Genomic DNA, 57,502 nt, shown 5'->3' with positions numbered 1-57,502 from the left:
ACTTCAAAAGCTCTATAGGGGTCATATAAAATTCTTAGATTGCAAAGTTCTTGTTTTATTTTGACATTTCCTCCCCAAGCTTTGTGCTTCATCCTACAAAAACCTGAGAAACAAAAATTAAGCATAAATATTAGTTAGCCTGAAAGAAAAAAAATCTACATTTCTTACTCCTTTAAATTGATAAATTGACTTCTAAATGCTTTTATTTTTGCATTGAAAGATTCTGCAGAAGCACTAGTACTCCTGTTATCAAAATAATTCAATATCGTTTTATAATGGTTCATTATTGTCCAGGGAGATTGTATTGAAAGACTTAAAACCGGATTGATTTACTTTTTCATGCCATTTGGCCAGTTTGGAAAAGCCAATGATTTTATCTTTTGTATTCTGAATACACCTCATAATTCTTGGGTGAGATTATCCTTTTTTGAAAAAAAAACCGTATGGCGGGGTTTGCTGTTTTTATGCTTTGTCGATTCTCTTTGCCGGTGCGAAGTCAGGAGACTTTCGCACAGCGTTTTAGAGGAACTCTTCGAAGAAGGGGAATTACATTCTTAATAAACATTCTTTAAGTCTAATTATAAGTTGTTTGATTTTAAACATTCTTGATGGGACTTGTGCCAATGGTAAATGAGTACAGCAAAATTATGGCTTTCTCTGCCAAAACATTATTTAATGGAGATAATTTAGGTTTGCAAACATATTCAGTAGTTAGGGTATTTGACCATATTACAAAAGTGCTTTTCGATTTCTTAAACAGAAGAGCTTTTGAGAACTGGACTACCAGAACTGAAGCTGACTTAAGAAGTCAAATTATTAAATTTTTAGACGGAATTAAAGGACCGGCTAATCTTATTGAAAAGTTTACCGTAATGAAGATTGAGCAAGACAAAACGCAAAAGGACAGAATTTTGCTGGACATCCATATTACACCTTACTTTCCTGCTAAAAGTTTTGTGATTCAATTAGATGGTCACAAGGGTGATGGCCCGGAAGAAGCTGTTTGGCATAGCGATTACAAGCAAGTTTAGTTAGGTATTATAATATTTATACCCGAAAAAATCGTTATTTTTTCGGGTATTTTTTTTATTACATGTGGCTTAAAAATAATGATACAAGTCTGTACATATTTAAATTCTCAATCCCTAATTTGTGTTTATCTTAATAGCGCAAATGCTATTTAAATAACTGAGAAGCAAACTGGTATAAGCATCTGCGCCATGTCAGCCATTCATGAGCCGTTTCAGGCGATTCGTAATACACGTATTTAATTCCCTGTTGGTCTAACATGTTTTTAAACGCACCAATTGATTTAGGAAACGGAGCCGGTTCTTTAGTTCCTAAACCTAACCAAAAAAGTTTGATTTTTTTATTAAGCGTATTGCCGTCTTTATATTTTCCTTCTAAAAAAGTAGCAGCGTCAATAGGATCTGTACTCGGATAATTGGCTGTACCGCTAAAGCCGCCATAGTAAGAAAATGTATCGAGATGATTCATCATAATCCGCATAGTTTGGTTGGCACCCATCGAAAGACCAGCGATTGCTCTGCTTTCGCGATTGGCGATGGTGCGGAACTTTGTGTCTATCATCGGAATAACTTCGGTCATAAGGACTTCTTCAAAAACAGATTCCGGGCGTTCTTTTTTATCCTTTGATTCTTTACTTTGCGGTTTATTAGCATAGCCATTATCCATTACAATAATCATAGGAGTCGCCTGTTTTGACGCAATTAAATTGTCTAAAATAAAACCTGCTTTTCCTTGCTGTGACCAGCCTGTTTCGTCCTCAAAACTTCCGTGTTGTAAATACAGTACGGGATAACGCGTTTTTGTATTTTCTGTATAACCTGCAGGCGTATAAATAAAACAGCGTCTAAAAGAGTTAGTCAGTTTTGAGAAATAGATGTTTTCGCTTATCAAACCGTGTGGCACATTTTTCAGATCAAAAAAATCCTGATCTGCAGACGGAATCTCAATCCCGCTGCCCCATCTTCCGGCACCATAGAAATACAAACTTCCCGGATCCGGAACTGATGCTCCGTCAATATTTAACTGATAATAATGAAATCCTTCATCCTGCGGATTTGATTCCCCTGTCCATATTCCGTTGGCGTCTTTTCGCATATCGTATTTCACTCCGCCAAGATCAAGCTGCACTTTATTTGCATTGGGTGCCGCAATACTGGCTCGTACGCGTCGCTGTGAATTAACTTGTGGAAATTGCCTTTCCGGCTGATTGACAGACGAAGGCTTAAAATCTTCCACTATTGTTGCTTTCTGACTCCAACCTGACTCAAAACACAGGCAGGAAATTAGTATGGTAATATTTAGAAATTGTTTCATGTTGCTTTTTTTTAGTTCGACCTATGTGTTTCTTACTGTTGGTTAATTTTACCGCAAAGCACGCAATGTATTTTTTTTTTGTTTGCAGTTGGTATTATTAAGTTCGCAAAGCTTTGTCAATAAAACTGCGTAGCTGAATACCACAGAGATACACAAAGGTTTCGCAGAGATTCATAAAGTTTTTATTTAATCTCGCAAAGGCGCAAAGTTTGTTTCACGCAGATTTAAAAAGATTTAAGCAGATATGCGCAGATAATTAATAATAATAATCTGCATAATCTGCGTGAAAAAACTTTGCGCACCTTGCGTAGATCTTTGTGCACCTTGCGGTTAAATCAGGCTTGCTCTGTGTTTTCAAACAAGCGAAGCGCCTTTAACCGCATGTCAACCTATATTTCTTTATGTGTTTAAATTTATTATTTCTCCGTAGCCAAATCATTTACCGCATTTGCCAGAAAAACATACCACGCACCACCATCGATGATACATTCGTTTTCTCCCCAAAAAAATGGCCAGTCATCTTTATTCTCCAGATAATCCGGTTTAAGAAAAATAAGTCCAGGAACTACGCCGCCGGCAATTGTCGTAAAATCGGCGCGATTGCCTCCATAAGCCACTTTTTTAGATCTGTTTCCAACCGCATTTACGAAAGATAAATTAGAATAAGGATGACAGCCCAGAATATAATTCAACCCCTGATAAACACTTTCTTTGTCCATGATGTCAGGATAAATCTTATGGATATAATAATTGGTACTTGCCCAATTGATCACCTGCGAACTTCCTCCCCAGCCTCTTTTTGCGATTGGCACACCATAAGGATTTTCGGCATTTTCCTTGTCCATTTTTTCTTTGTACTTCAACACATAACCACGTAATTTTTGTTTGTAAGTATCGTCCATGGAAGAAACAGCCAACAGCGCTGGATTCATATTAAAATCTAAATTTTCATCGAGTAATTTCCATATTTTATCTTCAAAACCTTTTTTATATTTTACGTCTTTTGTACTTAAGTAGAGCTGCAAAGTCGCGATCATGTCACTTCCTTTTCCCCATCTTGACATAGGACTATTATCCGGTTTTGCGTTCTTTTCTATTTCAGTGGCTTCATTGGCTAACTTAATCGCAAGAGACAAGCATTTAGCCGAAAGCACATCATTATAGCCTTTTAATGCTCTGCTTGCAGCTGCTAAAGAGCCTGCTGTTCTAAAGTCCAGAAATGAAGTACGGTTGGTAAAAGCCCACCTGTCATCTTTCGTACCGCTGGAAACTCCATTAGATTCATATGGTTTAAGCGAAGAATTATACGGAAGATTATCGGTTTCAGTAGATGCATCTCCCAAATGGTGGTATTGATGTAAATTGGGAACTACTATTCCTCTAACAGGATGCCCGATATTTTCTACTTGTGCGACAAGATTCAAAACGCCATGCTCGATTTGCTGTAATAAATCGGGCTGACCATCCGGACGGTGAATGTCTACAAATTGCGTTTTTTGGTCAATATACGTTTCGTCTCTGTTGACTTTGAATGCCTCCCACGATTCTACAAAACTGTTGATGACACTTACATGCGAAAAAGTCTGTATATCAAAATCACCGGCATCAAACCAACCGCCAACAGACATTCCGGGAATACGTTCCAGCGGTTTGTATTTCGTATCTGTTGTCGGACCTTGTTTGTAACCGTCGAAGTGTTCATGATTGATTGGTGCCTGAAGACAATCGTCTAAAAAAGGTCTTCCGTGCCAGACTCTATACGCCTCATTCACTTCCATATGATCCATCTGAACCGGAAACCAAACGTCCATAGTAGGATGCCAGATGTTGGCATAAACATTATCTTCAATCTGAAACGTATTGGTCTTTTGGTCGCCATATTGAATATAATAAAGTCCTTTTTCTTTAATAGCACTAAAATCAATCTGGGCATAATTATATCGGAGATAACTTCCCCAATCTTTGACATTTACTTTTAATTTTTCTGTGAATTTTCCATCAGCATCCAATTTAAAAATTGATGCAGTAGGCAACGCTTTGTCGTTTTTGTCCAGTTCGACAACCGCTACTTTCTTTTGCTCCGGCATATAACCAACCTGAGAAAAGCCAATTACAGGTTCTCTTTTCCAGTTCGTGATAGCGTTGGGTTCTACATACCAGCTCATTACTTTGCCTTTTTTATTTATGGGAAGAATACTTCTGGCAATAAACCAGCCGTTTTGCCCTAAATTTCTTCCGTCAAATAGCATTACATCCTGATCTTCAGACTGAATTTTTACGGTACGCTCGGGATTTTCGGGCGCAAAAATGAAATTCTTACCCGATTCTAGGGGAAGCGTGGCGATAAATTCATTTCTTCCACGATCGTCAAATGTGGTATGTCCGGCAAACTGAGGGATTTTTTCCGCTAAAGGGCGAATTTCTGTATTGCTTGCCGGATATCTCGGAAAAGTTCCCGCTTTTCCATCGACTACATAATTGCTTTCAAAATAAGAAGTAGGTATAAATTCCATATTAAATCCTGCCCTTCCTTCTAATGGTTTCGGAACGGGTTTGTCTAAAACCACATCGATCGTAAAACCTTTTCCTTTTGCTGTTACTATGATTTTAGAGTCAAAATTAAATTCCTCATAGCGCAATACAACTTCAATGGTATTTTTGGCCTTATCGACTTTTCGGCTGATCATTTTCGGAATCAAATCCCATTGTTCCGGTGTGTTCTGCAGCCTGATGGCTCCACCGGTAACCGTTCTCACACCATGATGAATAAATTCTATTCCGGCTGTTTTTTCGTCAAAAAACATTCCGTTGTATTCATTATTAAAAACCCAGACATTCAGTCCCGGAGTTTCGAAATATTCTTTTTCGTTTAATACTAAATTTTGAGAGAATGATTTGCCTGCCAGACTCAACAAACAAAAAATCGTCATTACATTTTTCAATAAATTTCTATTGAAAACAACCTTAGAAATGCTATTATTTTTACGCATATTTTTAGATTTAATTTATAGCCAAACAATAGTACCCGGACGGATGAATGGTTTAATTTGTCATGTTTTTGGGGAATACAATTCATCGCCAGATACTATTGAGATGATTGGATTTATTATTGAAAAAGGATTACTATTTGAATAAAAGCGGAGCCAGTTCTTTAAAGCTTCTGCGCCAGGTTTGAAATTCATGTCCCGTATTTTCTGAAATATAAGGAACAGCATTAAAGCCAGCCGTTTTAAGCGTTGCTACCGCATCTTTAATACCGTCAGGACGCTCTTTACTGCCACAACTTAAGAATATCAATTTTATTTTAGATTTGTCTTTAATGTCTTCCGGCTTATACGTTCCGCCGCTCAAAAGTGCATAGTGAGAAAAAACTTCAGGCTTGTTGAGTGTTATCGATTTTGTTTCCATTCCTCCCATCGATAAACCGGCCATGGCACGATTTGCATGATTGGCAAGCGTGCGGAAATTTGCATCTACATACGGAATTAACTCATCGACCAAAACGGTCTGAAAAGGTTCTATTTTAAAACTGGCCAGACCACCATATTTAATTTCATTTGTCATGCCGTAGGTCATCACGATCAGGAATGGTTTTATTTTGCCTTCTGCTATCAAATTATCCATAATCAAATTAACGCGTCCCTGATTGCTCCAAGCCGTTTCGTCTTCTCCCCAACCGTGTTGTAAATACAAAACCGGATATTTCTTTGCTTTTTCTTTATCATAACCTGCCGGCGTGTACACATAAGCTCTGCGTGAGGTATTGGTGCTTTTTGAAGGGAAAAGAATTTGCTGTACATTTCCGTGCGGCACATTTTTCAGGGCATAAAAATCCTGATCGTGAGCCGGAATTTCAATTCCGCTTTCCCAACGGGTAGAACCATAAAAATTGAGTGCACCCGGATCGTTAAAAACGCCTCCGTCGACTGTTACGTGATAATAATGAAATCCTTCGTCCATGGCGCCGGCTGTGGTTCCTCTCCAAAAACCGTCTTCGCTTTTAGTAAGCGCCGTTCCTCCTTTTGCACCGCCCAATCCCAAACTTACTACTACAGATTTGGCTTCGGGAGCTGAAATCTGAAATCGTGCATAACCCTGAGAATTGACTTGCGGATATTCCTGTCCGGGCTGATTGAATGTTGAAGGTTTAAAATCTTCGGCAATAGCCTGACTGGTTTGTGAAAAACCTGTAAAACCTGATAAAATAAAGGCCAATAAAATAGCCCATGTATACTGTTTCATATTTTTATTTTTTAAGTTTAAAAATTTATTGAACTGTCGGATTTATGATTTGATAATTCCCGCTAAGATGCATTAAACTAAAGAGATACATTAAGCCATCATAATACGGATCAAAGTATCCATCTTCATAAGGTTCAAGCTTTGCCTTCCAAAGTGCGTGAACGAAATCCATACTTTTCTTGTCCGGATTAACCAGTGAGGCTGTGGCCGAAGTGGCGACTAAGCCTATGGAATGTCTGAGTTTTTTAACGGGTCCGGCCTGAAGAATAAATTCCGGTTTAGAACCATCGAGATTAAACTGATCGTCAAAAGTTTCCAAACCTTTCGATCTCAGAAAATTTTGGAATTTTGCGGCATATTCTTCCTGCCATTTTTTATCTTTTCCGTACCAGGTATAATCCATTGCAATGTTCATAGGCACACGCCAGGAATCGTAACGAAATCCTCCCGGCATCCACGGTGTTGGGTGCGGTTCTCCGGTAAATTCGGTGTAATCTGAATTTAAACCTGTTACCGGATGAGTGGCTTTGTGCAGAAAATTACGGGAAACTTCCGCACATGCTGCATAAAACTCTTCGTGGCCGTCTTTTGCGTACAAAGCCCATATTTCATAAAAAGCAGGAACATGATACGAAGGATCTGTCCAGTTGTAACCGCCTCCTTCAGGCACGAAAGAGATTTGTTTGTGCTCGGTATTGATGATGTTATGAATATTTCCGGTCCCGTCTTTTTTCCACATCGCATCGAGTATTCTTCGGGCTTCATTATAGTAGTGAATTCCGGTATTATTTCCCCATTTGTTAGAGGCAAAAAGCAAACTGGTTATATAATACAATTCTCCGTCTGAAGCAGAACCGGCCGAGTTTTGTTTTTTGGTTTCCGGATTAACGCTCCACGCAAAATAACCCTCTCTTGGTCCGTCCTGATGTTGCATGTATTTGACCGACCAACGCCAAATGCGGTCAAAAACTTCTTTTTTATTAAGCTGAACCGCGACCATCATGCCGTATGACATTCCTTCGGTACGGGCATCTTTATTTTTGACATCTGAAACATATCCTAAAGAATCGCCTTCTTCAAAATACACTTTATTAGGCCCTTCAAAAACATCATAATAAGCTTTGGCTAATTTTTGGTCTATTTCAGACTGACTATAACCGGCTTCTTTAAAAAGGTTGCGGTATTGTGGTCTTTTTGCTTCTGATTTTTCTGTTTTCTTCTTGCTTTGACTCATTCCTAAAATTGGAACAAGAATCAAGACAATAAAAGCCAAAGTCCGAATTATGAGAAAAGTTTTCCCTGTATATTTTTTATGTATCATGATAATTGATTTTTATTGAATAAGAAAAATTGAAATTGATTTCTTTACTTGATTTTGCTCACGCCTTCTGTAGTCTGAATTATTTTTTGAATGGTGCCATCTTCATTATAATACATATAATCTACACAAACCGAACGTCTGTAACTGCCGCTTGTGGGTAAACTTCCGTTGTGATAAAAAAAGTACGATTTGCCTTTATAATCAATAATTCCGGGATGTGTCGTAAAACTGTTGTTTACATTTTCCTGAATAATGCCCTGATACGTCCATGGTCCGGTTGGACTTTTGGCCGTGCAGTATTCAATCATTTCCGGTTTTGTTCCCGCACTGGCATAGACTAAATAATAAATGCCTTTTCGTTTATACACCCACGGTCCTTCGATATAATTTTTAGGTTTAAAAGTGGTGATTGGGCTATCCAATTCAATCATGTTTTTTTTCAGTTTTACCCATTTACAGCTTCCATTTCCCCAATACATGTAGGCCTGACCATCATCATCTACAAAAACTGTTGGGTCAATATCGTCCCAGGCATAGGTCATGTCGGTAGTCATTTCGTTGATGATTAATGCTTTACCAATCGCATCCTTAAAAGGTCCGGTCGGACTGTCAGAAACTGCTACTCCTATTGCAGCGCCGCCTCCGCTCACCTCATCTTTTTTGTGAAACGTAGAGACAAACCAGTAAAACTTTCCGTTTCGCTCGATACATTGTGCCGCATACGCATCTCCCGTTGCCCATGAAAAAGTACTGGGCGAAAGCGGTGCTCCATGATCTTTCCATGTAGCCATATCTGTGGTCGAATACACGCGCCAGTCGGCCATTTTATAGTTCGTATCCTGCTCAGTGGCAACATCATGTCCTGTATACAAATACAAAGTGCCTTTATGAACAATAGGTGCCGGATCTGCAGTAAAAATATTTTTGATTATAGGATTCTGTGCCGTAATTTGAAGTGCTGGCAGAAAACTGACCAGCGCAAATAAAAGTTTAGTGTGGTTTTTCATGGTTCTTTTTTGGTTTGTATAGTTAATAGGTAACAGTGTGGTTTTTATTTTTTAAAAAATTCAATTCATTACTTCCTCTTTTTGATTATTACTTTCTTCCCAACATACTTTATGGTTTCAGAAATGGTATCGTTTTCTTTTCCGGAAATCCAGACAATGTTCATAGTATATTCTGCTGTTTGGTTTTTATAGCTTCCTAATTGTTTTTCCAGCGTCAGGGTTTGTTTTTTTTCGCTCCAACGCATAGGAATCTCAATATGTTTTCCTTTTTCATAATTGTAGTTATCGCCTTCGTCATTATAAAATGTAAAGGCTGCATCTTTACCGGTATAAATCCGAATTTCAAGTTCGTCCTGTTTTGAGTTTGTATGCTGAATCACCTTCCCCATGGGTACAATTGAACCTTCTTTTACAAAAACGGGAATTTTATCTAATGGCGCCGGAACCGAAATAGTCTGTCCTCCCTCAAATCGTTTTCCGGTCCAGAAATCAAACCAGGCATTTTGTTTTGGCAGATAAACATCCCAAGTGGTAACATTGGGCGAAGTAACGGGCGCTACTAAAAATGCTTTTCCAAACATATATTCGTAGGCTGAACTTACAGCAGTGGTGTCGTCCTTAAAATCCATAACCAAAGGCCGCATGAGTGTTGCGTTATTTTTAGTGATTTGCCAGGCTTCTGAATAGATATAAGGAAGCAATCGATACCTCAGGTTGAGCATAGATCGCATATTATTTTCTACTTTTTCTCCATATTTCCAAGGCTCGGTTTCTGTTTGATAACCGTGCATTCGAAATATCGGATTGAAAACGCCCCACTGAAACCAGCGCGTGAGTATTTCATGGTATTTTTCGTCTGTATATTGCGTCGGGCCCGGGCGAAAGAAACCGCCTATATCAGTTGTCCAATACGGCATTCCGGTCAGGTTATAATTTAATCCCGCCACAATTTGACGTTTATAAGCATCCCAGTCCCAGCCTATATCGCCCGACCAATTGATCGTACCATAACGTTGCTGCCCTAAAAAAGCCGATCGGGTCAAAATGGCAACTCGTTTTTCGGGATTGGTATTTCTTTGGCCTTCGTAAACCGCTTTGCTTACAAATAAAGGATAGGTTAAACGGTAAAAAACACCCAAACCAAAATACGTCTGTTTGCCTTTTAACGCATCATTTTCCGGTTCGGTCGCGTCCATCCACCAGGAATCTACTCCCAATACAAATAAATTTTTATTTAGAGCATTCCAGTGTGTTTGCTGCGTTTCGGGGTTATAAATGTCAATCCAGGGACAGTTGGGAATAAATAAATTTTTGGATACATATTCTTTACCAATTTCAGATTCCTTATTTAAATTTTCCCAAACAGAAATGGAGAAATGAGCGTTTAAATCGTGAATTTCTTTTATGAATTTTTCGGGTTCCGGATAATGGGTTTCATCAAATTTTGGTACTCCCCAGCCGTATTTACCCCAATATTGCCAATCCTGCACGATTACATCTACCGGTAAATTGCGTTTTCTAAATTCCTTAACCGTTGAAACCAAATGTTCTCCGGAAGTATAACGCTCCCGACATTGCCAAAATCCAAATGCCCATTTTGGAAGCATCGGCACATTACCCGTCAGATTGCGGTAATTCGCTATGATTTCGTCTGTATTATCTCCGGCAAAAACGACATAATCCAACGATTTTGCGTTGGGAGATTTAAAAACCGTTTCGTTATTAGAAGGTTTGAGACTGAGCGATGGCGTATTGGTCGATTTGCAAATTACTTTTACAACATGTTCGCCTGCTTTTAAGTGCACTAATTTACCCACGGCGGGCGGCAGCCACAAATTAGACTGATTGATGACATCGATATTATCAATTAGAACCAAATGACGGCTGTCCATATCTCCCAGATCCAGAAATAGGGAATATTCTCCGTCTTTGTCAACAGAAAAATTTCCGGAATAGATGGATTGCTGCTGTGAAACTTTCTGTGTACCCGAAGTTGTGGTCACTTCAATTTCCTGTTTTTCGCTTTCACTTTTACTATTCTTAACCAAAGGAATTTCCTGATGGGTCGGATTAAAATAAGTCAGCCCGTACTGATTCCACATTAATCCATATCCTTTGTTCGAAACCAAAAACGGAATGGCGATTTGTGTATTGACCTGAATTAATTTTCGGGTCGTATTTTTTAGGTTATATAAACCATCCTGAAACTGTCCTAATCCAAATAAATATTCATCCTGCGGAGATTCAAAACCTTGCTCAGCGATAAAACAAGGATCTCCAAGAATAATATCGGGTTTTAATAACCTTGTATTTGCTTTTTCGCTCAGGAATATTTTACCCGATTTATCGCTATAAGTTAGTACGCCTGTTTTTTTATCGTAGTTCACTACAATACTTTTTGTACTGATTTCTAAACTGTTGTCCGTTTCTTTTAATGCAAAACCGGGCGCAGCAGGTTTATTGATCAGGACAAATTCTTGTTCTTCTTTCTTATTTTTTATTTGATATTGTACACGAACTGATTTCTCGGTAAGCGGAATAATATGCAATACGCCTTCTGTAACCTCTATCGATAAACGATCCTTGGTTAAGGAATGTTTGGTGTACTGTTGCGCTTTCGCGGAAGTAAACCAAAAGCCTAAAAATAAAATGTAGATACTCTTTTTCATAACAGGCTATTTATCCATTGGAGTTAATGAAATTGCAAATCCACCACGGCGAAGCAATTTTACTTCAAGCGTCGAATTTTTATCAACCAACATAATTTTTGATGCAAAAGCTTTGTCATGACTTCCATCAGCAATAACAATTGCTCGATAATTAACGCCTGATTTTAAAAATGATAAGTTGATATTTTTTGTTATCTCCTTGCTTTCAGCAGCCGTAATGCCGCCCACGTACCAAACTTCTCCTTTTCTGCGCGCTATCGTGACTTCCTCTCCGGGATAACCGTCAATTAATTTGGTATCGTCCCATGTTGTGGGTACTTCTTTCAGGAAAGTTTTAGCGTCCTCGGGTAATGCATAATATCCTTCCGGCCTATCAGCTAAATGTTGCAAAGGAGATTCAAAAAGTACCGAAAGTGCGAGTTCATGTCCGTAAGAAGTATGATGCGGAAATTGCGAATTCGTAAAAGTTACCGGCGTATAATCCATGGCACCGACTGCATTTCTGGTAAAAGGCAAAATCGTGTTATGCTCTGGAGCTGTGGTCGAAAATTCTGGTCCGTTATTGTACCATTCTGCTCCACGAACAGCTTCATAAGTCATTAAATTCGGGTACGTTCTTGACCATCCACGCGGTACCAGGCAGCCATGAAAATAAACCATCATTTCAAACTGAGCCGCATCTTCGAGAATATCCAGATAATATTGAATCATATCTTGTTTTTCACTTTCGAAAAAATCAACTTTAACCCCCACAACACCCAGCTTTTTTAGTTTCGTAAATTCTTGAATCCTGTTTTCATGTGTGAGCATTCTGTCTTTTGGTGTAGAAGGCACCCACGTATGATCGCCTCCCGAATTGTACCACATCAAAGGTTTTATTCCTTTTGAATGGATGTATTTTAAGGCATCTTCCAGATTTCCGCCATTGGTCATACTGTCCCATTCCCAGTCTAAAAGCGTGTAAGGCCAGTTCATTTTTTCGGCTAAATCTGCAAACGCACATACGATTTTAAAATCTTTGGTTCCGTGATTGCTCGACCAGTAATTCCACGATACTTTTCCGGGTTTTATCCAGTCTGTCGTTTTAAAACGAGTTGACGCTGAGACATCTTCAATTAAGGTACTTTCAACAATATCAGACAGGTTACCAATAGTAATAACTCTCCAGGGAGATTTCCACGGAAGTGTAATTCTGGGTTTGGCTTCGCCTTTTCCTCTGCCGTCTTTTGGATCCGGAAAAGTGAGTTTATACGTATTGCTGTCGGCTGTATTGCTCAATTTTGTACCGCAATACGTGCGATCCAGATCGGCTTCGTGAACTAAAAACCAAGACGATTTATCTGCAGTATTAAAGAGTGCGGGATAACACCATTCTTGCTGTAGTACGGTTTCATTACTCGATGTGGCATACAAACCTTCATTTGCCGGATTCCATTTTTCGAGCCACCGTTTATTTTCTTTCGGAATTTCATAAGCGGTCAATTCATCATTGATAGTATACGAACCCTTCTTCTCCGGAAATTCATATCGAAAGGTAATGCCGTCATTGTACGCTCTTAAGATGAGATTGAGTTTGGCCTTAGTCGGATTTTCAAAAGAAACCGTAATTTCATTGGCTTCATTTTCCCGCACGGACTTTTTGCCGAAAGGAAGTTCATAATGTTGCTGAATTAATTTTGTTTTTGATGTTTTTAAAAAGAGAAGTTTTTTTGAAAAATCCTGATCACTTCTGGAGAGGCCTAATGTTATTTTTGGGATAATCCCGTCTGTATTTTTATCTGCCAAAAGGTTTATTTTGAGATACCATTCACCGTCATGGCCCATTTGCAAATTGAGTGCTAATTTTTTATTTGGGGACTGTAATTGTATGGGCTGCGACCAGGAATGGAAGAAGACGAGTAAAGCAAAAGACACTAAGATATTTTTCAACTTCATGATTTAAATAATTCATTTAATCTTCTCCTTTGTCAAAAGACAAAATAGGAGTAGTCGTTATTATTTGCAGATAACCAAAAAACAATGTTTAAGGAAAAGCCGAAAGCGCCCAACTTTCGGCTTTATAAAAAACTAACTAACATTTAGTTATAAATCCAAAATGAATAAAATTTATAACCAACCACTAACTTTAGATTTCAACATTACTTTTTAGAATGCTGACCGAGCAATATATTGTAGAATCTTATATTTCAAATGCTGAATTTCGATTCTGTAATTTATAAGTGTATTTATTACAAATATAAAAAAAGAATCGATAACACAACCGATTGTTTGAACAATAATTTAGGAATTAAACAATTATTAAAGAATAAAAAAACATTATGAATTAAAAAACCACCAAAATATTAAACAATATTTAAATAGCGGTTTCTTTTTCGCGTGGATATTATTAATTTTAAGCCGTAAATTCAAATACTTTACAGAAGTCGTAAAAATGTGAAAACACAAAAAAAAATCATATTTAAACACTTTTTAGTCAGTGTCTTAAACATGATTTTAAATCGTTAGCCTAAAGATCAAATCGAACTTTATCGACTATTTTTTATTTTATTTACTGCAATAGCCACATCTCGTTGCGGCATTTTACAGGCTTTGTTCACGCACACATAAACATACGTTTCGTCATTTGTATAGCGATCTTGTAAAAGAGGAAGCTTACTTTCTTTTGTGGCTCCGGCAATCAAAATATTAGGCAGATAATAACTTTGGAGTTGGCTTGTTTTAGCAAAAGCTTCTTTGCCGGAAATGGCAACTTCATAGTAATCAGAAGTATAATTGAGCATTAGATCCAGCCAGTTGTAATATTCTGTTGGCGACTGCAAAGCATCTACTTTGACATTATTGAGCATTTTTTGAGCTATTTCAGAATAATTTTCATTCGAATAATAATGCCCGAGCAAAAATAAATTATGAGCCAGAATTGAATTGGAAGACGGAATTACATTGTCTGCGATTTCCATTTTTCTGGCAATTAAATTGGCTGAAGCATTAGATGTAAAATAAAATAAATAAGATTTTTTATCCCAAAAATGAGCTAGTGCATAATCGGTTACTTGCTTGGATTTTGTGAGCCATTTTTCATCCAAAGTAATTTGATATAACGAAATAAAAGCATCGCCAACGGTTGCGTAATCTTCTGAAAATCCTGAAATACTACTCTTGCCTTCTTTATAACTGTGATTCAGGCTCCCGTCTTTCTGAAGCTGATTGTTGACAATAAAATTGGCGTTTTTTAAAGCAATTTCTTTATAATGCGGATTTTTAAAGGCTCGGTACGCATTCACATAGCCCTTTATCATTAAGGCATTCCATGAAGTCAGGGTTTTATCATCGAGGTGAGGCTTTGGTCTTTTGCTTCTCGCAGTGGCCAGTATTTGTTTCCAATTTTTAATTTTAACTTCTAATGCAGGCAAGGTCAGTTTGTTTTGAAGGGCAAACTCTTTGTCTGACTGATTGGTAAACAGAATATAATTTCCATTTGCCCACAGCCCCTCCTCATTAACATTAAAATAGCGTTGAAAAAGAGCAAAATCTGATTTTAAGAGTGTTTGTAATTCTTCTTTTTTCCAGGCATAATAAGCGCCTTCTTCGAGTTTATTGCTTTTGTTTTTACTGTCCGCATCCAGCGAAGAATAAAAAGCGCCGTTAGCAGCCATGAGTTCGCTTTCTACAAAATTAAGGGTTTCGACTACCCTTTTTTTATACAATTCATTTCTTGACGCCAGATACGCATCAGCATATAAACTCACTAATTGTGCATTGTCGTACAGCATTTTTTCAAAGTGCGGAATATGCCATTTTGAATCTGTTGTATAGCGCGAAAAACCACCGCCAACAGCATCATAAATACCGCCATTTGCCATTTTAGTAAGTGTGGTGTGCACCTGTTTTTGTATCGCTTCGTCTTTATTTTGAGTGCTGTAACGAAGCAGAAATTGCAAAGAAGCAGGCATTGGAAATTTGGTTTCGCCCAGTAAACCTCCTTCTTTATAATCGAATTGTTTTTGCCATAATTTTACGGCTGTTGCTACATCACTACTCTGAAAATCAGCCTTTGCCGAATTGACCGCAATGAGTTGTGATTTCTGGATTCCGCTTACGAGTTTATCGGCATATTCGCTGGCTTTTTGGGGATTATTTTTATACAAATCCGAAAGTTCCGTAAGGGCTTTTGTCCATTCTTCTTTGGTAAAATAAGTCCCGCCAAAAATGGGGCGCCCATCAGGAAGTGCAATACAATTTAAGGGCCATCCGCCCTGCCCTGTCATCAATTGTACGGCGTTCATATAAATTTGGTCTATATCCGGACGCTCTTCACGGTCGACTTTTATGCTGATAAAATGGTCATTCATTAATTTGGCAACGGCTTCGTTTTCAAAACTTTCCTGTTCCATAACGTGGCACCAGTGACAGGCAGAATACCCCACTGAAATAATAATCAGCTTATTTTCTGCTTTTGCCTTATCCAAAGTTTCCTGATTCCACGCTTTCCAATTTACAGGATTGTGCGCATGCTGTAAAAGATATGGGCTCGTTTCATTGATTAAATCATTGGTATATTGGTGATATTCCTCTGTATTCTGTTTTTTGTTACAGCTTGTAAAAAAACAGAAAATTAGGATTAGGAGAGATAGAATACGCATATAAATGAAAATAAAAAAATTAATGAATGAGGCTGATTTTCAGTGTTTTTTTCAATCAGAAAGCTAAAATAGCAATTTATATTTAATAGATTTACCGTAAATAAATAATGCTTCAAATATGCTATTAAAAGCTTCAAAATTGACAATCAAATTTGAGCTTTCAGGCTATTTTTACAGTTCGCATTTTATTAATCTGCATTCATTTTTCAATCCTATAGAATGAATGAAGCAGGAAAAAAAGAAACCAATAAATTTATGAGTAATACATCGCAAAAGCTTTCTGTGCTGGAAAAAATAGGTTACGGTCTGGGTGATTTTGCAGCCAACCTGACTTTTCAGACGTTGCTGACCTTTTTGGCTTTTTTTTACACAGATGTTTATAAGATTCCGGCAGGAACGGCGAGTATTATTATTTTTATTGGAGGTTTTGCTGGTGCTTTTTTTAACATCGTTATCGGGGTTATTGCAGATCGCACCCAAACCCGCTGGGGAAAATTCAGGCCCTGGATATTATGGACAGCAGTACCGTTTGGGGTTGCTGCTGTTTTGTCTTTTTTAACGCCTGACTTTAGCGAAAACGGCAAGATCATTTATACTTTGCTGACGTACTTTTTTCTGGTACTTATTTACTCTGCCAACAATTTACCTTATGTGGCCTTAGGCGGTGTTTTAACGGGCGATATGAAAGAAAGAAATAGTCTTTCGTCTTATCGTTTTGTCGCTGTCATGATTGCTCAGTTTATCATTCAGTCGCTTTTATTGCCTTTGGTTTTAATTTTAGGAAATGGCGATAAAGCAGTGGGTTTTAAAAACACCATGATTGTATTTGCTATCACGGGAGTTATTTGTTTGCTCATTACTTTTTTTACTACCAAAGAAAGAATTATTCCTGCAAAAAATCAGGAATCGTCCATCAAACAGGATTTTCTGGATTTATGCAAAAATGGTCCCTGGCTCGTGATGCTGTTGGTTACAATTTTGGTTTTTATTACTTTGTCTTTAAAAGGCGGTATGTATGTTTTTTATTTTAAATATTATCTCGATCCGGTTGCACAAACTACTTTTCTGAATGATATTGGTTTTACGTCCTTTATTGACAAGCTTAATACTACTTTGATCACTATGGGATTGGTTGATTTTCAGTGGCCAAAAGACGTTCCTACCTCAGCCTTTAGTCTTTTTAATGCGGGTGGAATTCTGTTTATGATTTTTGGAATTCTGTTTTCGAAATCGCTTGCAGATGCCTTTGGTAAAAGAAACATCTTTATCACTTTTATTTTTTTATCGGCATTAAGCCTGTTGTTTTTTAATTTTTATGGCAGGACTGCGATCGCCATGGTTTTTGTGACGCAATTAGTTCACGGCTTTATTTACGGCGTTACAATTCCGTTATTGTGGACTATGATTGCTGACGTTGCTGATTACGGCGAATGGAAAAACAATCGAAGAGCGACTGCAACTGTTTTCTCGGCCATGCTTGTCGGACTGAAAATAGGCATTAGTATTGGCGGAGCTTTGGGCGCTGCATTTTTGTCTAAATACGGTTATGTAGCCGAAGAAGTGAATCAGGTACCAACAGCAGTTGAGGGAATTAAATTGTGTGTTAGTATTTATCCAGGATTTATTTTCATTATAAGTGCCATTCTCCTGTGCTTTTATGTAATTGACAGAAATATGGAAATTGGGATTGAAGCAGATTTACGTGAACGACGAGGAAATTAGCTGATACCACAGAGATACACAAAGGTTTTGCGCAGAGATACACAAAATTTTTATTTAATCTCGCAGATACTTAATCTCGCAAAGACGCAAAAGCGCAAAGTTTTTTTCACGCAGATTTAAAAAGATTTAGGCAGATAGGCGCAGATAATTAGTAAAAATAAATCTGCGAAAAAAAAATCCTTTTAATTCTTTAATCTGTGGCTAAAATTTTGCGCTTTGCGCTTTTGCGTGAGATTTATCGGGTAAACTTTGCGCTTTTGCGTCTTTGCGAGATTATAAAAACTCTGCGTATCTCTGTGTTATAAATATTACCAAAACAGGAAAAAACTATCTTATTGCACTGTAACTTTAATCGTATTCACAATATTCTCGGCTGATGTTGCAGTATAAAACACAAATTCACCCGGCTCAATTTTCCAGTCAGAAGTTTTCTCATCATAAAAAGCCAAATCTTTTACTTTCACTTTTAAATCGACTGTTTTTTGTTCTCCCGGTTTCAGGAATATTTTATCAAATGCTTTTAATTCTTTTTTAGGTCTTAAAACAGATGCTTTTGTCTGACCTGCATATAATTGCACTACTTCTGCACCATCTGTTTTTCCTGTGTTTTTAATGTTCAGTTTTACTGTGATTTCATCATTTACACCATAGACTTTTTTGTCTGCGGCAACATTAGAAATTTCAAAAGAAGTATAAGACAACCCGTAACCAAAAGGATGCTGAGGCGCAATTTCTTTGGTATCAAACCAACGGTATCCTACCAAAATGTCTTCTTCATAATTGACTTTCAAATCGTGACCCGGATACGCCCCCAACGCATGTGCCGGAGATTGGCTTAAAGTAACCGGCATCGTAAAAGGCAGTTTTCCTGACGGAAATTCTTTGCCGCTTAAAACATCAACCACGGCATTTCCGGCTTCCATTCCGCCGTACCAGCCCCAAACTACAGCAGGCACACGCGATTCGATACCCGCCAGTTCAAGCGGAGAACCTGCAATAATTACCACAATAGTTTTCGGATTTGCTTTGGCCACTTCCTGAATCAGGGTTTCTTGTCCGTAAGGCAAACGCATGTGCAATCTGTCAAATGATTCTGAATCGAAATCGTGATTTAAGCCTGCAAAAACAATCGCCACATCTGATTTTTTGGCCTGAGCTACTGCTTCCTCGATTAATTTCCAATCTATTTTATCGGTATTTAATTGTCCGTCGCTGCTTCTTTCCACCACATGAGATTGTTTCTCATAGCCTTGCGCAAAATTAATCTGCATTGATTTTCCGTATTTTGTGGTCAACGCCTGAAGCGGTGTTATCTCATACGCAGCTTTGATTTCTGAGCTAAATCCGCCGCCGCAATGCGTTCGGGTTGCATTATCCCCAATAATCGCTACAGATTTTAAGGTGCTCATATTCAACGGCAAAATTTGTTTTTCGTTTTTCAATAAAACCACCGCTTCTACAGCAGAACGATACGCGGCTTGTTGGTGTTCTTTTGTATTTATGGAACCTGTGATTCTTGTTTTTGGATCTAAAACTTTCGTTTTAATCATGACTCTCAGAATGTTGCCTACTTTTTCATCTACCACACTTTCTTTTACACGACCTTCTTTTACGGCTTTAATTAAAGGATCTGCAAAATACCAGTCGTTATAATTTTCTTTTTCGGTTCCCATTTCCAGGTCTAAACCAGCCAAAGCGGCTTTTTCGGTACTGTGAACTGCATCCCAATCTGACATGTAAACGCCTTTGAATTTAAATTCTTCGCGCAAAAGCGTTCGTCCCAAATATTCATTTTCAGTACAATACGAGCCTCTGAATTTATTGTAAGCCCCCATAACACCCAATACTCCGGCATCTACCACAGAAGCTATGAAGCCCGGCAAATAAATTTCGCGCATGGCGCGTTCGCTCATCGTAACATCAACCACAAAACGATTTTGTTCCTGATTATTGGCCACAAAATGTTTTACACAAGCCGCAACATCCTGTGTTTGCAAAGCCTTGATATAATGGATGGAAAGCTGTGAGATAAGAAACGGATCTTCACTCAGATACTCAAAATTTCGCCCGCAAAGCGGCGAACGAATAATGTTGATTCCCGGCCCCAGCAAAACGTCTTTTTTACGATAGCGTGCTTCTTCGCCCAAAACGATACCGCGCTGTTTGGCCAATTCAAGATTCCAGCTTGCAGCCATCGCCGTTCCCGGAGGAAAACAGGTCGAAGCATCATCCGTTAGTCCGGCATATTGCCAATTGTGGCGGTTCATTTCTGCCCTTACTCCGTGTGGACCGTCAGACAACGCCCATTCCGGAATTCCGAGATGTTTTACTTCTTCGGTGTAAAACTTAGAATTGCCATGCAGCATACCGACTTTTTCCTTTAAAGTCATTTTCTTAATTAACTGTTGAATTCTTTTTTCTGTCGAAGCATTTGTCTGTGAAAAAGAACTTTGAAAAAATACGGAAAACAAAGCCGCTGCTATAAATCGTAATCTCATTTTATATGTTTTATAAACCTTTTTGGGTTCAATTAAATAATTAGATTTTGAATGCTAAATGGAAAATCAAACCTATTAACAAGCTCCCAAAAATAGCCGAATACGAAATATTAGAATCCTATAAATCGAGCATTTTATATCATAAATGAAGCAAATCTGAATGAAAAACATGAATTTTTAAACTTCAATAAAAAACTATTTCAAACTCCATCGTGTGGACACAAATAGTATAAATCAATTTTGAATACGAATTTCACTAATTTTCACAAATTTGAATAGGTTAACTTAGTGTGTGAAATTCGTGTGAAATTCAATGCATTGTTACTTTCATTTTTTTGCCTAAACTAAATCGGTACGAATAGCCTACATTGACAGAGTAATCGGCGAAAGCAGCATCTCCCTGTACGTGTACATATTTGGACGGATCAGTAATAACAGAGTTTTGCAGATTCTGACTGGCAATATCGGCAGCACTCTGGATACGGTTTTTTACGATATTGTAAGGAATAAACAAACTAAAGTTATGTTTTCCGATATGATAGGCAAAGCCATATTCTATCGCTATAACATATCCGGGACGACGATAAGCTACCTGCCCTCCAAAAGCATCGTAAGCCGGAATTCCTTCGATTCTTCCGGCAAGGGAAACACTAAAATTTTCTTTTTTATCTACGGCTGCAGACAAACCTGCTCTTGCAAAATACTGATCCGGGCAGGCATAAATTTCATAACCTTCCAAACCTTCTTTTGGTGGTGATTTAAAGCTGCCGTTTGATTCTTTTGGGTTGAATAAATAATACCCGTTTGCAAATCCGTAAAGGCGGCCGGTTATTTGTCTGAATACTTGTAGTTCTGCTGCGATTCCAATTCCGCCATCACCCGGCTGAATGGCCTGGTCCATCATTACGCTTTTTGTTGTTCCGTCCGTTTGTGGCGCGTCGTCCATTTTAGTATGGCTTCCTGTATTTAGTTTTACTCCCAATCCCAGCATTAAGTTGCCTTTATGAGCCGTTTTTGGGTCAAAAAACCAATAATTTACACTTACTCTGGCATCTGCAAAGCCTTGTGCATACACGCTGTATCTAAGGGTATCTTTTACGGGTGTTGCCTGTCTTAATACCTGAGAACGTTCGTTGTGAACATAAGGCAAAGTAGCATTGATCTGGATTCTGTCGGTTATTCCGTAAGAAAAATTAAAATCTACTGCATGCGAATAAATATTTACGGCGTTCCCTCTTTCAACTCCGTTTTCGTCATGCCCGCCACCTGTGGTCTGGCGTTCTCGTTGTTCTTCTTTCCCAACAAAATGCCTCCAGGAATGAAAATAACGGTAATTTGTTCCGACCTGAAATTCGCCTTTGCCTAAATTATAAGAACTGGCAGAATTCATATAAAGCCCTCCCATTTGACGAACAGCCACACAACCCTGAGCAGCAATTTTTTGTGTATGAAATGCTATAAAAATGAATGCTATAAATACAGTATATGATGATATTTTTTTCATGATTTTTTGTTTAATAATTGTTCAGCCATTTAATTAATCAAGTTACCAGATGCAAAGTTTAAACACAATATTGTCAGTTCGACGGAGAAGAAATCTCACTATAAATTTCACAAAGTTTGTCTCCAATCTTTGCCGATTCCCGGGTGTGAATTCTCCTTCGTCGAAATGACAAAATCTTTGCGTCTTTGCAAACTAGCAACTTTAATTAATTGATTCTAACACTTTGCAAAAACGAGTTGTTTTTAGTCACCAAAAGATAATTTTTGCCTTTTACGCTAATCTTCTCCATGTTTTTAACATCGCCCGGAGTAAAAAATCCGCTGTTGGTTGCTGCAATCGATTTGAATTTTCCTTTACCATTTCCCTTTAAAAACAATCCGTGACCCGCATCGTTTCTTGGCGTTTCCACTTCAGAGTTGTACATGTTACCGGTAATCAGAGCATCGAGTTTACCGTCTTTGTCATAATCCTCTACCATTATTTGATTGATGCAGGTAAGCTGTGCTTCGACAGGCAGTTCGTGAATGATGAACTTGCCATTTTTATTTTCTAAATAAATACTGGCGAATGATTTTACTTTATAATGCAAGGCTTCTTTAAGTGACTTTTCGGTGTAAACATCAACCAAAGTGGCTTCTGAAAAACTTTCGTAATCTTTGAATTTTTTCTTGATATTTGGAATTTGCTGAGACGAACAGCCACGACCGCGAACGGGATATTGCTTGCCATCATTGTAGTAACTCAGCACGATATCTTTGTGTTTATTATTGTCGAAATCTTTTACATAAATATCGAAAGTTTCGTTTGGAGTTGCTTTGTATTTGTAGTTCAGTCCGTTATTTCCTGCGATATAATCCATATCGCCATCATGGTCAAAATCGCCTTGCTGAATGCTCCACCACCAACCGGTTGTATCGTCATTGAGTCCCATATTTTTAGTCACTTCTTTGAAACCCGCTGTTGTATTCTGGAAAATACGAATCGGCATCCATTCACCTACGACAATAATATCGGCTAATTTGTCATTATTAAAATCGGTAATTACAGCACTTGTTGCCATTCCTAAATTGGTAAACTCTTTAGGTGATTTTTTAGAAACTTCAAATTTTGGCTGTGTAGGCGAACTTATATTATGCAGTAAATAAGTGGTTGCCGGCGACGGATATTGTCCCGGAACCTGTCTTCCTAAAACTAAAAGATCTTTTTTCCCATCCTTATCGTAATCAATAGGATAAACTTTAGAACTACTTGCCAGCATTGTTGGCAGAACTCCTTTTGGAGCTTTGGTAAAATCACCTTTTCCGTTGTTTAGGTATAATCTGTCTTGCAATTTTGGGTCGTTAACCAAAAATTCGTAGCCACCGCTTACTACATACAAGTCATTATCACCGTCATTATCTGCATCAAAAATTAAGGCTCCTGTATCTTCGCTGGCTTTATCATTTTCTAATGCCTGAATTTTCTTTTCTGCAAAACCATTTGGAGTCTGCATAAATATTTTTCCGGAATAGGTTGCAGAACCTCCAATAAAATAATCTTCTAAACCATCTTTGTTCAAATCTCCAACTGCAATAGCAGGACCAAAAGTCGACATTTTATGAGGCAATAAAACCTGATCTTTAAAATCGTCGTATGGATTTTCTTCGTGTTTAAAGACTGGGAAAACTGTGGTTTCAGTTGCAAATAAATGGTTTTTAGGAGTTGTTTTTGCAATTGCTTCTTCTGTGGCATCCTGTTCTTTAAAGCTTAGTGTTTGATTCACTTTTACGTTAGAGAATTTTTGCACCTTGCCATTGGTCCAGACTACTTTTACCTCATCAATCGTTTTGTCTTTACCTACACCAAAATGTAATTCAGGTGCTACTGATGACTGAAAACCTCTGGTTAAAGTAAGCTCCTGCATCTGGGTTCCTTTTTTGTTTTTGATATAAACACGATTTCCTAAACCAAAGGTGTTTTTGGTATTTCCTTTAAAATTTACTTTGATGTAATTATTGATTTTTGAACTTGAATTTTCAAAAACAGAGGCATAATCATCGATATTATTTACGACCAAATCTAAATCGCCGTCGTTGTCTAAATCGGCGTAAGCCACACCATTTGAAAATCCTTTAAATTCAATTCCCCATTTTTTATTGGCTTCTTCAAAATGTAGATTTCCTTTGTTTTGAAACATAAAATTGTCAATTTTCTCAGAAGGAATTTCCTGTGATTTTTTCAGTAAATCTTTGGGTTGTAAATTGAGCGCTTCCAAACTATGAAAGAAATCATTGTTGTTAATTTCTCTTCTTGTTCCGTTGGTTACAAACAAATCCTTGTTTCCATCATTGTCAAAATCGGCAAATAGAGGTCCCCAGCTCCAGTCTGTAGACGAAGTTCCGGTAATACGAGATACATTCCCAAAATGCGGAATTCCGTTTTCATTTACTCCCGTGTTCAGCTGCATGCAATTGTGCATGTATTGGTAGTTGAAACCGGCATCGACTACATCCCAAAAAAGTTTCGGATTCATACTGGACATATTTGCTTTTTTACGACGATTGTCTTTGGCGTCCATATCTACCTGAAAAATATCGAGATTTCCGTCGTTGTTAAAATCAGAAATATCTACACCCATTCCGTAAAAAGAATTATGCGCCATGGCCTCTTTTACCACTTCCTTAAAAGTACCATCCTGATTGTTGATGTACATGAAATCTGGTGAGTTGAAGTCATTCGAAACATAAATATCCGGCCAGCTGTCGTTGTTTAAGTCGCCAACTGTGGCACTTAAGGATAATCCGTAGTTTTTTACGCCTGCTTCCAGAGTAACATTGGCAAAATGATTGCCGTCGTTTCGATATAGATGTCCTGATTCATTGTCCTGAACATGGCGCATCATTTGCACATAATCTTCCGTGGCCGAATTGAATCTTGTTGGCGGATAATTGGCTACAAATAAGTCTAAATCGCCATCTTTATCATAATCAAAAAAAGTTCCCTGAACACTGTTTCCAACATCATCAATACCGTATTCTTTGGCTTTTTCTGTAAAAGTTCCGTTGCCGTTATTGATGTACAATTCGTTGTTTTTAGGGCCGAATTTCCCTCCAACACTACAATAAATATCCAGAAAACCGTCGCCATTGACATCGGCCATTGCCACTCCGGTGTACCAGCGTGAATCACCGCCCACGCCTGCTTTTTTGGTAATATCTTCGAATTTTAGTTTTCCTTTATTCAGGTATAATTTATTCGAAACCTGATTTCCGGTAAAGAAAATATCTACCAGACCATCGTTATTAATATCTCCTGTAGCTACTCCTCCGCCTAAATAAATATAATTGTAGGTGAAGTAATTGAGTGAATCATTTTCTTTCAGATTATTGCTGAAATCAATTCCGGTATCGGCACGATCTAAAGTCGCAAAAATCTTTTCGTCTGATTCTTTAGTCGAACAGCTGGCCAATATTAATAAGCTCAGAAGGGTAAAAAATGCTGCTTTTATTGTTATATTTTTCATAGTTAGGGTGCTAATTATTTATTTTCAAATGCAAATTGGAGATTGTGCTCCAACGGTTGAAAAAAGGACTTTTTTAATCTCTATTTTAGAAAGTTTATCTTCCCCTTCAATGATTTTGAGGTATTGATTGGGCGGTATGTTTTTGAATATTTGCTTCTTCTGGTTTTTGGGCCAGATAATTTCGATTTGATCAATTATTGTCGCTTGTCCAATTCCGATTTCCATTCTTAAGGCCGAAGCTCCAAAGCTGCCACCTGAATTTAATATTCTGTAAACCGATCTTGAAATTCCATTTTCTTTGAAGGTGACTTTTACTTTGGCTCCAATGGCAGAGCGATTGCTGCCTGTTCCTTCTAGTTTTAATTTTATCCAACGGTTGTTGTTCTGCCCCGGATTCAGGTATAAAGAATTACTGAAGGCATCTCCTGAATAAGCACCGCCGACTTCTATAAAAATATCAGAATCGCCATCATTATCCAGATCATTAATCGCTACGGAGTGTCCTTTTTGAAGATTTCCAACACGGCCGGAAACGGTAACATCGGCAAATTTTCCGTTGCCCATATTTCTAAATAATCGATTTGGTGCCAATGATTTATAATCAGGATTCCCTGTTCCGAGATACATATCGAGAAAACCGTCGTTGTCAATATCTCCAAAATTAGAACCCATTGCAAATACGGTTTTACTTAATCCGGATTCTTTCGAAACATCAGAAAAAGTGCCATCGTGGTTGTTATGGTACAAATACATTTTACTGCTTTCATTAGGAATATTCAGGGCTTCCATGGCAATTTCGCCTGCAATAGAGCCATTGTATTGATAACCACAAACAAAAATATCCTGCCAGCCATCGTTATCATAATCCCAAAACCAGGTAGGGAAAGTCATCACTTTAATTCCTGCCAAACCTGCCTGATCTGTCGCGTCTGTAAATTGCGGAATCCCATTTTTGAGTCCGGTATTTTTTAATAGAATTTTCCGTTTGTTCATTCCCGAAAGAAATAAATCCATATCGCCATCATTATCATAATCAGCCGCTGTTACGCCTTTTATATAACTTACTACATCGCATTTTGCTTGTTTGGCAACATTGGTAAAAGTGCCATCCTGATTATTGAGATACAATTCTGAAGGATACGATTCCTCTGAAGATTCGTTGCCAATAAACAAGTCGAGATAGCCATCATTATTAAAATCATTCCACGTTCCGGCCTGAGTTGGAAATTCAGAATACAAGCCGCTTTTAATGGTGACATCTGTAAAAGTGCCATCGCCGTTATTTCGTAAAAGCGAGTTGGGTTGTCTGCCGTATTTGCGCATCCAGGCGCCTCTCAAAACAAAAATATCTGTATCGCCATCATTGTCATAGTCGGCCTGAACCATACTTAAGCCTCCTTTGAAAAGGCCTAAATTGGAGTTTTTGGAATAGTTAAGAAATTTTCCTTTTTGATCGTTTTGATAATAGTGCATCACGCCATCCAGACTCCAGTCTGAAGTTACAATGTCCAGATAATTATCGTTATTGAAATCATCTACAATAACGCCTCCCGACATATTTCTGCCTTTTATTCCAGTATTTGCGGCAACGTCCAGAAAAGGTTTTATACTGTATCCTGAATCTTTGTTTAGATTAGGAATCAGCCATTGTTTAGGAACTTCTGTTGGATATTCTCCAAGTGTCATATAAGCAATATTGAGCAGCCATCTTGATTCATAATCAAGAGGATTTAGTTCTAATAATTTTTTATAAACTGCTATTGCTTTTTGAGAACCTTGCCGAATCGTATGAATTCCGCTTTTTTCTATGGGCATAATACACGATTCAGGATTGTGGTAATTGACGCAATTTTGTTTTTCGCCGAGTCTCATGTATGCAATGCCTAAAGATTTGAGTGATTTAATATCGTCTTTGCCATCCAGCTTCTTCATTCTCCTGATGGCACTTTCGATAACGGCTACAGATTCTGCTTCTTTTCCCAATTTTAATAATGCATTACCTTTATTTAACTCATTACTTAATTTGAAAAAACCTTCATCTGAACTGTTGATTATAGAGTCATAATATGCAACTTCTGTTTTTGATGCAAATGCATTATCTTTTACATCGTACATTTTTTTTCTGGCCGCCAAGATCTTAATCATCTTTTCGTTTGGATCAGAAAAATAATCGCAGGACTGCGTTAGAATAAGCACTATAAATAGCGATGCTAATTGTTTAATTTTCATAATTAAAGCATTTCTGGATTGGACTACTTTGTTGTGAATCTTATTCAATTTCTGCAATCGTTTTGATGTCTTTATTTCCGATATGAAGATTATAAAACTTCCAAACTTCATGGGCCACATTTCTGCCCAGCTTTAGTCCTTCAACATTATCTGCCTGAATATGATAACCTCCCATTACTCTGGAAATTCCTGCCATATTTGCTGTCTCGGTAAAGGTTGGGAATTTAAGTACAACAGGTTTTCCGATGTTATTTGGTTCTGTCATTGAACCTGGAGTGCTACAGATTGCAGATTCTCCAAAAGTATCACTTCCCGTCCATAGTTTTAATGCTTCACCGCAACCGCCACTAATTGTACTGTGTCCGGAAACATAACCTGGAAAAGCGGGACATAAAAAAATATCCGGCGAATAAGGTCTCCAATCCTGACCTTTCATTTCTATATTTCCAAAACCTGGTCCGCCCCAGGCTTTTATAGTCTGATCTTTATAATAGTAATGTACTAATGCATAAGGACGGGCAAAGTCATAAAACATTTTTGTATCCCAGCATGCTATAAAGCAATCCATAGCAGTTACCTGATTGTAAAAAAACATTTTTACATCCTGATCTAAAGTATGATTATCACGTCTGGAAACATCCTGGGCAAATTTTAGCCAATGTCCTGCTTGTTGTACTGATTTTGGACCATCACGCATAAACTCTACCAATGCTTTTTGTTCGTTGGTAAGATTATATTGTAAATCAAGTAGTTCTTTTACTTCATTTTTAAGTTGTTCTGAATCTAATGCAGGTGGCGGTATAGGGCGAAATTGATCTCCTGATTTTAATCCTACAGGCTTTACTTTGTTCCAAAATGGAGTAGCGCAGCCCGGAGCAAACTTACCGCCTTTTCCATCTGAAAAATATTTTGGCTGCCAATGAATTACATCCTTCATTTCGTCTGGAGTATTGACCGGATTATAATTTACATAGTTAAAATAGGGAGTTCCGTTTGAACCCTTTTCTTCTCCATATTGATTTGATCCATCGTGTTTTCTTGCTTCAATTACTGCTTTTGCGGCTAAATTTCCTATTCCAACCGGTGTTTTAGGGTCGAGCGATTTATCATTAGGATCCAGACCTAATTTGACCATAAAAGCGACAAACAAATCTTTGTCTGAAAAATAATATTCACATAATGCATTATAGGCAGCATAGCTGATAGCAATCTCCTTATTTTTGAGTGTCTGTTCTTTATTAGGTCTTCTTTCTATATTTTTTAAATATACAGGAATTGCTTTTTGATCATAACGGCTCCAGGCATCAAAAACAGCAACAAATGTTAATCCTAAAAAACGGGAAGTCACTGTTGGTCTTGGTTTAAATCTATCAGTATCATTACCAGTGGCAACAACTGCGATTTGCGACCATTTATAGGCCATATTATTTTCTCCTGTTGGTTCTGCAATATGATTTTTGCTGTCTTTTACTTGTGCAAAAGTATTTACGCTTAAAGCACTAAACAAAAGTACTTTAAACAAAAATTTATAAATTTTCATTTTTGGTTGGTTTATATGGTTGTTAAATAGCTTTCTGTCAATTAGGATTAATTGAGGTTGGATGCTAAATTGTAAATAAGCAGATTTAATCCTTAGCTAAAAATTTAGTATCTAAGAATGGTAATCAATGCTATTTACATTTTGACATCAAAGGAAATGCTATACCATATCTGGAGGAGGATAATTGGTAGTAAAATATCCAGAAAGAATATTTTGCTGTGGTAGAGATGAATTAAAAGTAACTTTGGAAACTAATTTTGCAGAAGTACTTATAAAATTTATTGTATTGCCCGGAATGTAATCCTGAATAAAGGATTTCATTAATTTTTTATTTGAATTTTCTTTATTTGAATCCGCATCAAATAATTGACTGTCGACAATTTTTTTAAAGTCTTTGCTTAAAGCTTCGTTATGCGAATTTTTTAGGCAATATAATTTTAAAACATTGTTTTGAATTCTTTTCTTAAAGACATGATAGGTCTTATTGTTGATTACGAAGTCTTCATTGGCATCTTCAATACCAGAATCTACTACATAAGCATAAGGGTTAATTTTAACTTCAATTATTTCAAAATTTGAATTATCAGTTTTCTCCATAGCATTCACCCATACTTGCTCTTGTTGTTCAGCAAACATGATATAAAATCCCAAAACATTGTAAAACAATGTCACGATTAAAAAAAGTGATGCAATTCTTTTCATATTGAATAAAATTGGGCCTTGACCAAAAACCTGAATATTGAAGCCTAATGCCTTAGAAAATGGTTTCTTGCTCTTACAAGATTTATAAAGCTAATATTTGTCTTTTGCCAGCTTGATTTTAAGTAAAGAATATGATAAACAGCGCACGTTAATGCGCTGTTTTACAAATTACTAACTTAACTTAAACTAACTCAAACTTAAATCATTAATAACCAGGATTATTATCACTCGGTTTTATATTCGGATTAGAAGATGTCTCTCTGTTTGGTATTGGCCATAACTCACTTTTATTAGCCTGGAAACCAGTTCCCGCCAATTCTGTACTAGCAATACCCCATCTTATAATATCATCAAAGCGTACTTGTTCACCTGCTAATTCTACTTTACGCTCATGAACTAGAGCTGTAAATACCTGTTCTTTTGTAAGTGTTAAAGGCAATAATGGCACATCTGCTCTATCACGAACCTGATTAATGTAACCAATAGCAGTTGACTGCACACCACCAGGTCTCATACTTTCACATTCTGCCATCATAAGCAATACATCAGAATAGCGCATTACTTTGAAGTTGATACTTGAATCTTCATTTTCATTGGTACGTTTATAGTAGTTCTGATACTTTTTCCAGCCTGCTCTTCTAAGACCTGCAGAAGATGAAAAATTAGCCGTTGTCATCGTATTTGCACCGTTATTGTATTTTGATCCGGGAACGTAAAAGGTATCTCCAAAACGTTTGTCTCCTGGCTCATACTCATCTAATATATCATCAGACGGATACACGTTATACCAGCCAAGGTTACCATATTCCTGTCCTCTAAGCGTGGCTTCAGCAACACCGGTTCCGGCAGTATCACTTCCCCATTTGTCTGCTACCCCTAAGTTTTGATCGTATTCAATCTCAAAAATTGATTCCGGGCCATGCTCAGTTTCATCCATAAAGTTGTTATAGAAGTTTTGCTCCAGACTAAAGCCTGTTACATTTTGAAAAGCAGCTAAAGCTTCGTCATACTTTTTTTGATACAGTAGTGCTTTTCCTAAATAAGCATAAGCAGCTTCTTTTGTAGCTCTCCCTTTTTGTTCTACGCTTTTGCTTAACAGATTTTTAGATGCAAAATCAAAATCTTCTGTAATTAATTTATACACATCAGCTTTTGGGCTTCTTGGATTACCGGTAGTACCTGTTTTAGTATAAATTGGTAAATCGCCAAAACGCGTTACTAACAGAAAATAATAATAGGCTCTTAAAAAACGAGCTTCTCCCAGAAATTTATTTTTACGCTCAGGTGATAAATTCTCAACTGGTATAGCATTAATTTTGTCCTCATTTTCTAACACAAAATTGGCTTTGTAAATACCTAAATAACAGGCTTCCCAATAAAACTGGATAATATCGCTGCTGGCATCAAAAGAGAAATTTAAAAAAGGTGTCTTGTTTCCTTCCAATTGTGGATTTCCTTTATTTTCCTGAGACATATTGTCCAGTGCAAAGAAAATATGTCTTGCATAAAGTCCTCTGGTCTGCAGGTTGGAATACACTGCATTGACGCTGGCTTGCAGCTGAACTTCTCTGGTAAAATAAGTTTCAGGCAATAGTTCATTTGGATTAGTTAATTCTAAATCCTTGGTGTCGCATGCATTTATGGCTAAAATTCCAAGTAAAACGACAACTGTATATTTAATTTTTTTCATCATCTTTTTTTATATTAAAATGTAACTTCAAGTCCAAAAATTACTGATTTTGGCTGTGGGTATCTTCCGATATCAACTCCGGCAGAATTTCCATTAGTATCAATACGTGAAACCTCAGGATCTAAACCTGAATAATCTGTAATAGTGATTAGATTTTGGCCACTTACATAAAATCTTAAACGTTGAAAATACTTCGCGAATGAATCTTCAGAAAAAGTATACCCGATAGTAACATTCTTCAATCTGGTAAACGAACCATCTTCAACATAACGCTGACTGGCATTACCATAATTTTGTGTTGCCCCATCTGCTCTTGGCAATGTAGCCGAAGGGTTTGTCACAACTCCGTTTACAACAATTGATCGGTCCAGAACTGATGTGCTTGCGTTAAACAAACGTGGCATAGCTTCCAAATCAAATTTATTAGCGTTAAAAATATCGTTTCCGGCAACTCCTGTTATGAAACAGTTAAAATCGAATTTTTTATATCCTGCTGTAAGATTCAAACCGTATGTAAAATCAGGATATGGATTCCCGATATTTGTCTTATCTTCTGAACTGATGATTTTATCACCATTGCGATCCACAAATCTGATATCACCGGGTTTAAAAGTTGTCTGACCCGGAGCCAAAACTGCATCTACTTCTGCCTGGTTCTGATAAATTCCGTTGGTTTCATACCCCCAAAAGTAGAATAATGGCTGCCCTACTTCTAGCCTGGAGAAGCTCTCTAAACCAGCTCTCCCTGATGGCCCGCCCAAAACACTTGTTACTGTTGGTGCCAGACCTGTTACTTCATTTTTACTGGTACCAAGATTAGCTGTGGCAGACCAGGTAAAATCGCCTTTTCTGTCATTGTAGCCCAGCGTTAATTCAAAACCGCTTACTTTTACGTCGGCAATATTTTGAAATTGTGTTCCACCAGGTGCACCTATAGAGGCTGCAAGTGGCACACGGAAAAGAATATCGCTGCTTTTATTGTTAAAATACTCGATAGAACCGGTGAATGCTTCTTCAAATAATCCAAAATCCAAACCTATGTTTCTGTCTTTTTTAGACTCCCATTTTAAATCTGGATTAGGAACACCACCCGGAGTAATACCTATTGCTGCGCCTCCATTAATTGGGTACGTATAATTATCCGTTAAAGTAGGACTATATTGATAATTGTCTAATGCATCATTACCTGTTGTACCAATACTCGCTCTAAGTTTCAGTGTGCTAAAAACAGAATCGTTCATAAAGCTTTCTTTTGCAATATTCCATCCTAAAGCAACAGAATAAAAATTACCAAAACGGTTATTAGGTCCAAAACGGGAAGATCCATCTCTACGGCCAGAAAGAGCTAAAATGTATTTATCATTATAGTCATAATTAATACGGGCAATATAACCTAAGTTATTAGTTTCAGTATTAGTAGATCTCAAGTTTGGAGTTACAAGACTCAACTGGTCAAGTTCGTCTGTAAGGGTGTTACGGCTTCCTGCTACTAAATTTTGGAATTTATTCTCAATTTTGGTTATAACTCCCAATACTTCAATATTATGCTTCTCTGCAATAGTCGTTTTGTAGGATAAACTGTTGTCAAAAACAATAGTCTGACCCTGAGAATTTGTTTCTGCAATAGAGGCAAATGCCTGCGTATGAGCCACACCGTCAGAATAACTAGGAATAAAAGTATGATCTTTTGTTGTAAAATAATCTAAGGAAACCTGTGATCTGTATTTTAAGCCTTTATAGATTTCTAATTCAGCAAAAATGTTTCCTATAATAGATACTCCATTAATTTTTTGATATCCTAAATTTGCTACACGCACTGGGTTTTCTGCATCCTGTCCGTCAAGTGCAGAGGTTGGACCTTGGTATCCACCCTTATTGTTTGCATTATAAACAGGAAAATAAGGAGCCATTTTGATTGCATGCTCCAATAAGGTTCTACCCCCTGAGGCACGCTCCGGATTGGTTTTGCTAAAAGATACTCCGATATTACTTCCTACGCTTAGTCTTCCTATGTTTTGTGTATTGTTTGCTCTGAAAGAATAACGTTCGTAACCTGTTCCAATAAGAGTTCCTTCCTGCTTTAAATATCCTGCAGAATAACGGCTTGTAGAATTTTCTGTCCCGTTTGAGAAGCTTAGATTATAATCCTGCATCAAACCGTCCTGAAAAATCTGGTCCTGCCAATTGGTATTGATATTACCAAATTCAGCTGCTCTTGCTGTTAAATCACTTCCCAGATCTTTAGCATACTGAAGATATTGCTGTGTATTTAAAACGTCATATCTTTTTGAAACAGTTTGGTAACCTGCATAAGTACTGAAATTTAATTGCCCCGGGCCTTTTCTTCCTTTTTTGGTAGTAACCATAATTACACCATTAAAAGCCCTTGAGCCATATAAAGCTGTTGTTGAGGCATCTTTTAAAACAGACATAGACTCAATATCACTTGGATTTAGTCCTGATAAATTACCTACCAAAACACCATCAACTACATATAAAGGATTACTATTATTCATTGTGGCCAAACCACGAATACTCACTACCGGATTGGAACCTGGTGATCCATTTACAACAGTCACACCTGCCGCTCTACCCTGCAAAGCTGATTCAGCATTTGTAATAGGCACTGCTGTGATGTCTTTTGCACTTACTGTAGAAATTGCCCCGGTAACTTTTGTTCTTTTTTGGGTACCGTAAGCCACTACAACTTCTTGTAAGGTTTGTGCAGATTCTGCTAATTTAACATCAATCACATCACGATTGCCTACCACAACCGTTTGCGTAGTTAGACCAACATAAGAGTATGTTATTTTATCTGTAGGATTAACTCCTCTTAAAGAGTATTTACCATCAAAATCTGTCGATGCGCTATTTTTTGAACCTACTACATTAATGCTGGCACCTGGCAAAGGAATTCCTGAGGGATCGGTAACCACACCCTGTATGGTCTTTGATTGTGCCATCACATTCTGATAGCTTATCATTAGCAATGCGATTATTGCAAACTTTAATTTTAACATCATATTAATTGGTTTTTTGTTTAGTTTAAATAATTGTTTGGTTAAAAGTTGTTGTTTAGTGTAGTGTATTGTAATAATTTGATTATTGATGTGTTTCAAAATTTATATTTTATCGAAACCATTCATTTTTATTACTTAAAATTCTGATAAAAAAAATGTGACCACAATACAATAAACTGGTTTTCATGTCATACTTGAATTGTTTAAAATTGTTAGTAATTATTTATTATTGAGAGTGTTGGTTATATCAAAAATATGCCGTTAACATAAATTTCACATACTAAAAATGATGCAAAAACTATCAATTTTGTAGCATAAGAGTTAAAAAAACCAGTGAATTCGTTGTTTTGAACTTATTTGATAGTAAAAAGGAAAATATTTTATTCTAAAAAACAGAGTTATATTTTTTTTGTATAAATAAAATAATATGAGATTTATGAGTATTTAATAATTACGAATAATTAAAAGTCTGTTATAGTCTTTTGTTTTTATGACAATTACATCTCATATGAAAACAAAAAAGACGGTATACACCGTCTTTAAATTTGCTGTTCCAAAAAGTTATTTTTTGTTAAGATGGGTGGGCAAATACCCGTATTTTTCTTTGTAGCATTTTGTAAAATAAGAAGGAGAGCTAAAACCAACTTTATAACTAATTTCGGTTATATTATCATTACCCAATTCTATTAATTCTGTAGCTTTTTCTAAACGAACATTTCGAATAAATTCGTTTACAGAAACTCCTGTTAACGTTTTAACTTTTCTGTACAATTGGCTGCGGCTCAAAAATACTTTAGAAGCCAAATCTTCCACACTTAATTCCGTCTCACTAATATTTTCATTAATATAGTTCAGGATGTTTTTTATGAATTCATTGTCCAGAGTCGTTGTTTTTTCTTTGGCTTTTGGTGTAATTCCGTTATAGAATTTATTAAACATAATTTGCCTGCTGTTAATCAGCTGTACCAAACTGGATCTTAAAATATCCATATCAAAAGGCTTGCTCAAATACATATCTGCACCAGAATCAATTCCTTCTAACCGGTCTTTTACCAATGCTTTTGCAGACAGCATCATGAGCGGAATATGACTTGTTTTTAAATCTGATTTGATGTTTTTACACAATTCCAGACCACTCATAACCGGCATAATGACATCTGTTAAAATCAAATCGGGCAATTTTTGCTGAGCCAATTCCAGACCCACTTTACCATTCTCAGCCACGAGCACTTTATACTCTTTTTTGAGTTCGTTTTTTAAATAATTCCGAAGTTCTACATTGTCTTCCACAATTAGAATCGTATAAGTTCGATCTAGTTTTTCAGTCTCTTCTGTTATTTCCGTTTCTGATTTTTCAACAATTGGCGTGAAACTTATTTTCTTTTCTTTTTTAAATTCTTCAAACAGGATTTCATTTTCATTAAAAAACTCTTTTCCAACAGGAAAAACCAATTTAAAAGTTGTACCCACTCCCAATTCGCTTTGCACTTCAATTATCCCTTTGTGCAATTCTACAAATCCGCGAACCACCTCCAGACCAATTCCCGTGCTTCCATAATAAGCTTTATTTAAATTATTGACCTGATAAAAACGGTCAAAAATTCTCTTAATATCTTTTTTGTCCAGTCCGGCGCCTGTATCTTCAACCGTAACTTCAAAAGAAGGATAATCTTTGGAGTCATTTATTAAAGGGAAACGCAATAACTCCTCGTTGACGTTTATTTTGACCAAAATTTTTCCGTTATCCGGCGTCACTTTAAAAGCATTTGAAATGACATTGAATATAATTTTCTCAAACATTTTTGGATCTATCCAGTCTTTCAAAGCGGTTTTATTCGATTCAAATTGCAGGTTTATACCACGACTGAAAGCTTCTTCATCAAAATAACTCACAATTTCTCTGGTAAAACCAACCACTTCTATTTGCTGTAATTGCAGCGTCATTTTGTTAAACTGCAGTTTATTAAAGTCCATTAACTCATTGATTAATCTCGAAAGCCGGTCTGAACTTTTTTGAATCGTCTGTAGTTTATGTAAAACTCCTTCCGGCAATTCTGCGCTGTAATTCCTGATTATATCGGCCAGTGGATTCAAAATCAAGGTCAAAGGTGTTCTAAACTCATGCGATATATTGGTAAAGAATTGTAGTTTTTTGTTGTTTAATTTTTCAATTTGAATGGCTTTTGTTTTTTCAAATTCTATCATTTGTTTTTGTTTGAAACGATTTTGATAGTATTGATTTCCAAAATGAATTGCGGCCAATAGCAACAATGAATAAAATAAGTAGGCAAAAGAAGTTTTCCACCAGGGCGGCAAAATTTCGATTTTGAGTTCTAATGGTGTTTGACTCCAAACTCCGTTTTTTTCGGCTGCTTTTACTTTAAATACATAATTGCCGGGTGCTAAATTGGTATACGTTGCAGAGCGTTTATTGCCCACATAATTCCATGAATCATCAAAACCTTCGAGATAATAAGCATATTGGTTTCTGGCCGGAAAAGAATAATTGACCGCAATAAAATCAATCGTAAATACCGACTGATCATGCTTAAGGATAATCTTTTTGGTCTGGGATATGACTTTTATTAAAGGTGAGTTTTTTTCGAGTGGTTTTGCTGTTTTATTAAAAAGCTTAAGATCTGTAAAATAAATAGGAAGCTGTTTTTTACTTTTTACTAAACTTGCGGGATTAAAGTAGTTTAAGCCTTCATAACTTCCAAAATAAAGCATTCCGTTTTCATCTTTTAAAACGGCATTGTTGTTAAAATCATTTCCCAGTAAACCATCGTATATCGAATAATTTACCGTGGTTTGGTTTTTTAAATCTATTCTCGTAATTCCTTTTTTTCCGCTCAGCCAGATATTCCCATCGTTTGATTCTACAATAGACGAAATTGATTTTTCATTTAATCCTCTAAAATTGATATACCATTTTAAAAGATCTTTCTTTTTATTGTAGCTAAACAATCCCGCGCCATCTGTACCAATCCAGATTTCTTTGTTTTTGCCTTCGTACAGCGAATTGATGGTATGCGTGCTTTTATGATTTTTAAGCTTTGCCGACATTTTATCCCGAAAAGAAACTACCGAAAAATTTACAAAATCTTTTGTCCTAACCTTATACAAACCTGTTGTGGAGCCTACCCAAATAGCATCATCTGAATCTGCCAATACTTTCCTGATGTCTAAATTGCTCACTCCGGCTTTAGAAAACGGCAGCGAATTACAATGATGAATCTGACCGTCTGAAGGTGTATAATAATGAAGTCCTTTGCCAAAAGTACCAATCCAGATTACGCCTCTCGAATCTTCGGTAATACTCATTATATTAGCGGAGGCCAAATTGGGCGTGTTTTTGGTGTTGTAATTAACGAAGTTTCTGCTCCCTTTTTTCAGCAAAAAAATGCCTTCGTTCCAGCTGGCCAGCCAAACATTTTGTTTTTTATCAATAAATACCTTAGTAATATTGCCATCGGTCAAACCGGAATAATATGAATTGTCGAACTTGTTAATGTGCTTAAAGCTCTTAGTCGACGGATTGTACACATCTACTCCTCCGCCTTCCATAGAAATCCAAAGCTGGCCTTCCTGATCTTTGGCAATACCGGTAACACAACTGGTTTGTAAGGATTGCGGATTGCCGGGTAAACTTTCGATCATGTTTACCTTGCTGTTTATTTTATCAAAAATACCCAGGCCTTTGTTGTAGTATCCCAGCCAAATTCTTTTTTCCTTATCCTGAAATAAAGACCAAACGGAGTTTGACCCTAAACTTCGCATATTGAATTTGTTGTTCACGTATTTTTTTTGAACAACTCCCTGATCATTAACCACAATTAAGCCGTCATTTTCTGTGGCACACAAAATTGTTTTGGGATCTGTGGCCAGTATTGACATGATTCTCTTTTGGGTAACAGGATACAAAATACCTTGTTTGACTTTCGAGTTTAAATCGACTTTTACCAGTCCTTTATATCCATTTCCAATCCACAAATTTTGATTGCTGTCCACAAACATCGAAACTATATTTAAGGAACCCAGCGCTTTGTTGCTGTCAATAGCTGCTTTTTTAACCTCATTTTTTAGAGGATCCAGTACTTTCAAACCCAAACTTGTCCCTAAATAAATCGTTCCGTTTTTATCTTTTACCAAAGAATTGATCAGATAATTTGACGTGTTTGGAATATCTGATTTTATCTCCGTTATGGCTCTTGTTTGCGTATTGAGTTTGAGCAAACCATAATTGAAAGTTCCGAGAAAAAGATTTCCTTTACGGTCTTCTATAATACTTTTAACAGAAATTACGGTTTCTTTATTCTTGTTTTTTTTAATGTTTATATTTTCGAAAGTATTTAAATTTCGATTGTAAATACACAATCCTTCATCAGTCCCAATCCACAACCGGTTGCTTGTATCAACGTAGGCAACATAAATTAAATTGCTATTAATAGAATTACTAACCTTGGAGTTTTGCTCGTAAGTTTCATAATTAATACCATCATATTTGTATAATCCTGCGCCGTTTGTTCCCATCCACATAAATCCAAACCGATCTTGTGCAATGGTATAAATGCCGCTTTTTGAGTTCTCCTTATCTACTAATCGAAACTGATAGTTTTCAAATGTATTTTGAGAAAACAGCGTATTGACTATAAAACATAAAATGACAATGAAGAAACAATTTCCTTTAGACATTATAAAATGATTAGTAAATTTAAATTAAATATATACTATTTAATCGAAAACCAATTGTTTGTTTTTCAATTATATACATTGTTTTGTGATTAATTCAGCAACAATACGCCGCCATTGCTGGGAATTTTAATTTCAACCTCCTGATTATTTTTATGCCTGATGTTTTGTACTTTTCCATTTAGCTTTTCATCATCGGCATAATATTTTAAGGCTGTTCCTGACGCGATCATAGGCAATTTTAATTTTAATGAAAGGGTTTCTTTTTGAGCGTTTACTCCGGCTACATACCATTTATCGCCTTTTCGACGGGCCAATACAGCGTACTTCCCAGGATATCCGTCCAGAAAACGAACCTCATCCCAAGTGGTAGGAACTGCTTTCATAAAATCGATTGCCCAGTCCGGTGCATCAGTTAAATTGTTGGGTGCCAAGGCAAAATGCTGCACCCCGCTCTGGAAAAGTACGGCTGTAGCCAAAGCAAACACATCTGATGTTTTGCGTTTTGAACCTTTATTGGGAATATTATCACTGTTATAAAATTCATTCAGCGCGCTTCCGCCAAAATCCATACTGCCAACGGTATTTCTAATAAACGTATGTGTGGCGGCATTGGTAGCTTCGTTGTCACAGCTTGCCTGTCCAAAATGCAGATTCTCACTCGCTAAAACCGCTTCGCTTGCGGCGTAATTAGGATACATACGCTCCCAGCCTCGTGGCAAGGTGCAGCCGTGAAAAATAACCATTAAACCAAAATCATTCGCATCTGTCAGGATATCTTCGTACAATTTCATCGTGACTTGTTTGTCTCCGCCAAAAAAATCGACTTTAATTCCTTTTACGCCAATACTTTTCATCCACGCCATTTCTGCGCGACGAATTGCTGCATTGTCCATTTTTCCCCGTGGTCCTTGTGGTGCATCGTTCCAATAACCATTGGAGTTGTACCATAAATACAAACCCACGTTTTTAGACTTTCCATATTCGGCAAGTTCCACGATTTTATCTTTTCCAATTTGAGTGTCCCAAAGCGCATCAACCAAAATAGTTTCATAACCCAAAGCATTACTAAAATCGATGTATTGTTTTTGTACCGGAAAAGTCGTGTTATTGTCCATTTTGATAATCCAGCTCCACGTGCCTTTTGTATATTGATATTCTTTTGAGGCTTTATATTTTGGTTTCACCAAATCAAACGGAATCGTGGTTTCTACTATTGGATTCAGCGTTTCGCCAACTGTAATCGTTCGCCAAGGCGTTTCGCCTGGAAGTGCCATGCCCGGCGCTGTAGTTCCGTTCCCGTTATTTTCTCCCGCCATCGGAAAACCAATCGTGCACAACCCTTTTTCGCGACCTATTAATCTGCTGCCACAATAATTTCCATCAACTCCGGTCTCAGAAATTAAAATCCAGCCATTTTTATTTACTTTAAAAAGACACGGAAAAGTATAACCTTCACCAATTCCGTTTTTGCCCATTTCAGCGTCTAACGTGTATGTTGTTTCGTAACTAGGCGCACTTCTCGCAAATCCGGTCATAGGTTTGCTTTGCGGACAAAGAAATGTTGTGGTTCCCTGAGGCAGCATAAATCCGGAAGCTTCTTCTTCGACCACACCAGAAATAAGCTCTTTTTGCGGATGTATTTTGTATTGAAAAGCCACATTATTATTGCTGACCCTGAAAATGACATCAATCGCCGATTTGTTTTCTTTTGTAAAAGAAAATACAACTTCGTTAGCTTCATAATGTACCTCACGCTGCTTAATATTAGGAAGCTCGTATTTTTCATTTATTTTATTCTGAATTGGATTCGGTTGTAAATCTAATCCCGTTGTAAAATCGCCCACGTTTGTTTTTAAACCCAAAGGAGAATTTTCTAAAAACGTTTTTTGATTGTATGAAATGCTGTAAACCGGCCTTCCGTTTGCGATTGAAACCGCGACATTCAATTTACCATCGGGACTTTTTACGACTGACTGTGCATTTACATTTAAAAAACTGAACAGACAGAAACATATTATATATTTAAAACTCATATCACTTTGATTAGTTGGTTTGTTTTTTCTAACTAAATTCTTCTTTACTGAATGGAAACTTTAGTCATTTTCAAATCTTTAGCATCAGAACTTGTTCCGTAAAACACTTCATATTCGCCAGAAGTCACCTTCATTCCGATAGTTTTGGCATCATAAAATTCAAATGAAGAAGCTGGTAAATCGATTGTTACATTTTGGCTTTCGCCTGATTTTAAATTGATTCTTTTAAAAGCTTTTAAGGTTTTTAAAGGGCCGTCGGTATCGTTTACTTTTCGAACATAGACCTGAACAATTTCTGTTCCTTCTCTTTTACTCGTATTTTTTATCGAAAAATTCAATTGCGTATTTTCAGTTGTTTTGATGTTGGCCTTACTCAGATTGGCTTTACCTATTTGGAATTTAGAATAGCTTAGGCCAAAACCAAACGGAAACAAAACATTTGTGGTGTATCTATATGTACGTCCTTTCATCGAATAATCTTCAAAATCGCCTAAAATGTCTGAATTTTTATAAAAGGAAACCGGCAGTTTTCCGGCAGGATTATAATCTCCAAAAAGAACATCGGCTACAGCCTGACCACCCGATTCTCCCGGATACCACGCTTGTAAAATGGCATCGCAGCTTGCAGTTTCAGGAGCCAGTGCAATGGCAGAACCGGAACAGTTTACAAAAATTACTTTTTTACCGGCAGCTTTAAGTTCCTGCAAACATTTTCTCTGAACAGCAGGAAGCTCGATATTGGTTCTGTCACCGCCTTTAAAACCGGGATAAGAAACCGGCATTTCTTCACCTTCTAATAAGGTCGAAAGTCCGCCTACGAAAATTACCGTATCAATGCCTTTTAATTTTTGAAGTAAAGCGGCAAAATTGATATCATGTTCTTTTCCGAAATCAAATTCAAGATTCGCCTGCCAGTTGTTGGATTGTGCATACAAAATTTCGATTTTGTATTTTTTTCCTGCTTCGACTGCAAATTTTATTTTACCAGGAAGCGTGCGCCAGTTGGTATATTTTACTAAAGATTTATCATTCACCAATAATTCAAAAGCGCCGGTAGCGCCAGTTTTAAAAACAAGACTGTCATTTTCTTTAGCCACAAATTCGGTTTCGTATTTTGCCGAAAAGCCTTCTAATTTCACGCCCGATGCAAATTCATGCTGACCTGCAGTCGTCATTTTGATCGGGTTTACAATCTGCTGCGCTATAACGCTGTTGCCTTCCCGGTTTGGATTGTTCCAATAAGTGGCTTTCATTCCTTTTTTGCCTTCAAACGAAAGCTGGTCAAAATAACTCTGGTTGACTTTGTCTTCGACTAAATCGCAGGCTTTGTCATACACGATTTTATTTTCGGCAACTTTTGATTCTATACCGCTTTTAATCGTGATGGTTTTTACCGGAGTTCCGTTGTAATTTCCCCACAACATCGGTTCATTATCGGCATTTGGACCAATAACAGCCACTTTGTTTATATTTTTATTTAAAGGTAAAATGTTGTTTTTATTCTGCAAAAGCGTCATCGATTTTTGCGCCATTTCGAGCGCTAACTGCTGGTGTTTTTTACTGTTTAATACAGAAGCCGGAATTTGCGCCCACGGCACAATGGCATCATCATCCATTTCGCCCAAATCAAAACGGCCCGTTAAAACACGAAGCAAACTTTTGTCAATATCGGATTCTTTAATTAAATCTTTCTCGACGGCTTCGGGTAAATTTTTAAACGGATATTTTTCCCAAACGCATTCTACATCTGTTCCTGCTAAAACCGCTTTTGAGGCCGCATGCGTGGCGTCTGATGAAACTTTATGCGTCGTATAAAAATCGGTTACGGCACCGCAATCTGAAACTACCAGGTATTTAAAACCCCATTCGTCACGCAAAATACGCTGCAATAAACGTGTATTGCTGCAGCAAGGTTCATCATCCAATCGCTGATACGCGCACATCACCTGACGCACATCGGCATCTTGTACCAATGCTTTAAAGGCTGGCAAATAGGTTTCGTATAATTCACGCGGATTTATATTATTGAGGTTCAGTTCATGTCGGCTCCATTCCGGACCGGAGTGCACGGCAAAATGTTTGGCACAAGCCAGAAGTTTGCGGTATTTCGCATCTGCCGGACCTTGTAATCCTTTCACAACGGAGATTCCCATTCGGGAAGTTAAATACGGATCTTCGCCATACGTTTCCTGCCCACGTCCCCAACGCGGATCCCTGAAAATATTGACGTTTGGTGTCCAAACCGATAAACTCAAAAAGCGTTTGTTTTCATTGCCACCCTGAATCCATTGGTTGTATTTGGCACGGGCTTCATCCGAAACCGCATCAAAAACATGATACACCAACTGATCGTCAAATGACGCCGCCATGCCTATTGGTTCCGGAAAAACAGTTACGTTATCGTTATTTGCATAACCGTGCAGGGCTTCGCTCCACCAATTGAATTTTTTAATGCCGAGTCTTGGTATCGGATCGCTTTGGTCGCACATTAACGCCGCTTTTTCTTCAAGAGTCAGTCTCGAAATTAAATCTTTGGCGCGTTCTGTCGAGTTCAAAGACGCATCCTTAAAACGGTATTGCTGTGCGTTTGCACTAAAAACAGCCACTAAACTTATGATAAACAGAGAACTAATTTTCATGATTTCTGAATTATGTGATGAATATTTTGCGCCGCTAAACCGACTCTTAATTTTTTGAAATTTGATCGCTAATGTGGAAATAATCAAAATCGACATAGCCTCCCACATTTTTTGTAGCATAGTTGAACAGACCAAATCGATAGCCCATAAAATGCGGAAGTGTATAAGGCAGTTTTATTATTTTGCCAATGCTAATCCATTTTTTACCGTCTAAACTGTAAAAAAATTGTCCTTCATCTGTTTTGTCTTTAAAGTTGCATTCTGCCCTGAAATAAATTTTATCCTGCGATAACAGAATACTTTCTATTTCAGTCGGAAGATCTTTAACCGTTGCCATCATTACAATTTTTTTTGAATCTTTTTCGGCTTTTACGCCAATTAATCCGTACTCTTTTTGCAATAAAGAAAGTCCTGCAAAGTCGCCGTCTTTCATTTTAGAAACCTCAACCAGAATAGTTCCTGAGCTTTGAGGCCCAAAAGTTCTTTGCGTTAACGTATTTTTTGCCTGAACAAAACTGCTGTCGATTCTTCCGGTTTTGAGTCTTAAAAAACCTTTTCTTTCTTTTACCGACCAAAGTGCATGATCTGGATTATGATTCCATTGCCAGACTAATGGCAAATCGGGATCGTTCTTTTTTCTGGTAAAATCATCGGAGTTTACAATTCCGGGAATTAAACTTTTATTTGCCGGTAAATCGAGATATTCCGGTACTTTATTGTTTTCGCCTAAAATTGGCCAGCCGTTTTCCCATCGAACCGGAACGAAATACGGAATTCGCCCAACACCGCCAAAATCCCTGAATAAGTATGAAAAGCATTTTCCGTCAGGCGTATCAATAAGTCCGCCCTGCGCCACTCCTAAATCCTGCAAACCTACTTTTCCTTCCCAAGGGCCCGAAATTTTATCCGCTCGGTGTATAATTACGGTTCGCATTCCGTCTTTTGGCCAGACGATATTAAACAAATAATATTTTCCTTTGATTTTAAAAAGCTGTGAACCTTCAGATTGCAGCATAATATTGTTTCCTGCAGGTGCGCTGGCATTTTCTATCAGGACTTTTTTTGTTTCTTCTTTTAGAGCTGATAAGTCTGAATTTATTTCTACAATCTGCAATTTTCCTGCTCCCCAAACCATATACACTTTCCCATCATCATCAAAAAAAATAGAATGATCGTGATAAGAAGTATTCAAAACAGTTCGTTTCCACGGGCCTTTTTCAATGTCTTTTGTAGAAAAAATATAGGTTTTGCCCGTCGTTCCAGAGAACGTGCTGACATAATACATTCCATTATGATAATTGAGACTGCTCGCCCACGAACCTCTGCCGTAATCGTTTTTGCCGTTATCCAGATTTAATTTGTCATTATCATTTTCTAAGGTTTGATAGGCGTAATTGATTATTTTCCAATTCACTAAATCATCAGATTTCATGATAGGAACGCCGGGATTCATGTGCATGGTCGTGCTGCTCATGTAATACATATCTTTTACACGAATGATTGACATATCAGGAACATCCGCTAAAATAATTGGATTCTGCGCCTTATTTTGGGCGTAACTACACCAATTCCAAAGCAGGAAAAGACTAAAAAAAGCACTTCTGATTTTTATTTTATGTGGCATCATCTTTCTACTCCTTTAAAATTCTGAATTGATGAAACTTCGGACTATTGCTTCCGTCGTTAGATTTTATGGTAATGTTTACGACTTCGATATTTTCAACATTTAATCGAATGGTTTTATTTGCTGCAGCAACAATCGAAGCCGGTTTTTCGTTAATGAGAATGGTGATTTTATCGGTTTTAGAATCGTCTGTACAAATGATATCCAGATATTTTCCGGACTTGTTTTTATTCAATAACTGATACGAAATATACGATTTGGTGCTTCTCCACGCTTTTGTATCGTCGTAACCCGAATCACTTTTTTCGCCTTTATATCGATGATCGACTTCTGACTGCTGTTCGCCGCAATTAATTTTATCAATGGTTTTAGCTTCCAAAGCCAATGCTTCTATTTCCTGCTGTTTCAACAAAGCATGTTTTTCCTGATACTGTTCTTTGGTATAATTTTGAAAATACATTTGATAACGTGCATCATGAATTTCAAAAAAAGGCTGTAATTCTAATGAGTCCAAACGAAAACGCAGGTTTCCTAAATCTTTCAGTTTTGCGATATAAGCCGCTTTATCGCCAATCATGGCATAGGCCTGATCTAACGGATAATATTTACCGGATGCTACATGTCCCATTCGGCTGTCATCGGCAAATAATCCGTCTAAATCTTTGTTGGATGTTTTGGCTGCCAACACAATAGGTCCGTTTAAAAAAGCGCTCCAGTTAGAACCGTCCGGCAAATTTTCTAAATGTGTGGAAGTTTTGAATGTAACCGAAATTTGATCTCCGGATTTCCATTTTCTGTTGAGAACAACATAACTGGATGGCTTTGGTTCTATTTTCTGAAGTTGCCCATTAATTGAAATTTCAAAATTTTCTGCCCATTCCGGACAACGGATATTCATAGAGAAAGTTGTGGTTTTCTTTAATTTTAAAACAAGATCTGTGCTGTTTTGATACGGAAATTTGGTGCTTTGTTCGATGTAAATATCCTTTTCTTTCCAGTCTAAAGTCGACGGAATAAAAAGATTTACAAAAACATCATTATCAGAATGGCTGTAAATTAATTCTCCGTATTTAGAATGATTTTCCAATCCTGAACCCACACAACACCACATGCTTGTTTCGGGTTGGGAATAGACGCGATAATGATTCGGTCTTATGGGAGTAAAATAAACAAAACCGCCTTTTTCAGGATGCTGGCTCGAAAGAATGTGATTGTAAAGCGTGCGCTCGTAAAAATCAAGGTAACTGACCTGATTTTTGTCCAGAAATAAGGCTTTGCTCAAACGCTCCATATTATACGAATTACACGTTTCAGGCCCTTGGTTTGATTTTAACATGCCGCTAAAATCTTCTGTTGGATTAAAATGCTCTGCAAAACTGTTTCCGCCAAAAGCTACGCTGCGTTTTTGAGTTACATTTTCCCAGAAAAACTGCGCGGCATCTGTCATTTCTTTATTTCCTGAAAGTCTGCCGATTTTTTCGAAACCAATTACTTTTGGAATTTGGGTGTTGGCATGCAATCCTGTTAATTTATCTTCTCTTTTTTCCAGCGGATTTAAGATGGCTAAATGCGAAACTTTCTCCGCTGTTTCGAGGTATTTTTTGTCTTTGGTTATGATATATAAATCAGCAAAAGATTCGTTTATGCCGCCGTGTTCTGTTTTTAAAATATTTTGAATCTGCTCCTCAGAAAGCGGACGAATTAATTCGATAAACCAGTCGCCCACTTTTACTAAAACTTCTTTTGCTTTTTCATTTCCGGTGTAATGATAGGTATCGGTTAAACCGGCAAAAAGCTTGTGAATATTGTACAGCGGCACCCAGGTATTGTTCAAACCAAAATTGCTTCCGTCGATGTCTCCGTTGTGAATTCGGTCCCAAAAAACTTTTCCCTGCGGAATTCCGCCCACATAACCGTTCCCGTTTTTTTGCTGGCATTTTTCCAATTCCAAAATCATATAATCCAGTCGGTTTTTTACTTCCGTATTTCCGGTAGAAGCATACATCATCGCCAATGCCGAAAGATAATGTCCGGCAATGTGCCCGTCAAGTCCTATGCTTTCCCAATTGCCGTAACGTTCTGCTTTTACGGGTATTCCCGAAGCAATGAGATACGGCGCCAAAAGTCGATCTGGATTGAGTTCTAAAATATATTTGAGATCAACATCCTGAGCATTTTTAAACGGCCCTTCTTTTAATCTTACTTCTTTTAAATCAAACAATTGCATTTGCGCTGTCGCGGAAGATGTAATCAACAATCCCAGCAGACAACAGAAGATTTTATATTTTATACAAAGATTTTTCATACTATTATTTAATTAAGAAACTGTAGCTTTTGCCTTTTTCAGTTTTTATATCATACAGATATGTTGGGGCAATATCCAAAGGTTTTATAGTTGCTTTTTCTGCAATAACCGGCTTTTTGACCTCCACCGTTTGGTAAAAAACATTTGGATTAATCCCCGACGCTATTTTTATATTTTTATTGTCTTTCGTTTTCATTTCATTTGGAGTTCTCAGCCTCAAATTTCCGCCAAGATTAGACTTAATACTTACGGCAATTAATTTTCCGTTTTTCCATTTCAGCTCCTTAATCTCAAAACCTCCATGTGCTTTTAATCCTGAAATTTCGCCATATTCTTTTAAGGCATCCGGCAAAGCAAGAAGCAAATGAATCGCATCGTCTGAACTTTGCATCAACATTTCGGTGATTCCAGAGGTACATCCAAAATTACCATCAATTTGAAAAGGCGGATGTGCATCAAAAAGATTTTTATAAGTTCCTCCTCCTTCTTTGTTTACGCCCAGTGGCGTGAGTTGATTCTGAATCAGGCTGTAAGCGTGGTTGCCGTCCTGCATTTTTGCCCACCAGTTTACCTTCCAGCCCATGCTCCAGCCTGTAGAAATATCACCTCTTTGAAGCAACGTATTCTTTGCGGCTGCAAAAAGTTCCGGTGTTTTGTAGGCAGAAATCTGATTAGAAGGATACAAACCGTATAAATGTGATATATGACGGTGATTGTCTTTGGGATCGTCGACATCGTCCAACCATTCCTGCAGCTGATTGTATTGGCCAATTTGCATCGGTGGCAGGCTATTTCTTAATACTTTTAAACTGTCGGCGTATTGTTTGTTTTTCCCTAAAACTTCTGATGCTTTTATAACAGAAGTAAAAACATCAAACACAATTTGATTGTCCATTGTAGAGCCCGCAGTTACTGCTGAACCCTGATGTGCGGCCGGAGCATTTTCAGGTGAATTTCCGGGTGCTACGACCAACCAGCCGTTTGTGGGATCTTTTACTAAAAAATCAGCATAAAAATCGGCAGCGCCTTTTAGATTTTCATAGACAGATTCCAGATATTTTTTGTCACCCGTATACAAATAATGTTCCCATAAGTGCTGACTCAGCCATCCGCCGCCTGCGTTCCATACTCCCCACGTAGCGCCGTCAACGGCTCCATTAATTCTCCAAATGTCTGTATTGTGATGCGCCATCCAACCGCGGGCACCGTACATTACTTTGGCAGTTTCTTTGCCGGTTTGGCCGAGTTCCTGAATCATTTTTAAAAGCGGCTCGTGCATTTCTGACAGATTTGTTTTCTCAGCCGGCCAATAATTCATCTCGGTATTAATGTTGATGGTGTATTTGCTATCCCACACCGGTGTCATACTCTTATTCCAAATACCCTGAAGATTTGCCGCCTGCCCGCCGGGCTGCGATGAAGAAATCAATAAATAACGGCCGTATTGATAATACAAAGCCACAAAAGAAGGATCTGAAACTTTTCTGAAATTCGCCAGTCTTTCGTCTGTTGGTAATTTTGAGGCTTCGGTATTTCCCAAATCAAGCTGCACTCTTTTAAAATATTTTTGATAAAAAGCGATGTGTGCATCCTTCATTTTATCATAATTCTTATCAAAAGCCTTGTTCAGAAAAGATTTTGCGAGTTTGGTTTCATTACCACTAATATCGTTATAATTGATAAAATTGGTGGCGATCGAAACATAGATCAAAACAGAATCTGCGCCGTCAATTTGTATCGAATTACCGTTTGATTTTAAATTTCCTCCCTGAATTTTAAATTTTGCAATGGCATTAAATTTCACCTTTCCTTCTACTCCTTCGTGATCGCTTGTCGTGCCGGAAAGTAAAATTTCATTATTGCCGTTAACGGTTATTTCCTGTTTTTTATGTTCTGAAGTAAAAGCCGCTGAAAAGGAAACTTTTCCTGGCTTATCGGCCGAAAGTTTAATTACCAAAACGCGATCCGTAAAAGAAGTAAATGCTTCTCTGGTATAGGTAATTCCGTTTATTTTATAAGTGGTTTTTGCAACGGCTTTTTCAATATCGAGTTCGCGGTAATAATCCTTAAAATCCTGCTGATTTAAAAAACTCAATTCTAAATTTCCCACCGGCTGAAACATTTGCCCGTGCGATTTTTTAGTAATGATATTTTCGTTTATGAGTTTTTCGGCTTTTTTATATTCCTTTTCAAACAGAAGCTTTCTTATTTCATTCAAAGCGCCTTTTGCATCCGGATTGTCATTTCGGTTTGGGCTTCCGCTCCAGACCGTCGCTTCATTCAATTGAAAAATCTCTTTCTCTACATTTCCGTACACCATAGCGGCCTGAAAGCCATTGCCCAGTGGAAGAGCATTTTCCCAAACTGTTCCTGCACCACTTTTATACCAAAGCTTTAAATCATCTGTCTGCTGTGCAGATAATGCAAATCCGAAAAATAATAATATGGTAATTAAATATATTTTCATAAATATTTGGTGTGGTATGATTTTCAAATGCTATAAAAAAAGTGCAAGATTATTCCATTTTACTCTGCAATTGTCTCACTTTCAGGCGGACCAAGATAAGACGGTTTTAATCCTCCGGTATTAATGACGATTTTCTCCAGCACAATTCCGGGATCTAAAACACGAAAACGTAAAACATGTTTTCCGGGTTTCGAAATGGTATGTTTCGTGTTCGAATGAATCAAGTGTTCTGCCTGCCATTTTCCTAATTCACCACGGTAATGTCCGTTAAAATTTACGGTTTGCGATTTTGCTTCATCAAAAGAAACTTCATAACGAAGACCTTTGTTGCTGTTAAAATTAAGCGTTGGCGCTAAAAGTAATTCTACATTAAATTCTCCTGTTGAAGTAAAATCAATTTCATACTCGACAAAAATATTGTCGTTTTGCGCGGGATATTTATTTTGTGGAAATGTCGTAATTCCGCTTTTTGTTTTTCCAAAATCAGGAATCACCTCCCAGTGAATTGTGTTCGAATTATTTAGTTTAGAAAAATGTTCTGCTTCTATGGAAACATAACCGTCTTTTTCTGCGAATACTTTTCTTCTAACCTCATCTTTTTCAGCGACGTAAATCACTTCAGGCAAAATATTTTTCGGAGTATCGTGCCAGGCCTTATATCCAATTCGCATCTGGTCCATAATATGCGTCCATTTTCCTCCTGAAATCTCATTGTTGTATTTGTTTTGAAGAACAGAATCTCTTTCAAAATTAATTTTCACCTGATCTGCAAAAGCGTTGGCTAAAATGTTTTTTTCTGCTGCCAGTTTTTTGTTATTGGCTTGTGCAAAATACATTTCATAAAGGTTGCTGCAGGCATCTATTGGATACAAAACCAACTGAAAATAAGCATCCTGATATTCTTTTGGAATCTCATTGTAAATTCGGTACGCATCAAGTGCTAGATTTTTATAGTCATTGACAACCGTTTTAAATTCATTGTAATTTTCCAGACTGTAGGTTTTGCTGTCAAGCATTTCGGGAGTGACGCGTCTATTAAATTTTGGATAGGTATTTAACAATCTTGCGATTTCTTTGGCGTGTTTTGTTCCGAATTGATCTGCCGCCCATTTTTCTGTAAATTCAAAAAGATTCTGCGAATTAAACTTTTTAGGATTCCACGCCATATCTAAAAAGAAACTGATCGGAAATTCCATTGGTTTAAGGTCTCCAACATTTACAATCCAGACTTTATCAACGCCATGTTCGTAACTCAGATTCATTTGTTCCCAAACTCTTTGTATCGGACTAATATTGATCCATTTTGAATTTCTTGGGCCTCCCACATAATCAAAATGATAATACATGCCGTAACCGCCTTTATGCAAAGGTTTTGTTATGTCTGGAAGTTTGCGCACATTTCCCCAGTTGTCATCGCAGAAAAGCAAAATAACATCATCGGGAACACGCATTCCCTGATCGTAATAATCCTGAACTTCTTTATACAAAGCCCAAACCTGAGGTGTATTTTCAGGCTTTTTTTGGGTCACGTCAGCAATAATTTTACGCTGTTCTTTTACGATATTTTCCAGTAATGCAATGTTCGTTCCTTCACTCATGGCTTCGTCGCCGTCGCCACGCATTCCTACGGTTACGAGTTTTTCCCAGTTTTTGCTGCGTTCTAATCCGCCTTTCCAGAATTCATCGAGAACGGTTTTATTTTTGGCGTAATCCCAAACATTCGGGAGATTGTTTTTTTTAATATAGCGGTGCCAGTCGGTTTGTGCCAAAGCCATTGGTTCGTGATGCGATGTTCCGATGATAATTCCCATTTCGTTGGCGAGAGGTCCGCTTGCTTGATCGTCATCATAAAAAGCATTACCCCACATGGCCGGCCAGATGTAATTGGCTTTTAGCCGAAGCAGTAATTCAAAAACTTTTTCGTAGAATTTGCTGTTAAATCCGCCAAATGTAGCTTTCGACCAGCCGCTTAACGCCGGGGCTTCGTCATTGATAAAAATCCCTCTGTATTTTACGGCAGGTTCTCCATCAGTGTATGTTCCTTTTACAAAATACAGATTTTCTTTTTTCTCCACCGGCACATCAGCCCAGTAATACCAGGGCGAAACACCAATTTGTTTGGATACTTCGTAAATACCGTAAATCGTTCCGCGTTTGTCACTTCCGGCAATTACAATGGCCTCTGCTACGCCGCTAAATGGATTTTTTATGTTTTGGATCGTAAATTTTTCATTTTTGCCTTTGAGCTGTTTTCCGTCGATCTTATTTGCTTTAACTAAATCATCAATAACCGAATTGGTTCCGATTGTTCCGATAATAATCAGCGTTGAAGATGAGTTTGGTTTCTGATTTAAGATTGCTGGTTTTTCTCCCGTCACTTTTTCAAAATCAGTTTGCAAATTTGTAATAGCACGCAAAACCCCGGCATCTGTCCCGTTACTAACAAGAAAGGATAGCTGTGAAGATTTCTCTTTCATTGTAATAACATTATCGCCTTTTTGAGTTGCAATAAACGACTGCGCTTTTAAAATAGCAGAACTAAAAACGATAAGAAATGTGAGGATATATTTTGAAAATGTATTCATGAACTTTATTATTACAATTCAATTACTATTTTAAAATCTTTATTTCTGCTGAAACAATAATGGCGCAAACATCAATAAATCGTGCCTCCAGACCGGCCAGGTATGTCCGCCAGGGTATTCGCTGTATTTATATTTGATGCCGAGCTGGTCGAACTTTTTCAGCATAATTTTGCAATTTTCATAAGCGATATCTTCTTTGCCGCCCATCGAAATCCAAAATTCTTTGATATTTGAATTGATTGTGGAGGCATTGTTTTTCATAAACTCGTATTGCGGCTCTGACAAAGTGGTATTATTCGCCCACCAGCCCGAACTGAAAACACCGATATAAGAAAACAAGTCAGAATTTTTAACGCCCGCATAAAGTGTTTGTAAGCCACCCATTGATAATCCGGCCAAGGCTCTGTTTTTTGCGTCTTTGGCTACTTTAAAATTGCTTTCTACAAAAGGTATCGCTCCTGTTTTCAATTCATTTTCAAAAGCTTTTAGTGCATTTTCGTTAAAACCTGCCACGCCTCCTGTGTTTCCCATATTGCCGTCGAGCATAGCGATGATCATGGGTTTTGCTTTATTTTCGGCAATTAAATTGTCTAAAATTAAGTTTGCTTTTCCCTGAGTTGCCCAGCCTGTTTGGTCTTCGCCTCCGCCATGCAAAAGATATAAAACCGGATAGTTTTCTGTAGCATTTTCGTAACCCGGCGGTGTATACACATACATTTCTCGCCATGAATTGGTGGCTTTTGAAAAGTATTTCTTGATTCTGATATCACCATGCGCAACGTCTTTTAAGGCATAAAAATCGCCTTCTTTATTCGGAATCTCAATACCGCTCGCCATGCGCCCCATTCCGTAAAATGTCTGACTTGACGGATCTGCAACGGCAACGCCATCTATAAGCAGCGAATAATAATTAAAGCCTTTGCTGACCTCATCTGTAGTGGCGGTCCAAAATCCGTCTGAATCTCTTGTCATATCGTATTTTTTGCCCAAATCGATTTGTACTTTTGAAGCTTCGGGAGCATTGACTTTAAAAAGTACTTTGTTATCCGGCAATATTTGAGGGTATTTTGCATTACGAATATTGGTTTGCGCCGGATTTCCTAAAAGGGTATAAGACGCAAAAGTCGATTGGTCGACAGGTTTAAATAAAAACTGCGAAAACATATACAATCCGTTTTTCCAGACTTTAAAATCGTGCACTCCCGGCTCGATATAATAGATGTGCGGCACATCATTTTTTTCTAAATAATCGTGCGTTCGTTTGCTGTTTTCGATAAGACAGTCGTTATCTCCGCAGGAAATCCAGAGTAGTTTTAATTTCTTTTTTGCTGTTTCCGGATTCGGAAGTAATTCTGCAGGAGCCTTGGTATTGGGAGCGGCTGAAAAAGCACCCACCCAGGCAAATTTATCTAAATTCCCTAATCCGAAATTTAAAGATTGTCCGCCCCCCATTGATAATCCGGCTATTGCACGGTGCTCTCTGTCTTTGAGAACCGGGTATTTTTTTTCGATAAACGGAATCAGGTCGTTTAATAAATCTTTTTCGAATGTAGCAAATGCCTGTACTTTATCTGGCGCCATTATATTTCCGGTTGCGCTGTCGTCTTTCATTGCCCTGCCGTTTGGCATGACTAAAATCATGGGTTCAATTTTTCCTTCTGCAAAAAGATTGTCTAGTATAATTTGCGGATTTCCTCCGTTTAGCCATTCTTTTTCATCACCGCCTATTCCGTGTAGAAGATACAAAACCGGATATTTTTTCTTTTTATTAAATCCCGGTGGCGTATAAACGCTTACTTTTCTTGTAGATCCAACCGTTTTAGATTCGTAAGTAATCGCTTCAATTTTTCCTGCAGGAATACTGGTATTCAACACGTCGAAACCAAGAGGAGCCTGAACGATAAAAGGCGATTTTCCGTCAGAGAATTTATATCCCAGTAACGAAAGCATTTTATCGGCATAACGTCTTCCTAAGTCTCTGTAACCTGCGGCATTAAAATGTAAAAAATCAGGTTCTGCCTTGCATCCTTTAGATGAAATAACATACGAATTGGGAATCGTTTTGGGCAATGTCGCAATAATTTTATTCATGCTGCCACATTTACCATTCTGGTCTTCGTTTACGGTTTCACCCGAAAGCAAAGGCACTTTTTTTGGATCCAGATTTAAATCTTTTATCAAATTATCATAAACGATTTTTACTTTTTTCGGCCAAAGTGTATCGCCCGTATTCGATTCTCCCTGATGCAGTAAAATGCCTTTAATAACGCCTTTTTTCTGTGCTATTTTTGCCAGTTCTACCAGTCTTGCATACGGATTTCCGTCGTATTCTTTTAGAATGCCTTTCATCCATTCTGGTGCTGCTGCTACATATTCTGCTGTTTTATCTTTATCAAAAAGTTCAATTTTACAGCCTCCAACGGCTACATTGATCACGCCCACTTTTATATTTTTAGGCAAATTGGCTACTAAGTTTCTTCCAAAATAATCCACTGGTGTTAATCCTGTATTGCAACGGCACAATGGAGGAATGGCGGTATACCAATTTCCTTTTTCCCGTTTAAGATCAGGGCAATTAACTGCCTGTAAAACCTGAAACCGATCATCAACTCCCCCTTTATCCTGCGGTTCTATTTTGGCATATCCTTCCATATTCGACTGACCAAAACTCAGATAAACATGAAAATTAGGATCTTGAGAATACCCTTTTTGTGCTATTGAAAAAAGAACCGTAAATGCGAAAAACCTAAGTATTGATTTCATTTTTAGCTGTATTTTTTTATTATCAAAAAATCATTTAAATCCGGGATTGAAATTGGTAAGCTTTTGAAAGAAAAGGCAATTATTTAAATAAATTGAGGTCTATTGTTTCTCCCATCTTAACATAACCTGCTTCGTTTGGATGCAAAAAATCGCCGTCGTGCAGGTTGGCTGAAATTGTTTTTGAACCTTCTTCTGCAACCATGGCTTTGTCAAAATCAATAACGGCATCAAACGCTTTGCTGTTTCTTATCCAGGCATTTACAATATCGCGGGCTTCTTGTTTGTGTGGCGCATCATAAAATGATTTCGCAAATGGCAAAATGGTACAGCCGTAGACTTTAATTCCTTTTGCATGCGCTTTGGTAATCATTACTTTATAAGCGTCAATAAGTTCCTGCGCTTTCAGGGGGGCATCTTCCGGATTTTTAATCCCGCCTATGTCGTTGATGCCTTCTAGAATTACGAGCCATTTTGTGCCTTTTTGAGATAGTACATCTCTGTCAAAACGATTCAGGGCCGTTGGACCTAATCCGCCCTTTACTACACAATTCCCTCCAATTCCTAAATTCAAAACGCCTATTTTTTCTGTTTTTTTATTGGCAGATAATCGTGCCGATAAAATATCTGTCCAGCGATTTTGTTTGTTGGTTCCGGAGCCTCGGCCGTCTGTAATGGAATTTCCCAAACAAACGATATTCGAAGCATTTTTATCCGCCACAACATCCAATCCCATAATCGAATACCAGTGATCTGTTTTTATAGCGCCATCAAAAGCTGTGTTTTGAATTTGATTTCCTTCCAGAATGTATGAAGTGGTTCGTGAACCGGGATGTCCTGAGGTTTTTTGCGATGAATTTCCGTAATGGATGGTAATCGCTAAAAGCTGTCCGGGCTGTAATTCAAAATCAAATGCATCTGAAAAAACGTCCTGTTCCGGATTGATTGTAATGTCGATTTTTCCGTTAAAATGGAGTTCCTTTTGGGTCTTAGCATCAACGATTGGTGCATTGACAACATTGGCCACACTAACGGATTTTAAAACCGTTGGCTGATCGCTGAAGATATTAGAAAAACGTAATCTCATGCGTTTTCCTCCAATAGAAACCCTGATGATTTGTCGAAGCGTATTTTCTGAAAGTCCAGGAGCGGGCGGCATATTATTGGGTTCTACCAACATTTGTGCGGTTGCCCAGGTTCCTACCCAATTCTCTGTTTTTGATTTGTTTTGCGCCAATATCTGACAGCTCAAAAACAAAAAGAAGAGCTGTAAAAACAACAATCTTTTAAAATATTCCTTTTTCATTTTTTTACTTTTTATTGCGGCTGAGCATCATTTGCAGCCGTTGCATACAATCCTACCAATGCTCCTGTAAAACCTCCTGCTACATTTGTTGACAGAATATCTCCTGAAACGGGTTCTCCTAAATTTTTAAAATCAGTACCGTTTAGGGCATAACTAAATTCGTAACTGTCTCCGGTTGCTTTTACCTGAAGTCGTATGTTTTTTTTGACTTCGATTTTAGCACTTGCTATTATCGTCGATTGTCCTTTTTCTGTTCTTTCTAATAAAATATAGGTGTCTTTTCCTTTTTTTGTGATGCCAAAAACATAATTAAAACGCTCGTTTTGCAGGCATGTAATTCCTGCCAAATCTTTTTCAGATGCAGGTTTGTAGTCGATTGTTGTGGCAAATGAGAATGTGTTGTGCATTTGTCTGTAAAAAAGTGTCGACGTAGGTTTTAGTTCTTTAATATTGACTTCG

Annotated in this window: 28 protein-coding genes and 1 pseudogene (1 of these 29 running past the window's edge); 2 read left to right on the top strand and 27 right to left on the bottom strand. The window is 37.5% G+C overall.

Annotation, left to right across the window (positions count from 1 at the left end; genetic code table 11):
- Positions 1–164 precede the first annotated feature (164 nt).
- Positions 165–284, bottom strand: coding sequence for a transposase (locus JOD96_RS22490; protein WP_245188459.1), 120 nt, complete (start codon positions 282–284; stop codon positions 165–167).
- Between the two features lie 324 nt (positions 285–608).
- Between JOD96_RS22490 and JOD96_RS19815 the strand changes: the two are divergent.
- A pseudogene (locus tag JOD96_RS19815) lies at positions 609–1,031 on the top strand (type VI secretion system contractile sheath protein TssC); the annotation flags it as partial.
- Positions 1,032–1,176: 145 nt separating this feature from the next.
- Here the strand turns inward: JOD96_RS19815 and JOD96_RS19810 are convergent.
- The 8 genes from JOD96_RS19810 to JOD96_RS19775 form a co-directional block, all read right to left on the bottom strand.
- Positions 1,177–2,343 carry an alpha/beta hydrolase-fold protein gene (locus JOD96_RS19810; RefSeq protein ID WP_209565941.1) on the bottom strand — a complete coding sequence of 389 codons (1,167 nt, stop codon included), beginning with the start codon at positions 2,341–2,343 and terminating at the stop codon, positions 1,177–1,179.
- A 416-nt stretch (positions 2,344–2,759) separates the two neighbouring features.
- Positions 2,760–5,333 carry a glycoside hydrolase family 9 protein gene (locus tag JOD96_RS19805; RefSeq protein ID WP_209565940.1) on the bottom strand — a complete coding sequence of 858 codons (2,574 nt, stop codon included), beginning with the start codon at positions 5,331–5,333 and terminating at the stop codon, positions 2,760–2,762.
- A gap of 133 nt (positions 5,334–5,466) precedes the next feature.
- Positions 5,467–6,585 (bottom strand): alpha/beta hydrolase-fold protein, encoded by a 1,119-nt coding sequence (locus JOD96_RS19800; protein WP_209565939.1) that lies wholly within the window; start codon positions 6,583–6,585, stop codon positions 5,467–5,469.
- Positions 6,586–6,610: 25 nt separating this feature from the next.
- On the bottom strand, positions 6,611–7,906 hold the full coding sequence (locus JOD96_RS19795) for a glycosyl hydrolase family 8 (RefSeq protein ID WP_245188458.1): 1,296 nt from the start codon (positions 7,904–7,906) through the stop codon (positions 6,611–6,613).
- A 44-nt stretch (positions 7,907–7,950) separates the two neighbouring features.
- Positions 7,951–8,913: a glycoside hydrolase family 43 protein gene (locus JOD96_RS19790; RefSeq protein ID WP_209565938.1), complete on the bottom strand. Its 963-nt coding sequence runs from the start codon at positions 8,911–8,913 to the stop codon at positions 7,951–7,953.
- 68 nt (positions 8,914–8,981) lie between these two features.
- On the bottom strand, positions 8,982–11,582 hold the full coding sequence (locus JOD96_RS19785) for a TIM-barrel domain-containing protein (RefSeq protein ID WP_209565937.1): 2,601 nt from the start codon (positions 11,580–11,582) through the stop codon (positions 8,982–8,984).
- A 6-nt stretch (positions 11,583–11,588) separates the two neighbouring features.
- On the bottom strand, positions 11,589–13,517 hold the full coding sequence (locus JOD96_RS19780; protein WP_209565936.1) for a glycoside hydrolase family 97 protein: 1,929 nt from the start codon (positions 13,515–13,517) through the stop codon (positions 11,589–11,591).
- A 590-nt stretch (positions 13,518–14,107) separates the two neighbouring features.
- Positions 14,108–16,222, bottom strand: coding sequence for a thioredoxin domain-containing protein (locus JOD96_RS19775; protein ID WP_209565935.1), 2,115 nt, complete (start codon positions 16,220–16,222; stop codon positions 14,108–14,110).
- A 255-nt stretch (positions 16,223–16,477) separates the two neighbouring features.
- Between JOD96_RS19775 and JOD96_RS19770 the strand changes: the two genes are divergently transcribed.
- Positions 16,478–17,944: an MFS transporter gene (locus tag JOD96_RS19770; protein WP_209565946.1), complete on the top strand. Its 1,467-nt coding sequence runs from the start codon at positions 16,478–16,480 to the stop codon at positions 17,942–17,944.
- A 332-nt stretch (positions 17,945–18,276) separates the two neighbouring features.
- Here the strand turns inward: JOD96_RS19770 and JOD96_RS19765 are convergent, their stop codons facing one another.
- The 18 genes from JOD96_RS19765 to JOD96_RS19680 all read right to left on the bottom strand — a co-directional run.
- Positions 18,277–20,442: a beta-glucosidase gene (locus tag JOD96_RS19765; protein ID WP_209565934.1), complete on the bottom strand. Its 2,166-nt coding sequence runs from the start codon at positions 20,440–20,442 to the stop codon at positions 18,277–18,279.
- A gap of 310 nt (positions 20,443–20,752) precedes the next feature.
- A complete protein-coding gene (locus JOD96_RS19760) occupies positions 20,753–21,946 on the bottom strand; it encodes a hypothetical protein (protein WP_209565933.1) in 1,194 nt (397 codons plus the stop codon).
- 205 nt (positions 21,947–22,151) lie between these two features.
- Positions 22,152–25,448, bottom strand: a complete 3,297-nt coding sequence (locus tag JOD96_RS19755) for a VCBS repeat-containing protein (protein WP_209565932.1) — start codon at positions 25,446–25,448, stop codon at positions 22,152–22,154.
- A 24-nt stretch (positions 25,449–25,472) separates the two neighbouring features.
- Entirely contained in the window at positions 25,473–27,677 is a 2,205-nt protein-coding gene (locus JOD96_RS19750) for an FG-GAP-like repeat-containing protein (protein WP_209565931.1), read from the bottom strand.
- A gap of 40 nt (positions 27,678–27,717) precedes the next feature.
- The gene (locus JOD96_RS19745) at positions 27,718–29,217 is read right to left on the bottom strand and encodes a vanadium-dependent haloperoxidase (protein ID WP_245188457.1); all 1,500 of its coding nucleotides are present in this window, start codon (positions 29,215–29,217) and stop codon (positions 27,718–27,720) included.
- A gap of 159 nt (positions 29,218–29,376) precedes the next feature.
- Entirely contained in the window at positions 29,377–29,919 is a 543-nt protein-coding gene (locus JOD96_RS19740; protein WP_209565930.1) for a hypothetical protein, read from the bottom strand.
- 205 nt (positions 29,920–30,124) lie between these two features.
- Positions 30,125–31,612, bottom strand: a complete 1,488-nt coding sequence (locus JOD96_RS19735; RefSeq protein ID WP_209565929.1) for a RagB/SusD family nutrient uptake outer membrane protein — start codon at positions 31,610–31,612, stop codon at positions 30,125–30,127.
- A gap of 11 nt (positions 31,613–31,623) precedes the next feature.
- The gene (locus tag JOD96_RS19730; RefSeq protein WP_209565928.1) at positions 31,624–34,632 is read right to left on the bottom strand and encodes a SusC/RagA family TonB-linked outer membrane protein; all 3,009 of its coding nucleotides are present in this window, start codon (positions 34,630–34,632) and stop codon (positions 31,624–31,626) included.
- A 558-nt stretch (positions 34,633–35,190) separates the two neighbouring features.
- Entirely contained in the window at positions 35,191–39,324 is a 4,134-nt protein-coding gene (locus JOD96_RS19725; RefSeq protein ID WP_209565927.1) for a hybrid sensor histidine kinase/response regulator transcription factor, read from the bottom strand.
- Between the two features lie 89 nt (positions 39,325–39,413).
- Positions 39,414–41,357, bottom strand: a complete 1,944-nt coding sequence (locus tag JOD96_RS19720; RefSeq protein WP_209565926.1) for a glycoside hydrolase family 97 protein — start codon at positions 41,355–41,357, stop codon at positions 39,414–39,416.
- A gap of 44 nt (positions 41,358–41,401) precedes the next feature.
- Complete coding sequence (gene xyl3A, locus JOD96_RS19715; RefSeq protein WP_209565925.1) at positions 41,402–43,996, bottom strand: xylan 1,4-beta-xylosidase; 2,595 nt, start codon at positions 43,994–43,996, stop codon at positions 41,402–41,404.
- 46 nt (positions 43,997–44,042) lie between these two features.
- A complete protein-coding gene (locus JOD96_RS19710) occupies positions 44,043–45,623 on the bottom strand; it encodes a glycoside hydrolase 43 family protein (RefSeq protein ID WP_245188456.1) in 1,581 nt (526 codons plus the stop codon).
- Between the two features lie 4 nt (positions 45,624–45,627).
- Positions 45,628–47,925 (bottom strand): glycoside hydrolase family 127 protein, encoded by a 2,298-nt coding sequence (locus JOD96_RS19705; protein ID WP_209565924.1) that lies wholly within the window; start codon positions 47,923–47,925, stop codon positions 45,628–45,630.
- Positions 47,926–47,929: 4 nt separating this feature from the next.
- Positions 47,930–50,392: a glycosyl hydrolase family 95 catalytic domain-containing protein gene (locus JOD96_RS19700; RefSeq protein WP_209565923.1), complete on the bottom strand. Its 2,463-nt coding sequence runs from the start codon at positions 50,390–50,392 to the stop codon at positions 47,930–47,932.
- A 59-nt stretch (positions 50,393–50,451) separates the two neighbouring features.
- A complete protein-coding gene (locus JOD96_RS19695) occupies positions 50,452–52,977 on the bottom strand; it encodes a glycosyl hydrolase 115 family protein (RefSeq protein WP_209565922.1) in 2,526 nt (841 codons plus the stop codon).
- A 39-nt stretch (positions 52,978–53,016) separates the two neighbouring features.
- Positions 53,017–55,740 carry an alpha/beta hydrolase-fold protein gene (locus JOD96_RS19690; protein ID WP_209565921.1) on the bottom strand — a complete coding sequence of 908 codons (2,724 nt, stop codon included), beginning with the start codon at positions 55,738–55,740 and terminating at the stop codon, positions 53,017–53,019.
- Between the two features lie 79 nt (positions 55,741–55,819).
- The gene (locus JOD96_RS19685; RefSeq protein WP_209565920.1) at positions 55,820–57,043 is read right to left on the bottom strand and encodes an SGNH/GDSL hydrolase family protein; all 1,224 of its coding nucleotides are present in this window, start codon (positions 57,041–57,043) and stop codon (positions 55,820–55,822) included.
- Between the two features lie 11 nt (positions 57,044–57,054).
- Positions 57,055–57,502, bottom strand: partial view of a glycoside hydrolase family 43 protein gene (locus JOD96_RS19680; RefSeq protein WP_209565919.1) — the 3' end only. The gene runs 1,280 nt beyond the window's last position; only the last 448 of its 1,728 coding nucleotides appear in the window; its start codon lies beyond the right edge, outside the window; the stop codon is at positions 57,055–57,057.

The organism is Flavobacterium sp. 1355 (assembly GCF_017833415.1).
GTDB lineage: Bacteria > Bacteroidota > Bacteroidia > Flavobacteriales > Flavobacteriaceae > Flavobacterium.
This window is presented reverse-complemented; position numbering and strand designations above follow the sequence as displayed.

Excerpts from the sequence above, each read along its gene's own strand:
- JOD96_RS19795 (WP_245188458.1), bottom strand. The coding sequence starts at position 7,906 with ATGATACATAAAAAATATACAGGGAAAACTTTTCTCATAATTCGGACT.
- JOD96_RS19740 (WP_209565930.1), bottom strand. The coding sequence starts at position 29,919 with ATGAAAAGAATTGCATCACTTTTTTTAATCGTGACATTGTTTTACAAT.
- JOD96_RS19710 (WP_245188456.1), bottom strand. The coding sequence starts at position 45,623 with ATGATGCCACATAAAATAAAAATCAGAAGTGCTTTTTTTAGTCTTTTC.
- JOD96_RS19765 (WP_209565934.1), bottom strand. The coding sequence starts at position 20,442 with ATGAGATTACGATTTATAGCAGCGGCTTTGTTTTCCGTATTTTTTCAA.
- JOD96_RS19770 (WP_209565946.1), top strand. The coding sequence starts at position 16,478 with ATGAGTAATACATCGCAAAAGCTTTCTGTGCTGGAAAAAATAGGTTAC.
- JOD96_RS19690 (WP_209565921.1), bottom strand. The coding sequence starts at position 55,740 with ATGAAATCAATACTTAGGTTTTTCGCATTTACGGTTCTTTTTTCAATA.
- JOD96_RS19730 (WP_209565928.1), bottom strand. The coding sequence starts at position 34,632 with ATGATGTTAAAATTAAAGTTTGCAATAATCGCATTGCTAATGATAAGC.
- JOD96_RS19775 (WP_209565935.1), bottom strand. The coding sequence starts at position 16,222 with ATGCGTATTCTATCTCTCCTAATCCTAATTTTCTGTTTTTTTACAAGC.
- xyl3A (WP_209565925.1), bottom strand. The coding sequence starts at position 43,996 with ATGAAAATTAGTTCTCTGTTTATCATAAGTTTAGTGGCTGTTTTTAGT.
- JOD96_RS19760 (WP_209565933.1), bottom strand. The coding sequence starts at position 21,946 with ATGAAAAAAATATCATCATATACTGTATTTATAGCATTCATTTTTATA.
- JOD96_RS19810 (WP_209565941.1), bottom strand. The coding sequence starts at position 2,343 with ATGAAACAATTTCTAAATATTACCATACTAATTTCCTGCCTGTGTTTT.
- JOD96_RS19780 (WP_209565936.1), bottom strand. The coding sequence starts at position 13,517 with ATGAAGTTGAAAAATATCTTAGTGTCTTTTGCTTTACTCGTCTTCTTC.
- JOD96_RS22490 (WP_245188459.1), bottom strand. The coding sequence starts at position 284 with ATGAACCATTATAAAACGATATTGAATTATTTTGATAACAGGAGTACT.
- JOD96_RS19700 (WP_209565923.1), bottom strand. The coding sequence starts at position 50,392 with ATGAAAATATATTTAATTACCATATTATTATTTTTCGGATTTGCATTA.
- JOD96_RS19790 (WP_209565938.1), bottom strand. The coding sequence starts at position 8,913 with ATGAAAAACCACACTAAACTTTTATTTGCGCTGGTCAGTTTTCTGCCA.
- JOD96_RS19720 (WP_209565926.1), bottom strand. The coding sequence starts at position 41,357 with ATGAGTTTTAAATATATAATATGTTTCTGTCTGTTCAGTTTTTTAAAT.
- JOD96_RS19800 (WP_209565939.1), bottom strand. The coding sequence starts at position 6,585 with ATGAAACAGTATACATGGGCTATTTTATTGGCCTTTATTTTATCAGGT.
- JOD96_RS19755 (WP_209565932.1), bottom strand. The coding sequence starts at position 25,448 with ATGAAAAATATAACAATAAAAGCAGCATTTTTTACCCTTCTGAGCTTA.
- JOD96_RS19685 (WP_209565920.1), bottom strand. The coding sequence starts at position 57,043 with ATGAAAAAGGAATATTTTAAAAGATTGTTGTTTTTACAGCTCTTCTTT.
- JOD96_RS19735 (WP_209565929.1), bottom strand. The coding sequence starts at position 31,612 with ATGATGAAAAAAATTAAATATACAGTTGTCGTTTTACTTGGAATTTTA.
- JOD96_RS19705 (WP_209565924.1), bottom strand. The coding sequence starts at position 47,925 with ATGAAAAATCTTTGTATAAAATATAAAATCTTCTGTTGTCTGCTGGGA.
- JOD96_RS19785 (WP_209565937.1), bottom strand. The coding sequence starts at position 11,582 with ATGAAAAAGAGTATCTACATTTTATTTTTAGGCTTTTGGTTTACTTCC.
- JOD96_RS19805 (WP_209565940.1), bottom strand. The coding sequence starts at position 5,333 with ATGCGTAAAAATAATAGCATTTCTAAGGTTGTTTTCAATAGAAATTTA.
- JOD96_RS19725 (WP_209565927.1), bottom strand. The coding sequence starts at position 39,324 with ATGTCTAAAGGAAATTGTTTCTTCATTGTCATTTTATGTTTTATAGTC.
- JOD96_RS19695 (WP_209565922.1), bottom strand. The coding sequence starts at position 52,977 with ATGAATACATTTTCAAAATATATCCTCACATTTCTTATCGTTTTTAGT.
- JOD96_RS19750 (WP_209565931.1), bottom strand. The coding sequence starts at position 27,677 with ATGAAAATTAAACAATTAGCATCGCTATTTATAGTGCTTATTCTAACG.
- JOD96_RS19745 (WP_245188457.1), bottom strand. The coding sequence starts at position 29,217 with ATGAAAATTTATAAATTTTTGTTTAAAGTACTTTTGTTTAGTGCTTTA.